Annotated in this window: 47 protein-coding genes and 1 riboswitch (1 of these 48 running past the window's edge); of the genes, 25 read left to right on the top strand and 22 right to left on the bottom strand. The window is 74.1% G+C overall.

The features are described from left to right. The 6 genes from ACFC1F_RS07825 to ACFC1F_RS07800 all read right to left on the bottom strand — a co-directional run. Positions 1 to 1,424, bottom strand: partial view of an exopolysaccharide biosynthesis polyprenyl glycosylphosphotransferase gene (locus ACFC1F_RS07825; RefSeq protein ID WP_376156444.1) — the 5' portion only. 100 nt of this gene lie to the left of the window's left edge; the window shows 1,424 of its 1,524 coding nt (coding positions 1-1,424); it begins with the start codon at positions 1,422 to 1,424; its stop codon lies beyond the left edge, outside the window. Positions 1,425 to 1,758: 334 nt separating this feature from the next. Further along, a complete protein-coding gene (locus ACFC1F_RS07820) occupies positions 1,759 to 2,913 on the bottom strand; it encodes a glycosyltransferase (RefSeq protein WP_376156443.1) in 1,155 nt (384 codons plus the stop codon). A 141-nt stretch (positions 2,914 to 3,054) separates the two neighbouring features. Then, positions 3,055 to 3,495 (bottom strand): SRPBCC family protein, encoded by a 441-nt coding sequence (locus ACFC1F_RS07815; RefSeq protein ID WP_209411799.1) that lies wholly within the window; start codon positions 3,493 to 3,495, stop codon positions 3,055 to 3,057. Positions 3,496 to 3,583: 88 nt separating this feature from the next. Beyond that, positions 3,584 to 4,561 carry an ABC transporter permease gene (locus ACFC1F_RS07810; protein WP_376156441.1) on the bottom strand — a complete coding sequence of 326 codons (978 nt, stop codon included), beginning with the start codon at positions 4,559 to 4,561 and terminating at the stop codon, positions 3,584 to 3,586. Further along, entirely contained in the window at positions 4,558 to 5,565 is a 1,008-nt protein-coding gene (locus ACFC1F_RS07805) for an ABC transporter ATP-binding protein (protein WP_376156439.1), read from the bottom strand. The genes ACFC1F_RS07810 and ACFC1F_RS07805 overlap by 4 nt, the downstream gene beginning before the upstream one ends. 149 nt (positions 5,566 to 5,714) lie before the next feature. Further along, positions 5,715 to 6,518: an ABC transporter permease gene (locus ACFC1F_RS07800; protein ID WP_376156438.1), complete on the bottom strand. Its 804-nt coding sequence runs from the start codon at positions 6,516 to 6,518 to the stop codon at positions 5,715 to 5,717. A 116-nt stretch (positions 6,519 to 6,634) separates the two neighbouring features. Here ACFC1F_RS07800 and ACFC1F_RS07795 point away from each other — a divergent pair, with 116 nt between their 5' ends. Then, positions 6,635 to 7,534, top strand: coding sequence for a winged helix-turn-helix transcriptional regulator (locus ACFC1F_RS07795; RefSeq protein WP_376156436.1), 900 nt, complete (start codon positions 6,635 to 6,637; stop codon positions 7,532 to 7,534). A 10-nt stretch (positions 7,535 to 7,544) separates the two neighbouring features. After that, on the top strand, positions 7,545 to 8,438 hold the full coding sequence (locus ACFC1F_RS07790) for a HipA family kinase (RefSeq protein WP_376156434.1): 894 nt from the start codon (positions 7,545 to 7,547) through the stop codon (positions 8,436 to 8,438). Positions 8,439 to 8,553: 115 nt separating this feature from the next. Here ACFC1F_RS07790 and ACFC1F_RS07785 read toward each other — a convergent pair whose 3' ends face one another. The 5 genes from ACFC1F_RS07785 to ACFC1F_RS07765 form a co-directional block, all read right to left on the bottom strand. Then, positions 8,554 to 8,922: a hypothetical protein gene (locus ACFC1F_RS07785; protein ID WP_209411794.1), complete on the bottom strand. Its 369-nt coding sequence runs from the start codon at positions 8,920 to 8,922 to the stop codon at positions 8,554 to 8,556. 167 nt (positions 8,923 to 9,089) lie between these two features. Next, positions 9,090 to 10,595, bottom strand: a complete 1,506-nt coding sequence (locus ACFC1F_RS07780; protein WP_209411793.1) for a S8 family serine peptidase — start codon at positions 10,593 to 10,595, stop codon at positions 9,090 to 9,092. 284 nt (positions 10,596 to 10,879) lie between these two features. Further along, positions 10,880 to 11,998 (bottom strand): amidohydrolase family protein, encoded by a 1,119-nt coding sequence (locus tag ACFC1F_RS07775; RefSeq protein ID WP_376156431.1) that lies wholly within the window; start codon positions 11,996 to 11,998, stop codon positions 10,880 to 10,882. Positions 11,999 to 12,001: 3 nt separating this feature from the next. Beyond that, entirely contained in the window at positions 12,002 to 13,474 is a 1,473-nt protein-coding gene (locus ACFC1F_RS07770; protein ID WP_376156429.1) for a glutamine synthetase, read from the bottom strand. Between the two features lie 76 nt (positions 13,475 to 13,550). Then, complete coding sequence (locus tag ACFC1F_RS07765; protein ID WP_376156427.1) at positions 13,551 to 16,235, bottom strand: MXAN_6230/SCO0854 family RING domain-containing protein; 2,685 nt, start codon at positions 16,233 to 16,235, stop codon at positions 13,551 to 13,553. 532 nt (positions 16,236 to 16,767) lie between these two features. On the opposite strand from ACFC1F_RS07765, the gene ACFC1F_RS07760 reads away from it, so the two are divergent. The 9 genes from ACFC1F_RS07760 to ACFC1F_RS07720 all read left to right on the top strand — a co-directional run bounded on the left by ACFC1F_RS07760 (position 16,768) and on the right by ACFC1F_RS07720 (position 28,347). Next, positions 16,768 to 18,543, top strand: a complete 1,776-nt coding sequence (locus tag ACFC1F_RS07760; RefSeq protein WP_376156426.1) for a 3-hydroxyacyl-CoA dehydrogenase family protein — start codon at positions 16,768 to 16,770, stop codon at positions 18,541 to 18,543. 182 nt (positions 18,544 to 18,725) lie between these two features. Beyond that, complete coding sequence (locus ACFC1F_RS07755) at positions 18,726 to 19,643, top strand: TetR family transcriptional regulator (protein WP_209411790.1); 918 nt, start codon at positions 18,726 to 18,728, stop codon at positions 19,641 to 19,643. A 372-nt stretch (positions 19,644 to 20,015) separates the two neighbouring features. After that, the gene (ccrA, locus tag ACFC1F_RS07750; RefSeq protein ID WP_376156424.1) at positions 20,016 to 21,353 is read left to right on the top strand and encodes a crotonyl-CoA carboxylase/reductase; all 1,338 of its coding nucleotides are present in this window, start codon (positions 20,016 to 20,018) and stop codon (positions 21,351 to 21,353) included. A gap of 1 nt (position 21,354) precedes the next feature. Next, a complete protein-coding gene (locus ACFC1F_RS07745) occupies positions 21,355 to 23,373 on the top strand; it encodes a protein meaA (RefSeq protein ID WP_376156423.1) in 2,019 nt (672 codons plus the stop codon). A 26-nt stretch (positions 23,374 to 23,399) separates the two neighbouring features. Beyond that, a complete protein-coding gene (locus ACFC1F_RS07740) occupies positions 23,400 to 24,362 on the top strand; it encodes a CoA ester lyase (RefSeq protein ID WP_148642439.1) in 963 nt (320 codons plus the stop codon). A 19-nt stretch (positions 24,363 to 24,381) separates the two neighbouring features. Next, entirely contained in the window at positions 24,382 to 24,885 is a 504-nt protein-coding gene (locus tag ACFC1F_RS07735; RefSeq protein WP_045704019.1) for a MaoC family dehydratase, read from the top strand. Positions 24,886 to 25,081: 196 nt separating this feature from the next. Continuing rightward, positions 25,082 to 26,284: an acyl-CoA dehydrogenase family protein gene (locus tag ACFC1F_RS07730; RefSeq protein ID WP_209411787.1), complete on the top strand. Its 1,203-nt coding sequence runs from the start codon at positions 25,082 to 25,084 to the stop codon at positions 26,282 to 26,284. Between the two features lie 505 nt (positions 26,285 to 26,789). Next, positions 26,790 to 27,482 carry a phosphatidylserine decarboxylase gene (locus tag ACFC1F_RS07725; protein ID WP_245204592.1) on the top strand — a complete coding sequence of 231 codons (693 nt, stop codon included), beginning with the start codon at positions 26,790 to 26,792 and terminating at the stop codon, positions 27,480 to 27,482. Beyond that, the gene (locus ACFC1F_RS07720; protein WP_374105984.1) at positions 27,469 to 28,347 is read left to right on the top strand and encodes a phosphatidylcholine/phosphatidylserine synthase; all 879 of its coding nucleotides are present in this window, start codon (positions 27,469 to 27,471) and stop codon (positions 28,345 to 28,347) included. The genes ACFC1F_RS07725 and ACFC1F_RS07720 overlap by 14 nt, the downstream gene beginning before the upstream one ends. 162 nt (positions 28,348 to 28,509) lie before the next feature. Here the strand turns inward: ACFC1F_RS07720 and ACFC1F_RS07715 are convergent, their stop codons facing one another. The 3 genes from ACFC1F_RS07715 to ACFC1F_RS07705 form a co-directional block, all read right to left on the bottom strand. After that, positions 28,510 to 29,943: a hypothetical protein gene (locus tag ACFC1F_RS07715; RefSeq protein ID WP_376156420.1), complete on the bottom strand. Its 1,434-nt coding sequence runs from the start codon at positions 29,941 to 29,943 to the stop codon at positions 28,510 to 28,512. Between the two features lie 279 nt (positions 29,944 to 30,222). Then, a complete protein-coding gene (locus ACFC1F_RS07710) occupies positions 30,223 to 31,344 on the bottom strand; it encodes an alpha/beta hydrolase (protein ID WP_376156419.1) in 1,122 nt (373 codons plus the stop codon). 296 nt (positions 31,345 to 31,640) lie between these two features. Beyond that, the gene (locus ACFC1F_RS07705; protein ID WP_376156417.1) at positions 31,641 to 32,354 is read right to left on the bottom strand and encodes an XRE family transcriptional regulator; all 714 of its coding nucleotides are present in this window, start codon (positions 32,352 to 32,354) and stop codon (positions 31,641 to 31,643) included. A gap of 252 nt (positions 32,355 to 32,606) precedes the next feature. After that, a riboswitch (cobalamin riboswitch) is annotated at positions 32,607 to 32,737 on the top strand. A gap of 104 nt (positions 32,738 to 32,841) precedes the next feature. Between ACFC1F_RS07705 and ACFC1F_RS07700 the strand changes: the two genes are divergently transcribed. The 7 genes from ACFC1F_RS07700 to ACFC1F_RS07670 all read left to right on the top strand — a co-directional run bounded on the left by ACFC1F_RS07700 (position 32,842) and on the right by ACFC1F_RS07670 (position 41,821). Next, a complete protein-coding gene (locus ACFC1F_RS07700; protein WP_376156496.1) occupies positions 32,842 to 33,840 on the top strand; it encodes a cobalamin biosynthesis protein in 999 nt (332 codons plus the stop codon). After that, positions 33,837 to 35,354 carry a cobyric acid synthase gene (locus ACFC1F_RS07695; RefSeq protein WP_376156415.1) on the top strand — a complete coding sequence of 506 codons (1,518 nt, stop codon included), beginning with the start codon at positions 33,837 to 33,839 and terminating at the stop codon, positions 35,352 to 35,354. Before ACFC1F_RS07700 ends, ACFC1F_RS07695 begins: the two co-directional genes overlap by 4 nt. Continuing rightward, positions 35,347 to 37,452, top strand: coding sequence for a putative cobaltochelatase (locus ACFC1F_RS07690; RefSeq protein WP_376156414.1), 2,106 nt, complete (start codon positions 35,347 to 35,349; stop codon positions 37,450 to 37,452). Before ACFC1F_RS07695 ends, ACFC1F_RS07690 begins: the two co-directional genes overlap by 8 nt. A gap of 4 nt (positions 37,453 to 37,456) precedes the next feature. Continuing rightward, positions 37,457 to 38,062: a cob(I)yrinic acid a,c-diamide adenosyltransferase gene (gene cobO, locus ACFC1F_RS07685; RefSeq protein ID WP_148642447.1), complete on the top strand. Its 606-nt coding sequence runs from the start codon at positions 37,457 to 37,459 to the stop codon at positions 38,060 to 38,062. Between the two features lie 19 nt (positions 38,063 to 38,081). After that, entirely contained in the window at positions 38,082 to 39,455 is a 1,374-nt protein-coding gene (locus ACFC1F_RS07680) for a cobyrinate a,c-diamide synthase (protein ID WP_376156413.1), read from the top strand. A 206-nt stretch (positions 39,456 to 39,661) separates the two neighbouring features. Further along, the gene (locus tag ACFC1F_RS07675) at positions 39,662 to 41,116 is read left to right on the top strand and encodes a M6 family metalloprotease domain-containing protein (RefSeq protein ID WP_209411780.1); all 1,455 of its coding nucleotides are present in this window, start codon (positions 39,662 to 39,664) and stop codon (positions 41,114 to 41,116) included. 231 nt (positions 41,117 to 41,347) lie between these two features. Continuing rightward, entirely contained in the window at positions 41,348 to 41,821 is a 474-nt protein-coding gene (locus ACFC1F_RS07670; RefSeq protein WP_376156411.1) for an OsmC family protein, read from the top strand. A gap of 3 nt (positions 41,822 to 41,824) precedes the next feature. Here the strand turns inward: ACFC1F_RS07670 and ACFC1F_RS07665 are convergent, their stop codons facing one another. Further along, entirely contained in the window at positions 41,825 to 42,430 is a 606-nt protein-coding gene (locus ACFC1F_RS07665) for a TetR/AcrR family transcriptional regulator (protein WP_209411778.1), read from the bottom strand. A gap of 106 nt (positions 42,431 to 42,536) precedes the next feature. Here ACFC1F_RS07665 and ACFC1F_RS07660 point away from each other — a divergent pair, with 106 nt between their 5' ends. Together ACFC1F_RS07660 and dacB are read left to right on the top strand one after the other, a co-directional pair. Further along, complete coding sequence (locus ACFC1F_RS07660) at positions 42,537 to 43,763, top strand: FAD-dependent monooxygenase (protein ID WP_376156409.1); 1,227 nt, start codon at positions 42,537 to 42,539, stop codon at positions 43,761 to 43,763. Positions 43,764 to 43,980: 217 nt separating this feature from the next. Further along, on the top strand, positions 43,981 to 45,543 hold the full coding sequence (gene dacB, locus ACFC1F_RS07655) for a D-alanyl-D-alanine carboxypeptidase/D-alanyl-D-alanine-endopeptidase (protein ID WP_376156407.1): 1,563 nt from the start codon (positions 43,981 to 43,983) through the stop codon (positions 45,541 to 45,543). 74 nt (positions 45,544 to 45,617) lie between these two features. Here dacB and ACFC1F_RS07650 read toward each other — a convergent pair whose 3' ends face one another. Then, positions 45,618 to 46,343, bottom strand: a complete 726-nt coding sequence (locus ACFC1F_RS07650; protein WP_376156406.1) for a TetR/AcrR family transcriptional regulator — start codon at positions 46,341 to 46,343, stop codon at positions 45,618 to 45,620. A 115-nt stretch (positions 46,344 to 46,458) separates the two neighbouring features. Between ACFC1F_RS07650 and ACFC1F_RS07645 the strand changes: the two genes are divergently transcribed. From ACFC1F_RS07645 to ACFC1F_RS07635, 3 genes are all read left to right on the top strand, one after another. Continuing rightward, positions 46,459 to 47,544, top strand: a complete 1,086-nt coding sequence (locus tag ACFC1F_RS07645; protein WP_376156404.1) for an alpha/beta fold hydrolase — start codon at positions 46,459 to 46,461, stop codon at positions 47,542 to 47,544. A gap of 202 nt (positions 47,545 to 47,746) precedes the next feature. Next, positions 47,747 to 48,862 (top strand): hypothetical protein, encoded by a 1,116-nt coding sequence (locus tag ACFC1F_RS07640; protein WP_376156402.1) that lies wholly within the window; start codon positions 47,747 to 47,749, stop codon positions 48,860 to 48,862. A 187-nt stretch (positions 48,863 to 49,049) separates the two neighbouring features. Next, positions 49,050 to 49,559, top strand: a complete 510-nt coding sequence (locus ACFC1F_RS07635; RefSeq protein WP_376156400.1) for a DUF3995 domain-containing protein — start codon at positions 49,050 to 49,052, stop codon at positions 49,557 to 49,559. Between the two features lie 24 nt (positions 49,560 to 49,583). Here ACFC1F_RS07635 and ACFC1F_RS07630 read toward each other — a convergent pair whose 3' ends face one another. Both ACFC1F_RS07630 and ACFC1F_RS07625 read right to left on the bottom strand, forming a co-directional pair. Then, on the bottom strand, positions 49,584 to 50,249 hold the full coding sequence (locus ACFC1F_RS07630) for a hypothetical protein (protein WP_376156399.1): 666 nt from the start codon (positions 50,247 to 50,249) through the stop codon (positions 49,584 to 49,586). 154 nt (positions 50,250 to 50,403) lie between these two features. Beyond that, on the bottom strand, positions 50,404 to 51,105 hold the full coding sequence (locus ACFC1F_RS07625; RefSeq protein ID WP_376156397.1) for a TetR/AcrR family transcriptional regulator C-terminal domain-containing protein: 702 nt from the start codon (positions 51,103 to 51,105) through the stop codon (positions 50,404 to 50,406). A 118-nt stretch (positions 51,106 to 51,223) separates the two neighbouring features. Here ACFC1F_RS07625 and ACFC1F_RS07620 point away from each other — a divergent pair, with 118 nt between their 5' ends. Then, positions 51,224 to 51,973 carry a DUF4386 domain-containing protein gene (locus ACFC1F_RS07620; RefSeq protein ID WP_209411768.1) on the top strand — a complete coding sequence of 250 codons (750 nt, stop codon included), beginning with the start codon at positions 51,224 to 51,226 and terminating at the stop codon, positions 51,971 to 51,973. On the opposite strand, the gene ACFC1F_RS07615 is transcribed toward ACFC1F_RS07620, so the two are convergent. From ACFC1F_RS07615 to ACFC1F_RS07600, 4 genes are all read right to left on the bottom strand, one after another. After that, positions 51,943 to 52,875 (bottom strand): hypothetical protein, encoded by a 933-nt coding sequence (locus ACFC1F_RS07615; RefSeq protein WP_376156395.1) that lies wholly within the window; start codon positions 52,873 to 52,875, stop codon positions 51,943 to 51,945. The two genes, ACFC1F_RS07620 and ACFC1F_RS07615, sit on opposite strands and share 31 nt — an antisense overlap. Positions 52,876 to 52,960: 85 nt before the next feature. Beyond that, positions 52,961 to 53,995, bottom strand: coding sequence for a TolB family protein (locus ACFC1F_RS07610; RefSeq protein ID WP_376156393.1), 1,035 nt, complete (start codon positions 53,993 to 53,995; stop codon positions 52,961 to 52,963). Next, positions 53,992 to 55,308, bottom strand: a complete 1,317-nt coding sequence (locus ACFC1F_RS07605) for an MFS transporter (RefSeq protein ID WP_376156392.1) — start codon at positions 55,306 to 55,308, stop codon at positions 53,992 to 53,994. The genes ACFC1F_RS07610 and ACFC1F_RS07605 overlap by 4 nt, the downstream gene beginning before the upstream one ends. 5 nt (positions 55,309 to 55,313) lie before the next feature. Further along, on the bottom strand, positions 55,314 to 56,216 hold the full coding sequence (locus ACFC1F_RS07600; protein ID WP_376156390.1) for an alkaline phosphatase family protein: 903 nt from the start codon (positions 56,214 to 56,216) through the stop codon (positions 55,314 to 55,316). 267 nt (positions 56,217 to 56,483) lie between these two features. On the opposite strand from ACFC1F_RS07600, the gene ACFC1F_RS07595 reads away from it, so the two are divergent. Further along, on the top strand, positions 56,484 to 57,671 hold a 1,188-nt coding region (locus ACFC1F_RS07595; protein ID WP_376156389.1), incomplete at its 3' end, for a cobalamin biosynthesis protein.

The raw sequence follows: 57,671 nt of genomic DNA, 5'->3' as shown, positions 1-57,671 counted from the left end.
GCCCGGTCCTCGATCGAGGTGTCCCCGCGCAGGCCGTTGACCTGGGCGAGGCCGGTGAGGCCGACCGGGACGCGGTGGCGGTCCGCGTACTCGGGGTAGGCCTGGCTGAACCGCATGACGAAGTAGGGGCGCTCGGGGCGCGGGCCGACCAGGCTCATGTCGCCGCGCAGGACGTTCCACAGCTGCGGCAGCTCGTCCAGGGAGCTGCGGCGCATCAACTTGCCGACGGCGCCCATCCGGTGGTCCTGGGAGATGTTCCAGCGGGTCGCCGACTCGTGCTCGTTACTGGGGCGCAGGGTGCGGAACTTGAGGACGGTGAAGACCCGGCCGTCCAGCCCGGTGCGCTGCTGGCGGAAGAGCACGCCGGGGCCGGTGTCGAAGCGGACGGCGAGTGCGCACAGCACGAGCACGGGGGCGAGGGCGAGCAGGCCGAGGCCGGCCGCGGTGACGTCCAGGGCGCGCTTGGCGGCCCAGCCGGGGCGGCGCATCGCCGGGCGGCCGACCCGCAGGCAGGGGAAGCCCCAGAGGTGGTCGCCGCCGGTGTGGCGGCCGGTCTCCAGCGAGCCGTGCTCGCGCAGGGCGGGGACCAGCCAGACCTGGCAGCCGAGCCGCGCCGCGTCGCGCAGGGCGGCGGCGGTCTCGGCCTCGTCGGCGGCGCCGGCGGTGGCGACGACGTGGTGGACGCGGTGGCGGCGGATCTCGCGCTCCAGCACCTCGCGGCCGCCGAGCACCGGCAGGTCGGTGTCGCCGGCCAGCAGCGGCGGGTCGGGGTCGAGGAAGCCGACGGGGCGCATCCCGTACTCGCCGCGCTCGCTGAGGGCGGCGGCGACCCGGCGGCCGAGCCGGCCGGCGCCGAGGACCAGGACGGGGCTGGGGCGGCTGCGGCGGAGCCGGCGGACCAGGTGGTAGAGCAGGGCGCGGCCGCAGACGGCGAGCAGCAGCTGGGCGCCGAGCAGGGCGGTGAGCCGGGCCGGGGTGGCGGGTCCGCAGTCGGGCCAGCGTCCGCCGAGGCAGCCGGCGAGGGTGACGGCGAAGGCGGTGGCGACCACGGCCCGGACGGTCAGCGCGGGGAGTTCGTCGAGGACGGAGAGGGTGAGCCGGGTGCGGTAGAGGCCGGCGGCCAGGTTGAGCACGAGCAGCAGCGGCAGCAGGGCGGCCACGCCGAGCAGCGGCTCGACCCGGGCGGCCGGGTCGAGGGCGCGGTTGGCGATCCCGGTGGCCGTGCACAGCGCGAGGGCGTCGACCGCGGCCAGGGCGGCGGGCAGGGCGAGCCGGGAGGGGACCGGCCGCCGGGGGCGGCGGACCGGCGGGGCGCTGCGGGTCTGGGCGGACCGGGCCGGGCGGTCGAGCAGCCCGGTGGCGGGCCGACGCTGGCCGGACAGGGGCCGGCCGGGCCGTGGCACGCTGTCGTGGTCAATGGTCATCAGCGCACGAACTCCCCTGCTGTGTGCCCGGGGTGACGGCGTCCCGGCACCGGTTGGCCCGGAGCAGCCGCCCCGACCCGGCGGGCTCGGTCCTGACAGCGCCTGCTGCCGCCGGCGGCTTTCGGTTCTCTCGTGAATTCCCGGTATGAAATCGAAACGATGCAGGCGAAATCAGACATTACCGACCACGGACTGGAATGCCGGAAGGTGACTTGCCATTTCATTCCAGCCGCCCATTAATAGGTATTTCTGACTTCACATCCCGCCCGCAACCGGTTGCGGGTGCGAATTGCGGCAGCGCCGGAGCGGCCGTCATTCACGGCATGTGAAACGATCAGATCCGCTGCGGGACACGGGCGCGGCGCCGCCCCGCAGCCGGCCCCGCCCCCAGCAGGTCCCGGTAGAGCGCGTCCACCTGTTCGACCACCGATCGCACGTCATGGCGGGCCGCGGCGTGGTCACGCAGGCGCACACCGCGTCGCTCGCACTCGATCGGATCTGACAGCGCTTCGGCCATTCGGGTGGCGAGCGCCCCGGCATCCTCCGGCGGCACCACGGCCTGCTTCCGCTCGGCCGGCGGAAGGCATTCCCGGGCTCCGGGAACGTCGGTCAGCAACACCGGGCGGCCCATCGCCATCGCCTCCAGCGGAGCCAGCGCCATCCCCTCCCAGCGCGACGGCAGCACCACCAGGTCCGCCGCCGCCAACCACGGCCGCGGGTCCGGGACGTCCCCGGCCAGCCGGACCCGGGACGGCTCGGCGGACTCCCGCACGGTGTCGGCCAGGACGGCCCCGTCCGGGCCGCCGCCGACCAGCGCCAGCCGCGCCTGCGGCACCCGCCGCAGCACCTCGGGCCAGGCGGCGAGCAGCACGTCCTGGCCCTTCTGCCGGCAGAGCCGTCCCACGCAGACCGCCAGCGGGGCGTCCAGGTCCAGCCCGAGTGCGATCCGGGCGGAGCGCCGCTCGGCCGGCGCGTAGTGGCGGACGTCCACACCGTTGGGCACCACCGCCCAGTCGGCGTGCAGGCCGGCCGCGACGCCGTCGGCCCGCTCCTGGACGCTGACGCAGAGCAGCCGGTGCGCCCAGCGGGTCGCGTACCGCTCCCAGTGCAGGGTGGCGGCCGCCAGCGCGCCGTCGACCGCGGCGAACGACCAGGCGTGCGGCTGGAAGACGGTCGGAACCGCACCCCGGATGGCCAGCCGGCCCGCCAGACCGGCCTTGGCACTGTGCAGGTGGACCATGTCGGGCGCGGCGGCCCGGACGATCCGGCGCAGCCGCCACGCCTCTGCGGCGGTGGCCGGGCCGGGCGCACGGCGGGCGGGCCAGTCGAGGACCAGCGCGCCGACGGCGGCGGCCTCCTCGGCCAGCCGGCCACCGCGCGGACAGGCCACCAGCACCCGGTGTCCGGCCTCGCGCTGGCCGCGGACCAGGTCGACGACGACGCGGGCGACTCCGCCGTCGACGGGCTGTGAAATGTGAAGGATCGTCATATGCACGGCGGCGAGCCTAGGGTGGCTCCGCCGCGCCGGGGGGCCGCCGTCACCCTCAGGTGGCGCCCGTCCACCCGTACGGCTTGGTGGTCGTACGGGTGGACGGCCCGCTCGAAGAAACGCCCGATTCGGGCGGCGGGGTCAGCGGACCTCGGCGGCCAGGTTGGCCAGCACCTCGTCGTGGATCCGGTTCAGACCCTTGGGGGCGAAGGTCCGCTCGAAGAAGCCGCCGATACCGCCGGCACCCTGCCAGGTCGCCGAGACGGTCACCTTGGACCGGCCCTCGCCGACGGCGGAGACCTTCCAGGTGATCACCATGCTGGAGTTGGCGTCCTTCTCCACCAGCTGGTCCGGCGTCGGCGCCGAGACGGTGAACAGGCAGTCCCGGACCCGCTTCTCGGTGGCCTGGAGCTTCCAGTGCACCTGGGTGCCCGCACCGGTCCCGCCGACCCGGACCTCGTACTCGCTGTACTGCGCGGGCAGCAGCTTGGGGCGGGTCACCTGGTAGTCGGCCAGCGCCTCGTACACCCGCTCGGGGGCGGCGTCGTAAACCCGCTCGGTGGTGGCCTGCACCTGTCCCATGGTCCTGCTCTCCTTCGTCCTCGGACTGCCGTTTCACCGGCAAGCCAACCACAGCGAGGGGGTGGGACCGACCAGGCCCCGGGCCGGCCTAGGCCAGCCGGAGGCCTCCGGTCCGCTGGGCCCGGGCCTCGCCGAGGCGCAGCGCCACGGCCGCACCCGCCAGCAGCAGGACGCAGAGCGCCGCCAGCCAGGCCAGGCCCGGCGCCAGCTCGCCGAGCCCCTCGCCCTCCAGCAGGGCGCCGCGGACCACGGCCAGGCTGCCGGTCAGCGGCAGCGCCGCGCCGAGCACCCGCAGCACGCCGGGCAGGGCGAAGGCGGGCAGCCGGACGCCGGCGACGAACCACATCGGGTCGTCCAGCACGGTGTAGACGAACGCGGAGTCCCGGGAGAACACCATCAGGCTGTTGAGCAGCGCGCCCCAGGCCACCGCGGGCAGCAGCAGGGCCAGCAGCACCACCGGGTACATCCACGGCCCGGCGACGTCCAGCGCGCCGAAGCCGAACGCGGCGGCGCCCAGGAAGCAGGTCAGCAGCCAGGCGTTCTGCACCAGCGCGCCGGCGCCGTTGGCCAGCATCAGGACCAGCCGGTCGGCGGGTGAGAGGAAGAGCAGCTCCAGGGTGCCGGTGGTGCGCTCGTAGGCGAAGTTCCAGGCGGACTGGACGAGCGAGAAGAAGAACGCCCAGGCCAGCGCACCGGTGGCGAGGAAGCCGAGCAGCCGGCCCGGGTCGGCGGCGAGCGGCCACCGGGCGGCGGCGGCCGACCCGGCCGCGATCGGGTGCAGCGTGTAGTAGGTGGCGGCGAGCTGGAGCAGCGGCCAGACCAGCATCGACGCGACCACGAGCGGCTGGCCGAACATCGTGCGGTGCTGCTTCAGCGCCTCGGCGGCGAACACCTTGCCGGCGTGCCGCAGGGTGCGGCCCCCGTCCCGGCTCCCGGGCCGCGGCCGGGGGCGGCGGGTGGTGCCGGGGCGCGGCGGCGGGAGGGTGCGGCCGGCGGCGTGGGGCGGCCACAGGCTCCGGTCGGCCAGGCCGAGCAGCTGCACCTCGGTGGACGGCAGGCCGGTCACGCGGCCACCGCCGACCGGGGGTGCGCGGGGGCCGGCGCCGCCCCGGCGAGCGCGAGGACGGCGTCCTCCAGGCTGGCCTCGGTGACCTCCAGGCCGCCGATCGCCCCTCCGGCGGCGACGATCGCCCCGGCCAACGGCCCGGCCACGTCCTCCGGGTGGCGGACGGTGACCAGCAGGGCGCCCTCCTCGGTGGTCTCCAGCTGCGCGCGGACGCCCAGGCCGGCCGCGAAGCCGGTGACCGCGGACTCCAGCGCGGGCGAGGGGTTGGTGACGGTGACCCGGACGCTGCGGTGACTGCCGGTCGCCGCCTTGAGCTCCGCCGGGCTGCCGGCCGCGAGGTGGCGGCCGCCGGAGATCACGTAGACGTGCTCGCAGAGCTCCTCGACCTCGGTCAGGTAGTGCGAGGTGAGCAGCACGCCCCGGCCCTCGGCGGCGAGGGAGGCGACCACCCGGCGCAGGTCGCGGGCGATCGGCGCGTCCAGCCCGAGGGTGGGCTCGTCCAGCAGCAGGTACGCGGGGTCGTTGATCAGGCCGCGGGCGATCGAGAGCCGCTGCGTCATGCCGCGCGAGTACCGCTCGACCGGGGTGTCGGCGGCGTCGGTGAGGCCGACCAGCTCCAGCAGCTCACCGATCCGGGGGCGCAGCACGGGGTTGGGGACGTCGTAGAGGTGGCCGAAATAGCGGAGGTTCTCGGCGCCGGTGAGCTTGGCGTAGACCATCCGCTCGCCGCCGGCGATCAGGTTGATCCGGCGCCGGGCCTCGCGGGCGTACTCGACCACGTCCAGGCCGTCCAGGGTGACGGTGCCGGAGGTGGGCCGGAGCAGGGTGGCGAGGATCTTGATGGTGGAGGTCTTGCCGGCGCCGTTCAGGCCGAGCAGGCCGGTGACCCGGCCGGGCGGGATCTCCAGGTCGAGGCCGTCCACGGCGGTCTTCACGGTGCGCGGGCCGAACAGGCCCTTGTCCCGGGTGCGGAAGGTCTTGCGCAGGGCGCGGGTGCGGATCACGTCAGCGGCTCCTCGAAGTCGGCGGCGGGGTGCGGTGCGGGTGCGGTCGGCGGTGCGATGCGGTCGGCGGTCGGGCGCGGGCCGGCGGTGCGGGTCGTCCGGCGGTGCGGTGGGGGTCGTCCCGCGGTGCGGGTCGTCCGGTTCAGGGGTCAGAAGCCCCGTTCGACGGCGCGGCGTTCGGCGGCGGGCAGCAGCCGCAGGCCGAGCAGCAGGTAGCCGGCGCTGAGGGCGAGGCAGGTGACGAGCCGCGGGAGCAGGTCGCTGAACGGCCGCCCCTGGCCGAGCGCGTCGCGCAGGACGTCCATCGCCGGGGTGACGGGCAGCAGCTCGGCCAGCCACTGGGCGGGCGCCGGGAGGTAGCTGTTGGGGAAGGTGATGCCGCACAGCAGCGAGACGGCGAGGAAGACGGTGTTCTGCGAGATGTGCGCCTCGCCCGCGACGATCATCAGCGCGCCGAGCACGACCGCGACCGCGAAGACCGCGGCGGCCAGCGCCACCACCCCGGCCAGGGCGGCCAGCGGGTGCCAGGCGGGCAGGGTGATCCCCAGGACGGCCGCGAACCCGCCGAGCAGGCCGACCTCGACGGCGGTGTTGAGCAGTGCGAAGCCGGTGAAGCCGAGCAGGTACGGCAGCCGCCCGGCCGGGGCGATCAGCAGCGCCCCCAGGGTGCCCTGGCGCTGTTCGGTGATCAGCGCCTTGCTGCTCCAGAGCAGCATCCGGACGGTGAACATGTAGCCCGCGGCGCCGATCGCGACGTAGCCGAGGTAGTCGGCGCCGCCGGTGCGGGCGGTGAAGTCCTCGGCCACCGAGCCCCCGCCGATGGCGTGCAGGCCCAGGTAGGACAGGCCGATGGTGAACACCCCGATCAGCAGGCAGCCGACGGCGTACGACCACGGGTAGGCCCGGCTGGTCATCGTCCAGGTCCGGCGCAGGGTCGCCCAGGCGACGGGCATGTGCCCCCCCTCTCACTCTTCAGGATTGAGTTCCGAAAGGGAACTTACAAGTTTCCTTTCGGAACTTGCAAGGGGGGTGCGAGGATGGGGCGTCCTGATGGCGAGGAGGGGCAACGGTGCTCAAAGACGTGCCAGAGCGCGACGCAAGCTGTGCGATCGCCCAGTCGGCGGCGGTGATCGGCGACTGGTGGAGCATCCTGATCGTCCGCGAGACGGCGCGCGGCCGGCTGCGCTTCGACGAGCTCCAGCACGAGCTGGGCATCTCCCGGAAGGTCCTCACCGAGCGGCTCGGCCACCTCACCGAGGCCGGCGTCCTGGAACGGGTGCCCTACCAGAGCGGGCCGGTCCGGTACGAGTACCGGCTCACCGAGTCCGGACGCGGGCTGCTGCCGGTGCTGGTGGCGATGCAGGACTGGGCCGACCGCTGGCTGCTCGGCGACGGCACGCTCTCCGGCTCGGCCGCACCCGACAGCGCCGAGACCGCCCGCCTCGCCGCACTGCCCGGCACCCGGCTGCCGGAGCTCACCCTGCCCGCGCACACCGGCGGCGAGCTGGACCCGGTCGACCCGGCAGCCGGCGCCACCGTGCTGTTCTGCTACCCCGCCACCGGGCGGCCCGCGCCGTTGCCGGCCGGCTGGGGGGACATCCCCGGCGCGGTCGGCTGCACGCTGGAGAACCGGCTGTTCCGTGAGGCGTACCCCGAGTTCCGCGCGGCCGGCCTGGCGCTGCGCGGAGTCTCCACCCAACGGCCGGACGAGCAGAGGGAGTTCGCCGAGGCCGAGGCCATCCCGTTCCCGCTCCTCTCCGACCTCGACGTCCGACTGACGGCCGCACTGCGACTGCCCACCTTCCACGTCGGCCAGGGCCTGCGGCTGAAGCGGGCGGTGCTGGTGCTGGACCGCGAACGGGTGGTGCGCCGGGCAATCTTCCCGGTCACCGACATCCCGGGCGCCGTCCGGCAGGCGCTCGCGGACGCCCGGGAGGTGGCCCTCCGCGCACCGGGCCCGCCGGGTTAGGGTGGCCGGTGTGCTCGATCAGGTGACAGCAGTGCGCTACGTCGACCCGCTGCGGGCCGGCGGCTCCGTGCCCGGCGTCGTGGAGACCGACGACCTGGGCACGTACGTGGTCAAGTTCACGGGCGCCGCCCAGGGGCGCAAGGCCCTGGTGGCCGAGGTGATCGTCGGTGAACTGGCCCGGCGGCTCGGCCTGCCGGTGCCGGAACTGCGGCTGGTCGACTTCGACCCGGCGGTCGCCGACGGCGAGCCGGACGCCGAGATCCAGGACATCCTCAGGGCCAGCGGCGGGCTCAACCTCGGGATGGACCTGCTGCCCGGTGCCCGCGACTACCGGCCCGGGATGATCCCGGTCGACCCGGTCCAGGCCGGCCGGGTGGTCTGGCTGGACGCGCTCACCGGCAACGTCGACCGCACCGTGCACAACCCCAACCTGATGGTCTGGCACGGGAAGCTCTGGCTGATCGACAACGGCGCCGCACTGGTCTTCCACCACCGCTGGTCCGCGGCCGGCTCCGCCGTCGCCAAGCGGTACGACCTCAGCGCCCACGCCCTCGGCGGCTGTGCCCCAGACGTCGCACAGGCCGACGCCGCGCTCGGGCCGCTGGTCACCCCCGGGCTGCTGGAGCAGGTGCTGGCGCTCGTCCCGGACGAGTGGCTGGCCGACGAGCCCGGCTTCGACTCGGTGGACGCGCTACGGAACGCGTACGTCACGCACCTGGCCGCCCGCGTGGCGCTCTCCCCGCAGTGGCTGCCGGACGGGTTCCCCACCCCCGAACAGCTGCGCGAGGCCGAGCTCCGGCGGGCCGAGCGGACCAGGGCCGGCCGGCCCGCCTGGCTCCAGGAGGTGCCGGACCTGCACGGCAAGCCGTCGGTCGAGACGGTCTGGGACCACCACTTCGAGTGACGGGCCCGCCGGCCTGCTGCGGCCCGCCCCGGACGGCCCGTCGCGGGGCCCCGGGCCGGTGCGGCCCCGCAGGCCTGGCGCGGACCGGTGCTGACCGGTGCGGACCCGTGCGGGCTCAGCCCATCGCCGGGCGGATCCAGGTGAAGTACTCGACCGCCGTGCCGAGGAGCAGGCCGGTGCAGTGCAGCGCGAAGAGCGCGCCCGCGTTGGTCCGGCGCACCGCGGGCACCAGCAGCAGCAGGGCCGGCACCGCCACGCCGAGCAGCGGGCCGAGCGCCAGCATCAGGGCCAGGAGCAGCACGTCGGCCGCCGTCGAACCGGAGGCGAGCCCCATGACGCCGGCCACCAGGCCGCCGCCGGCCATCATCGTCAGCATCGGCGCCGCGGCGAGCACCTCGGCGGCCCCCACCAGCAGCCACGGCCAGACCCGCCCGCCGCGCCGGGGGGCCGGGGTCTGCTGCCAGCCGGTGAAGGTCTGTGCCATGGGGGTTCCGCTCCTCGAACAGGGCCTGGTCGCGCTTGCGGATCCATCCTGCCGACCCGGTCCGGGCGGCCGCCTGAGTACCCGTACTCAAACGACGGTGGGGAGCGGGACCGGAGTCCCGCTCCCCACCGGAGCGTGTGCGTTCAGCCGGTCACCCGGTCAGCGCGTCAGCGCCACCACTGGACCGCCTTCTCGGCGTTGATGATGCCGGCGCCGTAGAAGCCGTTGTCGTTCTCGCCGCCCTCGCAGGTGGCGTTCCACTCACCGGCACCGCCCGGGTTGAACGGGGCCGACGGGCAGGCGTGCGACTCGGCCTGGTTGGTGAGCAGCTCGGTCAGCTCCTCCGGGCTGGCCCACGGGTGGGTGCTGGCGAGCAGCGCGAGCACACCGGCGACGTGCGGCGAGGCCATCGAGGTGCCCTGCATGTAGCCGTAGCCGCCACCGGGGATGGTGGACAGGGTGCGGCCGTTCTTGTCCGGGGTGTCCGGGATCTGGTAGCGGCGGTCGCCACCGGGGGCGGCGACGGTCACCTTGCCCTTGCCGTAGCTGGAGTAGTAGGCCTTGTCACCGTTGACGCCCACCGAGGAGGCGACGACGACGCCGTCCAGCTCGGTCGGCAGGCTCAGGCAGTCGGTGGTGACCGGACGGGTGCCGGGCGTGGTGTCGTCCGGGCTGGTGACGTCGGTGGTCTTGTGGGCGAGGTCGATGTTCTCGTTGCCCGCCGCGGCCACGTTGAGGACGCCCTTGCGCTGCGAGAACTCGACCGCGCGACGGACGGCGGTGGTGATCGCCGCCTGGTCCGCGTCGTTCTGGCAGTTGAACATCCACGGGTCGACGTAGTAGCTGTTGTTGGTCACGTTGAACTTGTGCTCACCGGCCCAGACGAAGCCGCAGATCGCGTACTCCGGGTAGATGAACTGGTTGTCGTCGACGACCCGGACCGCGGCCAGCTTGACGTTCGGGGCGATGCCCTCGATGCCCTTGCCGTTCTTGGCGGCGGCGATGGTGCCGGCCACGTGGGTGCCGTGGTCACCGTCGACGCCCGGCTGCCAGGCCTTCCAGTCGGTGTTCGGCTTGCCGCCGTCGATGCAGGAGACCGACTGCGAGGCGTCCACGTTGGCCGCGAGGTCCTCGTGGGTGGCGTCGATGCCGGAGTCCAGCACGCCGACGGTGACGTTGCGGCTGCCGAGCGAGATCTTGTGGGCCTTGTCCACGCCGATCTGGCGCATGTCCCACTGGTTGGCCCAGTTGGGCTCCTGGCCGGCGGCGGCGGCAGCGGCGGCAGCGGCGGCGGTCGGCGCGGGGGCGGCCTCGGCCTTCTGGGTGTCGGCGGCGGTGATGCCCTTGGTGCGGCTGGCGCCGACCGACTGGACACCCTTGGCCTGACGCAGCTTGGAGGCGAACTTGGTGTCGTTCGAGCGGGCGATCACCACGCCGATCTGCTCGTACGAGTACACCACGGACCCGCCGAGGGTCGTGATGGCCTTCTCGACCTTCTGCACCTGGCCGTGGTTGGCCTGGGTGTTGACGACGTAGCTGAGCAGCGGCCCGGTCGTCGGCTCGGCCCCGGTGGCCGCGACGGCGGTACCGGCGGGCAGCGCCAGGGCACCGGCCGTGGCGAGAACGACGCCCACCGCGGCGTACCGGGTCCGGCTGATCCGAGGAACACTCATAGGGGTTGGCCCTCCCGAGTCGACGTGCAGCTGCGGCTGGCAGATGCAGTGGAATGATCGGGACGCTAGTGAACATGCGTTGCAATCCGCAAGAGGTAGTCATCTAATCGACACCGTTCGATCACTTCCGAGTGTTGCCACTCCTCCGTTGTCGACTCATCGTCAATCCATAAAGTGAATATCCGGCCTTCTGCTGATATCCCGCGCCCGGCCGTGGACGATCCACAATTTCCGGAGGGTGGGAGGCCCGGCGCCGCTGCGCCGTGAGGGGACCAGTGCCGAGGTCAGAGCCGGTACAGGCGGCGGGCGTTGTCGGCGGCCACCTGACGGGCGAGGCGCTGGGCGTCGGCCGCCGAGCAGGCGCCGTCGGCCCGCCAGCGGTCCAGCAGGGTGCCCAGGCCGTGCCGGAACTGCGCCGCACCGGCCAGGTACAACTCCGGCAGTCCGTAGGCGTCGGTGGAGAAGAGAAGTTTTCCGAACGGCGCGAGTTCCAGCATCTCGCCGAGCACGGCCGCCACCCGGGGGCCGACGTAGGAGGCGGTCAGCCCGAGGTCGGTGTACACCTGCGGGAAGGCCTGGGCCAGCCAGGCCGCCTGCCGGTGGTACGGGTAGCCGTGCAGCAGCACCAGCGGCACGCCGAACGGTTCGGCGGCCCGGACGAAGTCGGTGAGCAGCGACGGGTCGGCCCGGTGCAGGGTGAGGTCCGGGTCGCCGAAGCCGGTGTGCAGTTGGAGCGGCAGGCCGAGCCCGGCGCAGACGTCCAGGGCCGTCCAGAGCAGGTGGTGCAGCAGCACGGGATCGGTCATCCGGCCGCGCCCGGCACGCTGCCACCGCCCCGCGGCGGCCGTCACCGCGGCCGTGGAGGGCCGTTCGCCGGGCACCGCCAGTCCGTGCCGGTAGGCCACCACCGACTTGACCGCCACCGCCCCGGTGGCCGCGGCCGCCAACGCTCCGCGGACGGCGAGCGGCCAGGCTCCGGCGCCCGTCGGTACGGACTCGGCGACGGACTCCAGCCGGACCACCTCGCGCACCCGGGCGCCGGCCGCGTCGGCGAACTCGCTGAGCGGCAGCAGCGGACGACCCGCCGCCTCGGTCAGCCCGGTGTCCACCAGGCAGGTGTCCAGGGCGGCCGCGGCCAGCAGCCGGCGGGTGGCCTCGGGGGCGCCCAGCTCGCGCCGGCGGGCCAGGTAGTCGGCCGCGGGGGTGTGCGCGGGCAGGCCGAGTGCGGGCGGGCACCAGCGGCGGACGGCCAGGCCGAGCGCGCTGTCGAACGGCGAGGTGCCGGGCGCGGGCGGCCGGTCGGACTCGGTGAGCAGCCCGGTCAGGGCGTCGTCGGACAGGTCGGCCGCCACCACGCTGTGGCAGTGGTGGTCGACCAGGGCCGGGACGTCCAGCGAGGGCACCGCTCAGTACCGCCAGCGGGTGGCCGCGACCAGCTCCTGCGGCGTGGCGTCGGCGTACTGCTCGCTCTCGGCCGTCCGGACGGCCAGCACCGCCTCGTACAGCGGCTCGCCCATCGCCTCGCGGAGCACCGCCGACTTCCGGTACGCCGCGATCGCCTCGGCCGGGCCGGCCGGCAGCCGGGGCACCGTGCCGGGCGCGGCGGCGGCCGGGTCGCCGGTGAACTCCGGTGGCAGTGCGAGCCGTTGGTCCAGCCCGGCCAGTCCGGTGGCGAGCACGGCGCCGACCGCCAGGTACGGGTTGGCGGTGGCGTCGAAGCACTTGATCTCGGCGTTGGCGGCGGTGGACCGCTCCCCGGAGGAGCCGGTGACCAGCCGCAGCGCGGCCTCCCGGTTCTCCAGGCCCCAGCACTGGTAGGCGCCGGCCCAGTGCGAGGGCACCAGCCGCAGGTAGCCGGCCGGGCTGGAGGATCCGAGCACCAGCAGCTCCGGCAGCGCGCCGAGCACCCCGGCGAGGAAGCCCTCGGCCTCGGCCGTCAGCCCGTGCGGGCCGGAGCCGCCGCGGGCGAGGTTGTGCCCGTCGCGCCAGAGGCTGAGGTGGAGGTGCCCGCCGTTGCCGACCGAGCCGGCCTCGACCACCGGGGCGAAGGAGGCCCGCAGGCCGTGCCGGGCGGAGACGGCCCGGATGGTCTGGCGGACCAGGACGGTGGTGTCGGCGGCCTCGACGGGCCCCTCGGGGGCGACGGAGACCTCGAACTGGCCCGGGGCGTACTCGGGGTGGATCTGCAGCACCGTCAGGCCCTGCTCGGCGAGGGCGCGCAGCACCTCGCGCAGGTAGTCGGAGAGGTCCGTCAGCCGGTGCATGCCGTAGGCGGGACCCGCGGTCGGGAAGCGGGGCTCCTCCTGCGGCTCCCCGGCGAGCGCCACCACCCACTCGACCTCGATGCCGGCCTTGAGGGTCAGCCCGCGCCCGGCGGCGGCGGCCGTCATCCGGCGGGCGAACAGCCGCTGGCAGCCCGGGTGCGGGGAGCCCGCCTGGGTGTACCGCTCACCGGGCGCCCAGGCCCAGCCGGGCTGGGCGGCCAGCGGGACCAGCCGGTCGAGGTCCGGGTAGAGCCGGAGGTCGCCGGTGGGGCCGCCGATCAGGCGGCTGGTGACGATCGTGTCGTCGGCGAGGAAGACGTCGAAGCAGGGCGCCGCGCCGACGCCCCACTGGGCGGCGTGCACCAGGCCGGACAGCGGGACGGCCTTCACCCGCGCGATGCCCGCGTTGTCCACCCAGGTCACGGCCACCGCGTCGACCCCGGCGGGGCCGAGCCGCCCGACCGCCTCCTGCGCCCGCTCGGCGCGCTCGGCGCGCGGCGGCAGGGCGACGGCGCCGAGGGGCCCGCCGGAGGGGACGGCGGCCCCGCCGGCCGGCCCGCCCTCGGGCTCGGAGGGATCGGCGAGGCCGGCTGACGCGACGGTTCCGGTGCTCATGTCTCCATGCTGCCCCGGAGGTTGGGCCCGCGGAACTCCCCTATCGGGTGGTCCGGCCGGACACCCGTCCGCCGGTTCACTCGTCCGGGGCGAACAGGGCCACCAGGTCCCCCGCGGTGAGCCGCTCCAGGGTGTCCGGCGCCGCGTCCAGCCCGCCCGGGTAGAGCCGGTAGAGGGCGCCGCCGAGGCCGGCCGGGGCGGGCACGTCGGCGTGCACCAGGGCGGTGAACGCCCGGGCGCCGGTGAGCCGTCCGGCCAGGACGAGGGCGGTTTCGTCGGGCGGGGCGTCCTGGCGGCCGTCGGGCAGGTGCCGGGCGCGCAGCCGCTCGGCGAAGTCCGCCACCGGCTCGTCCGCGGCCCGGCGGTAGCTGTCGACCGCCCCGCCGCGGGTGCGGACCAGCACCTCGTCGGTCCGGGCGGCCGCGGTCGCGCAGGAGAGGTCCCAGAGCGTGGCGCGGGTGCCCTCGGCGAAGTGCGCCAGCACGTCGGCGGCCAGCGTGCCGATCCGCTCCCGGTGCCGCCGGACGTTGTGGAAGCCCCCGGAGGCGCTGGTGTTGAGGTCGGTCCAGGTGTAGCTGCGCCCCGTCAGGTCGACGATCATCGGCACGCAGACCTTGGCGTCGCCGCCGAGGTCCAGCCGCTGCCGGACGGCCTTCGGGTGGAAGTGGCCCCCGCGGCCGCGTGCGGACGCCTCGTCCAGCTCCATGAAGCCGGCGAAGGCGTCGGAGAGGTCCTCGAAGGGGATGTCGTTGTAGGCGAAGACGACGACCACCGCGTACCGGTCGCCGCGCGCGGCCAGCGCCGGCAGGTCGAGGTCGACGAACTCCGTGGCGCCGTGCGGCGGCGGGGCCGAGGTGAGGTCGCCGGAGTGCACCGCGGCCCGCGGTCCGTGCACCAGGTGCGTGTAGTCGCAGAGTCCGGTGAACTGCCAGTGCTCGTCGTACAGCGCGACCGAGAGGTCGAGGTCGACCCGCTGGTGCGGCTTCTGCATCCAGTGCAGGAAGAGCCGGACCCGGCGGCCGTCGGGCAGCCGCTGGACGCTGCCGCGGGGCACCGCGACCAGCGTCCTGGCGCCGGCCCGCTCGGCGAACGGCACCACCAGGTCGGCCAGGCCCTCGTCCAGCACCGCGAGGTCGAGGCGCCCGTGCCGACCGGCGCGGCGCAGCAGTTCGGCCTCGATCAGGGTGCAGACGGGTGCACTGAGCGCCACCGGGACCTCGGTGCCCCAGTCGTCGCGGGCGTGCGCCAGCGCGACCCGCCCGCGCGGGAAGTAGAGCCGGCGCTCACCCGCCTCGCGCGGAGCGCGCAGCCGCCCGTACGCGCCGAGCAGCGGGCCGGGCGCGACCCTGCGCAGCGCGGCCGGGAGCACCCCGGCGAGCTCGGCGGGCAGCGGCTCGCCGGGGCTCCAGGAGGCGTGCACCCGCAGCAGGTGGTGCAGCCGGCGGACCAGCTCGCCCGGACGGCCGGCCAGCAGCCGGACGGCGGCGGGCACGTCACCGCCGGCCAGGGCCCGCTCGACCTTGGCGGCGAAGGTGGTGACGACCAGTCGGGTGTGGCCGGCCGGGGTCTCGTTCACCCGCAGCGGCGCGGGCGCCTCGCGCAGCCGCGGGCCGAGGCCGTGGAGGTCGAGGTCGCTCCGGCGCAGGACGGCGAAGGCCGCCGCCGCGTACGGGAAGCGGTCGCGGTGCTCGTACGGGTGCAGCAGCTCGCCGGCGCGCAGCCAGGCCTGGCGGTGCCGGCCGAGGTCCTCGGCGAGGGTGCCGAGCGGGAACGCGTCGAGGACGGCCAGCAGGTCGCGGCGGAGCGGGCGGGGCAGGTTGCGCAGTCGCAGGCCCCTGGCGGTGGCGGGCAGCAGGTCGGGCTCGGCGCCGGACCAGGCCCAGACCAGCCGGAGCACGTCGGTGGCGGTCGTGAGGTGGTCGGCGAGCAGCGGACGGACGGCGTCCCGGTCCCGGTGGAGGAGGGCCGCCAGGACGGTGGCGCGGCTCTCCCGGACGGGGATGTCGGCGGGCAGCCAGCCGGCCGGGTCGGCCGGGGCGTGGCGGAGCAGCACCGCGAGGTCCTCGCGGTCCTGCGGGTTCAGCGGGGTGCGGCGTTCCAGCAGCCGGGCCAGTTCGACGGCGGCGACGGCGGCCGGGTCGCAGCCGTCGGCGAGCCGGAGCGGGCGGAGCAGCGCGTCGGCGGCGTGCTCGCGGGCGGCGTTGCGGACGGCCCGGGCGTCCAGCGGGAGGTACGTCTCCTCGTCGATCGGGACGTCGCAGAGCGGGCAGCGCCCGTGACCGGCCAGCTCCTCGTGGCACTCGGCGCAGAGCAGGTGGGCGCAGGGCGCGAGGGCGCCGATGCCGGCCTCGGCGCCGGGGCGGGCGCAGCAGCAGCACGGCTGGTTCGGCTGGTTCAGCAGGAAGGCCCGCACGTGTGCCGAGTAGAGGCTGCGGGCGTGCCGCGGCACGCCGTCGGGGAAGGTGCGGAACAGCGGCTTGTGCCTGCGGTCGGCGCCGAGTGCGGCGTCGACGCGGCGCAGCAGGGCGCCGCCGGTGTCGGCCAGGGCGGCCGGCCGCAGCCGGGCGAGTGCGGCGCGCAGCGGCCCGGTCAGGAGGTACCCGCGCTGGGCGAGGTCGGCCTCCAGGGCCACCAGCCCCTGCGCGCTCCACGGATCCGGCTCCCCCGCGGACGCCCCGCCCTCGACGACGACGGCCCCGTTCCTGCGCAGCAGCAGCGGGTCGAGACCGGTGTCGGGCGTGGCGGCGTTCTGCTTCTTCACTGGTTCTTCCCCCGGCGGATACGACGAAGCGGGGGCGGAGAGTGGGCGCACTCGGGTTCATTTGCAGTGAATGGAGAAGGAAGCACGCCGCGGAGCCGCCCCCGCGCCGCCACCCTAGCGAACCCCCCTCGATCGCCCCGAACGAATTTCCGTTCCGCCGGCGCCCGACCTCTTCCTACTGGCGGGTAGCTTCGCTACAGTGGCCGCACGCACCACCGTCGGGCTTCGGGAGCCGCACCGACGGGGTCGTCCGCAGGCGCGCACACCGCGCGGGGCGGGCGACGGTTGACGGTGCCTCCTTCACCGGCCGGTGCCGCGGATCGCGGCGGGGCCGGGCTTCTTCCCTCGTATCAGAGCCGCTTCCTTCACCTCGAGCGCCTGAGTACCACGGCACACCCGCAGCACGGCCGGAGCGGACCGGCGGCTGCGCCGGTGGCCGCAACCGTCATCTCCCAAGCCCCGCGCGCGGACCCTCCTCCGACGGCGCGTCCGTCGGAGCGCGCGCGGGCCCTCATGACAAGGAGTCAGGACAATGGAGCGTCCCTTCCCCACGGTCGCCGTGGTCGGCCTCGGCACGATGGGTGCCGGCGTCGCGGTGGCGGTCGCGAAGAGCGGCCGCCGGGTGATCGGCATCGAGGCCAACGAGGACTCCGCCGCCCGGGCGCTGGCCCGGATCGAGGAGGCGACCGCGCACGCGGTGGCCCGGGAGCGGATCACCGCGGAGGAGCGGGCCGGACTGCTCGCGCGGATCTCGGTGGGCCACGGCCTGGCGGCCGCCGCCGAGGCCGACCTGGTGATCGAGGAGGTGCCCGAGCAGCTGGAGCTGAAGCGGGAGGTCTTCGCCGAGCTGGACCGGATCTGCCCGGAGAGCACCGTGCTGGCGACCGGTACCACCGCGCTGTCGGTGACCCGGATCGCCGCCGCCACCGCCCGCCCGGAGCGCGTGCTGGGCCTGCACTTCTTCAACCCGGTGCACACCATGAAGCTGGTCGAGGTGGTCCGCACCGTGCTGACCGCCCCGCAGGTGGCCGAGGACGCCGCGGCGTTCGCCCGGGACCTCGGCAAGGAGCCGGTGGCCGCCGGCGACCGGGCCGGTTTCGTGGTGAACGGACTGCTCTTCGCGTACCTGAACCAGGCCGCCGCGATGTACGAGTCCAGGTACGCCACCCGGGAGGACATCGACGCCGCGATGCGGCTCGGCTGCGGCCTGCCGATGGGCCCGCTGGCCCTTCTCGACCTGATCGGCGTGGACACCGCCCGGACGGTGCTGGAGGCGATGTACGAGCAGTCCCGGGACCGGCTGCACGCGCCCGCGCCGATCCTCGGCCAGCTGGTCTCCGCCGGGCTGCTGGGCCGCAAGTCCGGCCGGGGCTTCTACACCTACGAGGCGCCGGGCTCCTCCCGGGCGGTCGACGCCGCCACCGGGCCGGCGCGGACGCAGGTGCCGGGCCGCGAGGTGCGCAGCGTCGGCGTCTGCGGCTCGGGCACGATGGCCACCGGCATCGTCGAGGTGTTCGCCAAGGCCGGGTACCGGGTGCTGCTGGCCGCCCGCAGCCTGGAGAAGGCCGAGAACGCCAAGGCGCAGCTGGCCAGGTCGCTGGAGCGCTCGGTCGCCAAGGGCCGGATGACCGCGGAGCAGCGGGACGCGGCGCTGGGGCTGGTGACGCCGGTCGGGCAGTACGCCGAGCTGGCCGAGGTCGACCTGGTGGTCGAGGCGGTCGCCGAGAACCTGGAGGTCAAGCGCGAGCTGTTCGCCACCCTGGACAAGATCGTCAAGCCGGGCGCGGTGCTCGCCACCACCACCTCCTCGCTGCCGGTGATCAGCTGCGCCTCGGCGACCTCGCGGCCGCAGGACGTCATCGGCATGCACTTCTTCAACCCGGCGCCGGCCATGAAGCTGGTCGAGGTGGTGTCCACCGTGCTGACCGCGCCGGACGTCACCGCGACCGTGCTGGAGCTGTGCGCCAAGGTGCGCAAGCACCCGGTGGAGTGCGGCGACCGGGCCGGTTTCATCGTGAACGCGCTGCTCTTCCCGTACCTGAACGACGCGGTGCGGATGCTCCAGGAGCACTACGCGACGGTGGACGACATCGACACCGCGATGAAGCTGGGCTGCGGCTACCCGATGGGCCCGTTCGAGCTGCTGGACGTGGTCGGCCTGGACGTCTCGCTGACCATCGAGAAGGTGCTGCACCAGGAGTTCCGCGAGCCGGGCCTGGCGGCGGCGCCGCTGCTGGAGCACCTGGTGGCGGCCGGCTGCCTCGGCCGCAAGACCGGCCGCGGCTTCCGCGACCACGCCCGCCGGTGACCGCGCCCCCGACGGGCGGCCCGGTGGCCGGCGGATCGGCGGCCTACGGGCCGTCACGGCCGGGCTGGAGCCCCGGGACGGTGTCGGCCCGCTGGCCCAGACCGGCCGTGACCGGCCCGGTCGCGCCGGTGCGGCGGGGAAGGCCCGCGGCGCCGGCCGCCGGGACGTGTAGCGTTCCGGGCATGGATCGGGTTCAGTCAGCCTCCCCGCAGCACGCCGCCGCCCCGCGCGGCGCCGACCGGCCGGCCGGGTCCGGCCCCGCCGCCCCCGACGGGGGCCCTGGCAGCCGCCGGGCGGCAGCACAGCGCCAGCAGATGCGCCAGGACCTGGCCACCGCCGCGATGGAGCTGTTCGCCTCGCAGGGCTACGAGGAGACGACGGTCGACCAGATCGCCGCGGCCGCCGGGGTGGCCCGGCGGACCTTCTTCCGGTACTTCCGGTCCAAGGAGGAGGCGATCTTCCCGGACCACGACGACACCCTGGTCCGGGTGGCCGACCTGCTGGCCAGCGCCGAGCCCGAGGAGCACCCGCTGGACGTGGTCTGCCGGGGCATCAAGGAGGTGCTGCGGATGTACGCCTCCACCCCGGCCGTCTCGGTCGCGCGGTACCAGCTGATCCGCCAGGTGCCGGCGCTGCGCGAGCGGGAGATCGCCGTGGTGGCCCGGTACGAGCGGCTGTTCACCCGGTACCTGCTCGGGCGCTTCGACACCTCGGGGGAGATCCCGGCGGGCTGGCAGCACGGCGGCGAGGACGACTCGATGCTCGCCGAGGTGTCGGCGGCGGCCGTCGTCGCCGCCCACAACCACGTGCTGCGGCGCTGGCTGCGGGCCGGCGGCCGGGGGGACGTGGAGGCACAGCTGGACCACTCCTTCGAGGTGATCCGGCGGACCTTCTGGGCGTCCTCCGCACCCGGTGCCCGCCGGCGCGGGTCGCTCGTGGCACCCGGTGCCAGTGTGACGGGACTGGAGGAGGCTGCCGCGAGCGCACTGAGTGCCAGCCCCGGAGGTGAGGTACTCATCACAGTGGCCCGGACCGACGCTCCGCTGGACGTCGTGGTGGACAGCATCAGGGCCGCGCTGAGCGGTGCCAGGGAGTCCTGACCTCCCACGTATTCGCAGGTCAGAGCAGTTCAACGCGGTTTCGAGGGCCCGTACCGGAGTGCCGGTACGGGCCCTTTCCGCGTCCGCCCGCGGCCGCTCGCACGCGGATTCGGTTCACCTGAATTGATGACACCCGGTGTCTTTACGAGTGGCACAGGGTGCCACTACGTTGTTACCCACCAGTCAGCGGCGCCGCGGCTCCCCACCTCGGCGCGCCGTCGTCCGGTGCTCCCACACCCCGGGAGCAGTGCCCAGCACTCCAGGCCCACCAGCCACACCACCCACCACCCACCTCAGCGAAGCCGGTGTCCGCTCCCGGCTCCCCCAGACGCCCTGTGCCCCCCTCACACAGGTACGCCTTCGGAGGCAGCCATGCAGGAAATCCTCGACGCGATCCTCAGCAACGACGCCACGTCGGAGGACTACGCCGCCATCAAGCTCCCCGAGTCCTACCGGGCGGTCACGCTCCACAAGGACGAGGAGCAGATGTTCGCGGGTCTCGACAGCCGCGACAAGGACCCGCGCAAGTCCCTTCACCTCGACGACGTCGCCCTGCCCGAGCTGGGCCCGGGCGAGGCCCTGGTCGCCGTCATGGCGAGCTCGGTGAACTACAACACCGTGTGGAGCTCGATCTTCGAGCCGGTCTCCACCTTCGGCTTCCTGGAGCGCTACGGCCGCCTGTCGCCGCTGACCAAGCGTCACGACCTGCCGTACCACATCCTCGGCTCGGACCTCGCGGGCGTGGTGCTGCGCACCGGCGCCGGCGTCAACGCCTGGAAGCCGGGCGACGAGGTCGTCGCCCACTGCCTCTCGGTCGAGCTGGAGTCCCCGGACGGCCACAACGACACGATGATGGACCCGGAGCAGCGCATCTGGGGCTTCGAGACCAACTTCGGCGGCCTGGCCCAGCTCGCGCTGGTGAAGACCAACCAGCTGCTGCCCAAGCCGAAGCACCTCACCTGGGAGGAGGCCGCCTCCCCCGGCCTGGTCAACTCCACCGCCTACCGCCAGCTCGTCTCGCAGAACGGCGCGGGCATGAAGCAGGGCGACAACGTGCTGATCTGGGGCGCCAGCGGCGGCCTCGGCTCGTACGCCACCCAGTACGCGCTGGCCGGCGGCGCCACCCCGATCTGCGTGGTCTCCAACGAGTCCAAGGCCGAGATCTGCCGCGCCATGGGCGCCGAGGCGATCATCGACCGCTCCGCCGAGGGCTACAAGTTCTGGAAGGACGAGAACAACCAGGACCCGCGCGAGTGGAAGCGCCTGGGCTCCAAGATCCGCGAGTTCACCGGCGGCGAGGACGTGGACATCGTCTTCGAGCACCCGGGCCGCGAGACCTTCGGTGCCTCGGTCTACGTCACCCGCAAGGGCGGCACCATCGTCACCTGCGCCTCGACCTCCGGCTTCATGCACCAGTACGACAACCGCTACCTGTGGATGTCGCTGAAGCGCATCGTCGGCTCGCACTTCGCCAACTACCGCGAGGCGTTCGAGGCCAACCGCCTGGTCGCCAAGGGCAAGATCCACCCGACCCTGTCCAAGGTCTACTCCCTGGAGGAGACCGGCCAGGCCGCCCTCGACGTGCACCAGAACAAGCACCAGGGCAAGGTCGGCGTCCTCTGCCTGGCGCCCGAGGAGGGCATGGGCGTGCGCGACCACGAGCTGCGCGCCAAGCACCTCCCGGCGATCAACCGCTTCCGGGACATCTGACATGGCCGACCGTGACCGTCCCTGGCTGATGCGCACGTACGCGGGGCACTCGACCGCGAGCGACTCCAACGCGCTCTACCGGCGGAACCTCGCGAAGGGCCAGACCGGCCTCTCGGTCGCCTTCGACCTGCCGACCCAGACCGGCTACGACTCCGACCACATCCTCGCCCGCGGCGAGGTCGGCCGGGTCGGCGTGCCGGTGGGCCACGTCGGGGACATGCGCACCCTGTTCGACGGCATCCCGCTCGAACAGACCAACACCTCGATGACGATCAACGCCACCGCGATGTGGCTGCTGGCGCTCTACCAGGTGGTCGCCGAGGAGCAGGGTGCCGACGTCGCCAGGCTCACCGGCACCACCCAGAACGACATCGTCAAGGAGTACCTCTCGCGCGGGACGCACGTCTTCCCGCCCGGGCCGTCGGTGCGCCTGATCACCGACATGATCGCCTACACGGTCGGCAACATCCCCAAGTGGAACCCGATCAACATCTGCAGCTACCACCTCCAGGAGGCCGGGGCCACCCCGGTCCAGGAGATCGCCTACGCGATGTGCACCGCCATCTCGGTGCTGGACGCGGTCCGCGACTCCGGCCAGGTGCCGGCCGAGCGGATGGGCGAGGTGGTCGCCCGGATCTCCTTCTTCGTCAACGCCGGCGTGCGCTTCGTCGAGGAGATGTGCAAGATGCGCGCCTTCGCCCAGCTCTGGGAGAAGGTCACGCTGGAGCGGTACGGCATCCAGGACGCCAAGCAGCGGCGGTTCCGCTACGGCGTCCAGGTCAACTCGCTGGGCCTGACCGAGGCGCAGCCGGAGAACAACGTCCAGCGGATCGTGTTGGAGATGCTCGCCGTCACCCTCTCCAAGGACGCCCGCGCCCGGGCCGTCCAGTTGCCGGCCTGGAACGAGGCCCTCGGCCTGCCCCGGCCCTGGGACCAGCAGTGGTCGCTGCGCATCCAGCAGGTGCTCGCCTACGAGTCCGACCTGCTGGAGTACGGGGACATCTTCAACGGCTCGGAGGTGATCGAGGCCAAGACCGCCGCGCTGCTCGCCGGCGCCGAGGCCGAGATCGCCAAGGTGCTGGAGATGGGCGGGGTGATCCCCGCCGTCGAGTCCGGCTACCTGAAGTCCAACCTGGTCGCCTCGCACGCCGCCCGCCGGGCCCGGATCGAGTCCGGCGAGGACAAGATCATCGGTGTCAACTGCTTCGACACCACCGAGGAGAGCCCGCTCACGGCCGACCTCGACACCGCGATCATGGTGGTCGACCCGGCCTCCGAGCAGTCCGTCCTCGCCAACCTGGAGAAGTGGCGCGCGCAGCGCGACGAGAGCGCCGCCCTGCGCGCCCTGGAGGAGCTCAAGGCCGTCGCCGCCACCGACGCCAACCTGATGGCCCCGACGCTCGCCTGCGCCCGTGCCGGGGTCACCACCGGCGAGTGGTCCTTCGCCCTGCGCGAGGTCTTCGGCGAGTACCGCGCGCCCACCGGCGTCGGCGGCGCCCCGGTCGCGGTCGCGGCCGAGCCCGGCGGCGAGCTGGCCGCGGTCCGCGAGGCGGTCGCCGCTACCGCCGCCGAGCTGGGCAGCGGCAAGCTGCGCCTGCTGGTCGGCAAGCCCGGCCTGGACGGGCACTCCAACGGCGCCGAGCAGATCGCCGTCCGGGCCCGCGACGCCGGGTTCGAGGTGGTCTACCAGGGCATCCGGCTGACGCCCGAGCAGATCGTCTCCGCCGCCGTCGCGGAGGACGTGCACTGCGTCGGCCTGTCGATCCTCTCGGGGGCCCACTCCGAGCTCGTGCCCGACGTCCTTCACCGGCTGCGCCGGGCCGGGGTGGAGGATGTCCCGGTGATCGTGGGTGGCATCATCCCGGCAGCGGACGGCGAGGCCCTCAAGGCCGCCGGCGTCGCCGCCGTGTTCACCCCGAAGGACTTCGGCATCACGACCATCATCGGCCGGATCGTGGACGAGATCCGGCTGGCCAACCGGCTCCAGCCCTGGACGCCCGCACCCGCGACCACCAGCTGACCACTGGAAGGAACTGAACCACCCTCATGAGCAACGTCAACCGTCTGCGCCCCCGCCGCTCCTGCCTCGCCGTGCCGGGCTCCAACCCGCGCTTCCTGGAGAAGGCCCAGGGCCTCCCGGCCGACCAGGTCTTCCTGGACCTGGAGGACGCCTGCGCCCCCCTGGTCAAGGAGAGCGCCCGGCACAACATCGTCGACGCGCTGAACAACGGCGACTGGGGCAAGAAGACCAAGGTCGTCCGGGTCAACGACTGGACCACCCACTGGACGTACCGCGACGTGATCACGGTCGTCGAGGGCGCCGGCCCGAACCTCGACTGCATCATGCTGCCCAAGGTCCAGGACGCCGAGCAGGTCAAGGCGCTCGACCTGCTGCTCACCCAGATCGAGAAGACCATGGGCTTCGAGGTCGGCAAGATCGGCATCGAGGCGCAGATCGAGAACGCCAAGGGCCTGATCAACGTCGACGCGATCGCCGAGGCCTCCCCGCGGCTGGAGACCATCATCTTCGGCCCGGCCGACTTCATGGCCTCGATCAACATGAAGTCCCTGGTGGTCGGCGAGCAGCCGGCGGGCTACCCGGCCGACGCCTACCACTACATCCTGATGCGCATCCTGATGGCCGCCCGCGCCAACGACCTCCAGGCGATCGACGGCCCCTACCTGCAGATCCGCAACCAGGAGGGCTACCGCGAGGTGGCCGGCCGCGCCGCCGCGCTCGGCTTCGACGGCAAGTGGGTGCTCCACCCGGACCAGGTCGCCGCCGCGAACGAGATCTTCTCGCCCTCGCAGGAGGACTACGACCACGCCGAGCTGATCCTCGACGCGTACGACTGGTGCACCTCCGAGGCGGGCGGCGCCAAGGGTTCCGCGATGCTCGGCGACGAGATGATCGACGAGGCCAGCCGCAAGATGGCCCTGGTCATCGCGGGCAAGGGCCGGGCCGCCGGTTTCCAGCGCACCTCCAAGTTCGAGCCCCCGCAGGCCTGACCCCCTAAGGACCACTGAGATGCAGTTCGGACGCACCTACGAGGAGTTCGAGGTCGGGGCGGTCTACAAGCACTGGCCCGGCAAGACGGTCACCGAGTACGACGACCACCTCTTCTGTCTGCTCACCATGAACCACCACCCGCTCCACATGGACACGAACTATGCGGAGAAGACGACGGACTTCGGCAAGAACGTCGTGGTGGGCAACTACATCTACTCGCTGCTGCTCGGCATGTCCGTCCCGGACGTCTCCGGCAAGGCGATCGCCAACCTGGAGATCGAGTCGCTGCGGCACGTGGCGCCGACCTTCCACGGCGACACCATCTACGGCGAGACGACGGTGCTCGACAAGTGGCCGTCCAAGTCCAAGGACGACCGGGGCATCGTCTACGTCGAGACCAAGGGGTACAAGCAGGACGGCACGGTCGTCTGCATCTTCCGCCGGAAGGTGATGGTGCCGACCGAGACGTACATCAAGGAGCGGGGCGGCGAGCAGCCCGGCCGTCCCACTCCCCTCTCCTGAGCCCGGGAGACCCACCGACCACGGAGCTCCCTGCACCTCGGAGCTCCTGGACCCCGGACGGGTAGGCCGCCGTCATCGGCCGATCCCCACCCGGAACGGGGGCCCTGCTGCCGCAGCCACGCCGGCAGGGCCCCCGGCAATCCCCCCCCGCTCTTCGCCCCCCACCCTCTTTTCTCTTCGCCACAGGAGCCGCACGATGGGACGCCTCGCACAGACCGACGGCCTCACCGAGATCCAGCGGGACATCCTCGCCACCGTGCGGGATTTCGTCGACAAGGAGATCATTCCGGTCGCGACCGAGCTGGAGCACAAGGACGAGTACCCGACCGCCATCGTCGAGGGCATGAAGCAGCTCGGCCTCTTCGGGCTCACCATCCCCGAGGAGTACGGCGGCCTCGGCGAGTCGCTGCTCACCTACGCCCTCGTGGTGGAGGAGATCGCCCGCGGCTGGATGTCCGTCTCCGGCATCGTCAACACGCACTTCATCGTGGCGCACATGATCAACGCGCACGGCACCCAGGAGCAGAAGGACTACTTCCTGCCGAAGATGGCGGCCGGCGAGATCCGCGGCGCCTTCTCGATGTCCGAGCCCGGCCTCGGCTCGGACGTCTCGGCCATCTCCACCAAGGGCGTCAAGGACGGCGACTTCTACGTCCTCAACGGCCAGAAGATGTGGCTCACCAACGGCGGCACGTCCACCCTGGTCGCGGTGCTCTGCAAGACCGACGAGGGCGGCAACAGCCCGTACAAGAACATGACCACCTTCCTGATCGAGAAGACGGCGGGCTTCGGCCCGAACCCGACCGTCCCCGGCCTCACCGTGCCCGGGAAGATCGAGAAGATGGGCTACAAGGGCGTCGACACCACCGAGCTGGTGCTCCAGGACGTCCGCATCCCGGCCGACCGCATCCTCGGCGGCGTCCCGGGCAAGGGCTTCTACCAGATGATGGACGGCGTCGAGGTCGGCCGGGTCAACGTGGCCGCCCGCGGCTGCGGCGTCGCGCGGCGCGCCTTCGAGCTGGGCATCTCCTACGCCCAGCAGCGCTCGACCTTCGGCAAGAAGATCGCCGAGCACCAGGCGATCCAGTTCAAGCTCGCCGAGATGGCCACCAAGGTCGAGGCCGCCCACCAGATGATGGTGATGGCCGCCCGCAAGAAGGACAGCGGCGAGCGCAACGACCTCGAGGCCGGCATGGCCAAGTACCTCGCCTCCGAGTACTGCAAGGAGGTCGTCGAGGACGCCTTCCGCATCCACGGCGGCTACGGCTTCTCCAAGGAGTACGAGATCGAGCGCCTCTACCGCGAGGCCCCGATGCTGCTCATCGGTGAAGGTACTGCGGAGATCCAGAAGATGATCGTCGGCCGCCGCCTGCTGGAGGAGTACCGCATCGCGGAGTGACCAACGGTGCCCGGCCCCGGCGCGGTGACGCGCCGCGGGGCCGGGCCGACGGCCCGATGACGGCCGGAAGACGGGCGTGCGGGCCCGTCCCGGCATCCCGCCGTGCCCACCACGGCCCCGGCCTGGTCCGCCTGGGGCCCCGGCACGGCTCCCGAAGCGGCCGCAGGGCGTACAGCTGCTGTCACGCGCCTTGCGGCCGCTTCGGCGCACCCTCGTGCGCCGCCGGCGAACGGCGCCGCGCCGCGCCCGGTTCCGTAGGCCCGTCCGTTGAGACATGAGTCACCAGCCCTGCCCGGACCCTTGGGAACCGGAGCGGGGCGAGCTACGGTCGTATACCAAGGAGGCGCAACGACGCCTCACGCAGGACACATGAACGAGCAGGCGGGTTGCCCACCCACCGTGTGCTCCCGATAGCATCCACCGGGACAGCAGCCGTCCCTCTATTACTCGATCCCCGCGGTGGCCCCCGTCCAGCGGCCATGTTCCCCCGCGACAAAGGTCTTCGATGCCCATCAGCCCGTCCCCTCACACCTCCGTCACGGACCGCGATGCCCTCGCACCCACGACGGCCGGTCGGCGACCCCGCGTGACCATCGCGCGCGGAGCCACCCCCTGGTTCGTCCCCACTCTCGCCACGGCCGCCGTGACCACCGCCCTCACCCGGCGCAGTGGCAAGTGGGCCCTGGCGGCGGTACCCGCCTGTGCGCTCGGCGCGGGCATGCTGTGGTTCTTCCGCGACCCCGAGCGTGAGATCGGCACGGGCAGAGTGATCTCCCCCGCCGACGGCGTGGTGCAGAGCATCGACGCCTGGCCGGACGGCCGCACCCGGGTGGCGATCTTCATGAGCCCGCTCAACGTCCACGTCAACCGGGCGCCCCTGCCCGGCACGGTGGCGTCGGTGGAGCACGTCGCGGGCGGTTTCGTGCCCGCGTTCAACAAGGACAGCGACCAGAACGAGCGGGTCGTCTGGCACTTCGACACCGAACTCGGCGACATCGAGATGGTGCAGATCGCGGGGGCCGTGGCCCGCCGGATCGTGCCGTACGTGGACGCCGGTACCAAGGTCGAGCAGGGCGATCGGATCGGTCTGATCCGCTTCGGGTCCCGGGTCGACACCTACCTGCCGGCCGGCGTCGAGGTCGGCGTCGAGGTCGGCCAGAAGACCACAGCCGGGGTGACTCGCCTTGACCGTGACTGAACCTGAGACCATCGTCGGCCTAGACGACGAGGAGACGGCCCTGCGCCGTCGCCGCTGGGCGCGCGACCGTGAGCTGCGTGCTCCGCGCTCCCCGCAGCACTTGTCCACCGCCGACTTCCTGACCCTGGGGAACGCCGTCTGCGGCTTCCTGGCGATCTACTCGATCACCACCGGGGTCCTCGTCCCGCACATCACCAACCCGGACGCCGCTCCGGACAAGCACAGCGCCGCCACCGCGGTGACGCTGCTGCTGATCGGTTCGATGTGCGACCTCTTCGACGGGCTGGTGGCGCGCAAGCTGCGCTCCTCCGCCCTCGGGGCCGAACTCGACAACCTGGCCGACCTGATCAGCTTCGGCATCGCGCCGGCCTACTTCGTCGCGGTCTGGGGCATGGTCTCGCCGGGCTCCGACAGCCGGCTCTCGGCCCTGATCGCACTGACGGTGCTGCTGTCCGTGGTGCTGCGGCTGGCCCGCTTCTCGGCCGTGAAGATGCGGCCCGGGGTGTTCCAGGGCATGCCCTGCCCGATGGGCGCCATGACGGTGATCGCCATCGTGCTGCTGGACCCGCCGTTCCTGCCCGGCCTGCTGGCCATCGCGGGCACCGCGTACCTGATGATGAGCCGGATCGAGTACCCGAAGCCGCAGGGGCTGCTGGCCACCGCCACGCTCTGCTGGATCGTCCTCTCGATCGGCTGCCTGGCGGCCTGGGCGACCGGCCTCAAGGGCGGCGACTACCTGCTGCACATCGGCGCCTACGGCCAGATCACGCTGGCCGCGATGGCCCCGCTGCTGGTCATCCGGCGCAAGGTCGGCCAGAAGGTCGGGGACGTGCGGGCGCGCCGCGCCGAGTCACGGCTCGACTGATCACGACACGCACGACGAAGGGCCCGGATCCGGTGAACGGATCCGGGCCCTTCGTCGTACCCGGGGTCGTGCGGGCGGTGCGGTTGTTCAGGCGGTGCGGTTGCCCGGGCCGCTCAGGCTCACGGCTCAGGCCCGGACGGCTCAGGCCCACGCCCAGACGGCTCAGGCGCCGCCGCGGTGGACGCTGAAGGCCGAACGGCGGGCCGCGCGGGCCACTCCCGGGTCCGGGTGGACCCCGGAGACGGCGGTCAGCACCGAGGCGGCCCGGGGGTGCCCGGACTGCCGGGCGCGGGCGAACAGCCGGACCGGGTCACCGGCCGAGGCGCCCTCGACGTGGCCGACCAGCAGCTCGGTCTCCCCGTGGTCCAGCACGGCCGCGGCGGTGTCCACCCAGAGCCAGGCGGCGTCCTCCGCGCCGAGCACGTCCGCCGGGGCGACGCCCTCGTCCGACTGCTCGGCCAGCCAGAGCAGCGCGTACGGGCGCAGCACCGGCTCGTCGACGGCGGCCCGGACGGCCTGCTCGGCGGTGGAACCGGCCACGCGCAGCGCCTCGAAGGCGAGGCCGCGCACCAGGGCGTCGTCGCCCTGCGCGGCGTCCAGCAGCTCGGCCACCGCCCGGTCGGCCGGGCGGGCGGCCACCCAGGCGCGGAACTCGGCGCGGGCCGGGCCCGGCGAGTAGTCGGCGCAGGCGTTGAGCAGTTCGAAGGCGCTCTGCTCGATGTGCCCGGCGGCGGTCTGCGCGACGGTGCAGATCTCCTCCAGCTTGGCCCGCACCGCCCAGTGCCCCAGCGGGGACAGCTCGGCGGCCTCGTCCTTGCGGACCACCGCGCCGACGGCGGCGAGGCCGTCCAGCATCCAGTCCAGGACGGCGGCGACGTCGGCGGTCGCGGCCGGGGTGTCGATCTGCGGCTCGCGGCAGGTGCCGCGGACGGCCGAGACGGCGGACGCGGCGTGCGGCACGGGCGACAGGCCCAGCGCACCGGTACCGCCGCCCACCCGGCGCTCGTCCAGGCCCCGGCGCAGCAGCTCCAGCAGCTCGCTGTCGGCGACCGGGCCGGCCACCAGGTGCAGGAAGGAGAGCAACTGCGGCGCCTGGTCGACGGCCTGCCCGGCGAGCATCGCGAAGACGCCGCGCAGGGCGGCCGGCGGTACCGGGGCGAGCAGCGTCCAGGCGTCGAACAGCGCCGACCAGCCGCGGACCACGGCCTCGTCGTCGTGTTCCCAGGCGTGCAGGCGCCAGCCGGGGGCGGCGCCGCCGTCCCTGGCCTCGACCAGGCCGACGAGCAGGGCCTGGCCCCACGCGTTGGCGGCGGCACCGACCGTCATGGCCAGCGCGCGGCCGGCGGCGCGGGCGTCCTCGGGGAGCAGCTCGCCGCGCTTGTCGACCTCGGAGAGTTCGCCGGCCCAGCGGGCGATGCGGACGGCGTCGACCAGCATCCGGCGGGCCAGCGGGGCGAGCTCGGCAGGAGCGGGGAAGCCCTCGGGCACCGGGACCCGGCCGCGGCCGGGGGCGGGTGCGGGGCCTCGTCGGCGGGGTACGCCGGTGCCCGGCCGGGCGCCGGCGGGGCGGTAGGCCGTTCCGGGGAGACGGGTCACCGTCGCACCGGAACCGATCGTCGGCGGGAGCGGGGCATCACGGTCGCGCGGGTTCCGAGACGTCACGTCGTGCAGTCTTCCCCTTGTACCGGCCATCTGTCACATCCGGTTCGCCGCGGGCTCCGGGAGGCGGGCGCGGGGGGTCCACAAGATCGGGCAACAGAGGCCAAACCGCCTGGCCGGATCTGTATGTCGTGATCATGTCAGGGACACCGGGGGCGGCCGCCCGGCGGTCACGGGAGGGGGCGGAGGGCCACCTGGGGCCGGAGGAACGGTGGGCTAGAGGAACGGTGTGAGCCAGCGGCGGAGCTGCTCCTCGTAGCGGGCGGGGTCGGCGTTCCAGAGGGCGGCGTGGTCGCCGCCGGGGACCGGCTGGAGGCTGACCACGTCGGAGCGGCGCCCGGCCAGCCGCGCGGCGGCCCGCCAGGGCGCCACGGGGTCGTCGGGGCCGTGCAGGACGAGGGTCGGCACCCGAAGGTCGGTACCGTCCGCGATCCGGGCGAAGTCGGCCAGGTCGACGCCGGTCCGTCCCTCCACCGCCAGGGCGCCGAGCTCGGCGGCGGTGCCGCGGTAGCCGGAGCGGGCGGCGCCCCGGCGGGCGGTGGCGGGCAGGTCGAGAACGGGCGAGTCCAGGATCAGACTGCTGACCGAGGAGGCCCAGGCGGACCGGGCGGCGGTCTGCAGGGCGATCGTGGCGCCGAGCGACCAGCCGTAGAGGACGACCCTCCCGGCGCCGCTGTCCAGGGCGAGCCGCACGGCCGCCTCGACGTCCCGCCACTCGGTCTCGCCGAAGTGGTCGAGCCCGTCGGGGGAGGCGGGGGCGCCCGCGTCGCCGCGGTAGGTGACGGCGAGAGCGGGCAGGCCGAGCCGGTCCAGCAGCGGGAGCACCGGGAGGACCTGCTGCCGGTCGGCGCCGGAGCCGTGGACCAGGACGACCCAGGTGCCGCGCTTGCCGTCCAGGTACCACGCGGGCAGGGCGCCCAGCTCGCCCGCGGCGGCGGTCTCGGAGAACGGCAGGCCGAGGGCGGTGGTCGGGTCGCCCGTGTGGACGCGGGGGGTGAAACGGACCACGGTGCCGGAGGTCAGGGTGCCGCGGTCGGCGCGGACCAGCCGCCGGGTGACGCCCTGCGCGTCCTCGTGCAGGACCTCCTCGACCACGGCGTGCCCGCCGTCCCCCCACTCGACGGCCCAGCGGCCGGGGCGGATGCTCTCCGGACTGCGGGTGAAGGTGACGCGCCCGGAGGCGAGGGCCTTGACCAGGACGGGGCCGGCGGGTCGGCCCGGGGCCTTCACCCGGTGGACCATCCGCTCGGACGCCCTCCGGCCGATGACCAGCACGGCGGCCCCGGCACCGGCACCGATGGCGGCGGCCGCCACGACGGCTGCGGTTCCCCAACGCATATCGCTCCCCGCTCTGTAGGTCGCGGACTGGGCAGTGTGCCCACCAGTCCACTCGCGGAGGCGGCGGCCGGCCACCGGACACGGCCGTCCGGGTCACACCGGGCCACACCGGGCCCCCGGGCCGCACCGGGACCCACCGGGACCCACCGGGACGCCCGTCACGCCGAGGAGCACCGGCCGCACCGGGACGGGGTCACCTCGGCACGGCATCGTCTCGGCACCTGGCCCGGCTTCACCTCGGCACCTCGACACGGCTTCACCTCGGCGCGGCGTCGCCGCGGGGTGCGGCCCTCCGGTCAGACCGGGATCTCGGTGTCCCGCCGGCCGAGCAGCTCCCAGAACCGCTCGTCGAGCGGCTGCTCCCGCCCCGCGGAGTGCCGCGCCGCCGGGGCCGGGGAGCCCCAGCTGCCCGCGCCCCAGTGGGAGGAGACCTGGTTCTCGTTCTGCAGCACCGCCAGCACGGCGGCGAGGTCCTCCTCGTGCACCGGCACGATCCGGCCGATCGCCCGGACCTGCGCCTGCCAGCGGCCGTCCACGCACTGCCGCAGCCGCTGGTCCAGCTCGTCCCGACGGCCCGTCACCGCGACCAGCTCGCGCAGTGTCAGGCCGAGCACCCGGGCGAGCGCGTGGGTCTGCTCCTCGTCGCCGTCCCAGCGGTCGGTGGCCTCGGCCCGCTGGTAGTGCGGCAGCGGCATGCCGATCCGGCGGGCGGCGTTCTCCTGGCCGAGCTCGCGGGCGACCCGGAAGTCCCGCAGCCGGGCCGGGCGGACCCCCATCAGCTGGGCCGGCGGGCACCAGAGGGCGCGGGCCAGCGCGATGAACTCCTCCTCGGCGGGGCGCAGCTCGCCGCCCTCCCAGCCGAGCACGTGGGCGGGCACCAGCCGGACCCCGTGCGCGGCCATGCCCTCGACCACCTGTTCCGGGGTCAGGCCGAGGCCGGCGCGGTGCGCGCGGGCGGCCGCGGGCGAAAAGGGCACCGGAGGGACGGCGGGGGGCTGTCTGCGTCGCATGGGACCCGACGGTAGGGGCTGGTGGTTCGGTGCCCCAGCCGCCGAACGCACGAAGCACCGCTGTAGGGGTCTACATGCCGCTGGACGATCACACAGGCTGTCATGCCCCTGCGGGGGGTGATGATCAGAGGTAGCGACGGGGCCGAAACCGGGGCGGGAACCGTGCAGACCGTGTGACCAACCCCTCCGTGACCTTGGTTGACTCGCGGTTCGGCCGCGTGATGGGATCCTTCAGCCAATACGGAGGCATGCAGAGGAAGCCGGTGCGAGTCCGGCGCGGTCCCGCCACTGTCACCGGGGAGCACGTTCGGAACAGCCACGGCGGGCCGTCAGAAGCCGCTGGAAGGCCCGGGGGTGCGTCCGACCCGGAAGCCAGGAGACTCTCGCCCCCGGTACGTCGATCCAGGGCGCGGACCCTGAGTGAGGACACGCACGCGATGCAGGCTGCCCCGACCTTCCGAGCCCTCTGCTGTCCGTCGTGCGCCCGCTGACCCGCGCCGCGGCCTTCGCCGTGGGCGCCGTCGCGGGGTACCTCGCCGACGCCCGGTTCGCCGACCCGCGCCGCGGCCACCCGGTGGCCGTCTTCGGCAGTACGGCCGGCCGGCTGGAGAAGCGGCTCTGGCGCGACGACCGGGCCGTCGGCACCGCCTACACCGCACTCTGCGTGGGCGCCGTCGCCGCCGGTGCGGTGGCCGCCGAGCGCGTCCTCGGCCGCCGCCCGGCGGGGCGGGCCGCGCTGGCCGCCGCCGCGACCTGGACGGTGCTCGGCGGCACCTCGCTGACCCGCGAGGCCCGGACCATCGGCCGCTCGCTCGCCGCGGGGGACCTGACGGCGGCCCGCGAGCGGCTGCCGCACCTGTGCGGGCGCGACCCGAGCGCGCTGGACGAGCAGCAGATCGCCCGCGCGGTGGTCGAGTCGGTCGCCGAGAACACCGCCGACGCCGTGGTCAACGCGCTGGTCTGGGGCGCGGTCGCGGGCACACCCGGGCTGCTGGCGTTCCGGGCCGTCAACACCCTGGACGCGATGGTCGGCCACCGCTCGCCGCGGCACGCCCGGTTCGGCTGGGCCTCGGCCCGGCTGGACGACGTGGCGGGCTGGCCCGGCGCCCGGCTGACCGCCCTGCTGACGGTGGCCGCCGCGCCCGAGCCCCGGACCGCCTGGCGGGTCTGGCGGCGGGACGGCTCCGCACACCCGAGCCCCAACGCGGGCCAGGCCGAGTCGGCCTTCGCCGGCGCGGTCGGCGTCCGCCTCGGCGGCACCCTGCGGTACGGGGACGGGGCCTCCCCCGGGCCGGGGGTCCCCCCGGCCGAGGGCTGGGGAAGGGTCGAGCACCGGCCGGTGCTGGGCGGGGAGCTGCGGCCGGTCGGGGTGGACGACATCGAGCGGGCCTGTGTGCTGTCCCGGAGGGTGGGCGCGCTGGCGCTGGGTACGACCGTCGCCGGGCACCTGCTGCTCCGGGCGGCCCTCAGGAGGGGAAAGGCATGAGCAACGCACTGCTGGTCGCCGGAACGACCTCGGACGCGGGCAAGAGCGTGGTCACCGCGGGCATCTGCCGCTGGCTGGCCCGCCAGGGTGTCGGCGTCGCGCCGTTCAAGGCGCAGAACATGTCGCTGAACTCCTTCGTCACCGCCGACGGCGCCGAGATCGGCCGTGCCCAGGCGATGCAGGCCCAGGCCGCCAAGGTGGAGCCCGAGGCGGCGATGAACCCGGTGCTGCTCAAGCCGGGCGCGGACGGCCGCAGCCAGGTGGTGCTGCTCGGCAGACCCGTCGCCGAGGTCGGCGCGCTGGACTACCGCGAGCGCAAGCCCGTCCTGCTGGAGCGCGCCCTGGAGTGCCTGGCCGACCTGCGCCGCCGCTACGACGTGGTGGTCTGCGAGGGCGCCGGCTCGCCCGCCGAGATCAACCTGCGCGACCGCGACATCGCCAACATGGGCCTGGCGACCGCCGCCGGACTACCCGTCGTGGTGGTCGGCGACATCGACCGCGGCGGGGTGTTCGCCGCGATGTACGGGACGCTGGCACTGCTCTCGGCGGAGGACCAGCGGCACGTGGCCGGCTGGTTCGTCAACAAGTTCCGGGGCGACGCGCGGCTGCTCGCGCCCGGCCTGGAGATGCTGCGCGAGCTGACCGGCCGCCCGGTGCTGGGCACCCTGCCGATGCTGCCGGACCTCTGGCTGGACGCCGAGGACTCGCTCGACCTGTCGACCGTGGTCGACCGGACCGCCGGGCGCGGGCCGCTCGGCGCGGACGTGCTGCGGGTGGCCGTGGTGCGCTTCCCCCGGCTTTCCAACTTCACCGACCTGGACGCGCTGGCCCAGGAGCCGGGCGTCCTGGTCCGCTGGGCCACCCGGCCCGAGGAGCTGGCCGACGCCGACCTGGTCGTGCTGCCCGGCACCCGGGCCACCGTCGCCGACCTCGCCTGGCTGCGCGAGCGCGGCCTGGAGCCGGCGATCAAGGCGCGGGCGGCGGCGGGGCTGCCGGTCCTCGGGGTCTGCGGCGGCTACCAGATGCTGGCGCGGGAGATCGTGGACGAGGTCGAGTCGAAGGCCGGCGCCGTCGACGGCCTCGGGCTGCTGCCCACGCACGTCCGGTTCGGCGCCGAGAAGGTGCTCGGCCGGCCGGTCGGCGAGGCGTACGGGCAGCGCGTCGAGGGGTACGAGATCCACCACGGGATCGTCGCGGTGGAGGGCGGCGAGGCCTTCCTGGACGGCTGCCGGGTGGGCTCGGTCTGGGGGACGACCTGGCACGGCGCGCTGGAGAACGACGGGTTCCGGCGCGAACTGCTGCGCGAGGTGGCCGGGTTGTCGGGCCGGGCGTTCACGCCCGCGCCGGACGTCTTGTTCGCCGAGGCGCGCGAGGCCCGGCTCGACCGGCTGGGCGACCTGATCGAGGAGCACGCGGACACCGACGCGCTGTGGAAGCTGATCGAGGGCGGGGTGCCGGCCGCGGGTTCGCTGCCGTTCCTTCCGCCCGGGGCCCCCTTGGAGAATCATGAGTGACGTCCGCTACCCCTTCACCGCGATCGTCGGCATGGCCGACCTGCGGCTCGGGCTGCTGCTCAACGCGGTCTCCCCGGCCGTCGGCGGCGTGCTGGTGCGCGGCGAGAAGGGCACCGCCAAGTCGACCATGGTGCGCGCGCTGGCCGGCCTGCTGCCGTCCATCGCCACCGTCGACGGCTGCCGCTTCGCCTGCGACCCGGGCGCGCCGGACCCGCACTGCCCGGACGGCCCGCACGCCGGCGGCGCCTCGTCCGAACGCCCGGCCCGGCTGGTCGAGTTGCCGGTCGGCGTCTCCGAGGACCGGATCGTCGGCTCGCTCGACCTGGAGCGGGCGCTCGCCGAGGGCGTCAAGGCGTACGAGCCGGGGCTGCTGGCCCAGGCGCACCGCGGCGTGCTCTACATCGACGAGGTCAACCTGCTCCAGGACCACGTGGTGGACCTGCTGCTGGACGCCGCCGCGATGGGCCGCTCCTACGTCGAGCGCGAGGGCGTCTCGGTGCGGCACGCGGCGAGGTTCCTGCTGGTCGGCACGATGAACCCGGAGGAGGGCGAGCTGCGGCCGCAGTTGCTCGACCGGTTCGGCCTGACCGTCGAGATCGCCGCCACCCGCGACCCGGCGGAGCGCGCCGAGGTGGTCCGCCGCCGGCTGGCGTACGACGCCGACCCGGCCGGCTTCGCCGCGCGGTTCGCCGAGGACGAGCGGGAGCTCGCGCTGCGGATCACCGCCGCCCGCGAGCTGCTGCCGAAGGTCGGGCTCACCGATGTGGCGCTGCGTCAGATCACCGCCGTCTGCGCGGCGTTCGAGGTGGACGGGCTGCGTGCGGACATCGTGATGGCGCGCACCGCCGTCGCCCTGGCCGCCTGGGCGGGGCGCACCGAGGTGCTGGAGGAGGACGTCCGCCAGGCCGCCCGGCTGGCACTGCCGCACCGCCGCCGTCGCAACCCCTTCGACGCGCCGGGGCTGGACGAGGAGCAGCTGGAGCGGACGCTGGAGGAGCACGCCCAGCCGGAGGTGCCGCAGTCCGGGGAACCGGAGGGCGAGGACCCTCGGCCCGGGGAGCCGGAGGGCGACGGGCCCGAGGACGACGGCCCGGGCCCCGACGGCGGCGGCCCCGACAACGGCGGTGGCGGCGGCGCGCCCGAGCCCGCCGGGCCTGAGGCCCCCGCGGGCACCGACGCCCCCGCCCCCGCGGACGCCCCCGAGGCCCCCGGGCAGCAGCCGGTGCCGGCTCAGCACCCGGCCCCCGCACGGGAGTCCGCCCCGGTGGCGGCCGACGAGCCGTACCGGACCAGGCTGTTCAAGGTGGACGGCACCGGGAAGGGCGCCCAGGGCCGCCGCTCCCCCGCCGAGACCGACGGCGGCCACGCCATCCGCGCCCGCCGCCCGCAGGGCCGGCTGGCGCACCTGCACCTGAGCGCCACCCTGCAGGCCGCCGCGCCGCACCAGGTGGCGCGCGGCCGGGCGTCCCGGGCGCTGCTGCTGCACAAGGACGACTTCCGCGAGCAGGTCCGCCAGGGCCGGGAGTCCAACCTGGTGCTCTTCGTGGTGGACGCCTCCGGCTCGATGGCGGCCCGGCAGCGGATGACCGCCGTCAAGGGCGCGGTGCTCTCGCTGCTGATGGACGCCTACCAGCGCCGCGACAAGATCGGCATGATCACCTTCCGCGGCGCCTCAGCCGAGCTGGCGCTGCCGCCCACCTCGTCCGTCGAGGTCGGCGCGGCCCGCCTGGAGTCGCTGCCCACCGGCGGCCGGACCCCGCTGGCGGCCGGACTGCTGCGGGCGCACGAGGTGCTGCGGGTCGAGCGGATGCGGGACCCGCACCGCCGCCCGCTGCTGGTCGTGGTGACCGACGGCCGGGCCACCGGCACCCGCGACGCCGTCGCGCAGTCGCAGCGGGCCGCCGGGCTGCTGGCCGCCCAGGGCGTGGCGGGCGTGGTGCTGGACTGCGAGGCCGGTCCGGTCCGGCTCGGCCTGGCCCGTACGCTGGCGGCGCAGCTCGGCGCCCCCGCCGTGACCCTGGACGAGCTGCGCGCCGAGGGCGTGGCCTCGCTCGTCCGCGACAACCGTCCCAACCGTGCGATCCGAAAGGCGGCCTGATCCCATGCCCAAGGGTGTTCCCGAGAGCGTTCCCGAGGACGGCCTGACGACCCGTCAGCGCCGTACGCTGCCGATCACGGCCGTGCACACCGGCCCCGGCAAGGGCAAGTCCACCGCCGCGTTCGGCATGGCGCTGCGCGCCTGGAACCAGGGCTGGCCCGTCGGGGTGTTCCAGTTCGTGAAGTCCGCCAAGTGGAAGGTCGGCGAGGAGAACGCGCTGCGCGTGCTCGGCGCCTCCGGCGAGGGCGGCACCGTCGCCTGGCACAAGATGGGCTCCGGCTGGTCCTGGATCCAGCGCTCCTCCGAGATGGAGATGGACAGCGAGGCGGCGGCCAAGGAGGGCTGGGAGCAGGTCAAGCGCGACCTCGCCGCCGAGACCTACCGCTTCTACGTGCTGGACGAGTTCACCTACCCGATGCACTGGGGCTGGGTCGACCCGGACGAGGTGGTGTCCGTGCTGAAGGACCGGCCGGGCAGCCAGCACGTCGTCATCACCGGCCGGTACGCGCCCGAGGCGCTGACCGGCTTCGCCGACCTGGTCACCGAGATGACCAAGGTCAAGCACCCCATGGACGCCGGCCGCAAGGGCCAGCGCGGTATCGAGTGGTAGCCCGGGAAGCCTGGAGAACGTGAACATCCCCCGCCTCGTCGTCGCCGCGCCGTCCTCCGGCTCCGGCAAGACCACCGTCGCCACCGGCCTGATCGCCGCGCTCGCCGCGCGCGGGCTGGCGGTCTCGCCGCACAAGGTCGGCCCGGACTACATCGACCCGGGCTACCACGCGCTGGCCGCCGGCCGTCCGGGCCGCAACCTGGACGCCTTCATGTGCGGGCCGGAGCGGATCGCGCCGCTCTTCCTGCACGGCGCGGCCGGGGCGGACGTGGCGGTGGTCGAGGGCGTGATGGGGCTGTTCGACGGCGCCTCGGGGCGCGGGGAGCTGGCGTCCACCGCGCACGTGGCCAAGCTGCTGCGGGCACCGGTGGTGCTGGTGGTGGACGCCTCCTCGCAGTCCCGCTCGGTGGCCGCGCTGGTGCACGGCTTCGCCTCCTGGGACCCGGAGGTCCGGCTGGCCGGGGTGATCCTCAACCGGGTCGCCTCCGACCGGCACGAGCTGCTGCTCCGCGAGGCGCTGGAGGAGGGCTCCGGCGTGCCCGTGCTGGGCGCGGTGCGGCGCTCGGCGGCGGTCGCCACGCCGTCCCGCCACCTCGGCCTGATCCCGGCCGTGGAGCGCTCGGCGGAGGCCCTGAAGGCCGTGGCCGACATGGGTGCACTGGTCGCCGCCTCGGTGGACCTGGACGCGGTGCTGGCGCTGGCCCGGACCGCTCCCCCGCTGGACGCCGCGCCCTGGGACGCGGCCGCCGAGGTCGCCCCGGTCCCCGGCGCGCCCCGGATCGCGGTGGCCGGCGGCGCCGCGTTCTCGTTCTCGTACGCCGAGAACGCCGAGCTGCTCACCGCGGCCGGCGCCGAGGTGGTCCCGTTCGACCCGCTGCACGCCGACGCGCTGCCCGCGGGCACGGCCGGCCTGGTGATCGGCGGCGGCTTCCCCGAGCTGTACGTCCGGGAACTGAGCGCGAACGCGCAACTGCGCACGGCGATCGCCGCGTTCGCCGCCTCGGGTGCGCCGATCGCCGCCGAGTGCGCCGGACTGCTCTACCTCGGGCGGGAGTTGGACGGCCTGCCGATGTGCGGCGTGCTGGAGACGTCGGCCCGGATGACCGAGCGGCTGACCCTCGGGTACCGCGAGGCCGTGGCGCTGCACGACTCGCCGCTGGCGCCGGCCGGCACCCGGCTGCGCGGGCACGAGTTCCACCGCACGGCCTGCGAGCCGGCGGCGGGCGAACGGCCCGCCTGGGGCTGGCGACTTCCGGCCGGACCGCACACCGAGGGTTTCGCCGGCGGCACCCTCGGCAACGTTCACGCTTCGTATCTGCACCTGCACTGGGCGGGATCTCCGCAGCTCGCCGCTTCGTTCGCGGCGGCGGCCGCGGCGCACCGGGCGGGCTGAGCGGAACCGACGGGCCTTCGGGTCTGGTGCTTTCCCCGTCCGGAGCGTCAGAATAGGGACTGATAACCGCATATCGCCCATTTCGCAACCGGCCCCGGCCAGACCCGACCGCCCCTTGGCGAGCCGACCGATTGCCGGCGACCGCCCACCCGACGGGGCCGCCGACGGTGCCCCCGCGCGTGGGCTGGCTCGAAGGAGCCGTCACGATGCGTCACACCTTAACCCCGCTGCATCACCGTCCCCACGACGACCGCCATCCCTGCCCGGTGCCGATGTCACCCAAGGCCCTCGCCCAACTCCGCGCCCGCTACCAGGACCTCGTCGAGAACCGGCGGCTTCCGGCGGACGTCACGTTCGAGCAGTACTACTACGTCTGGCGCTCCCGGCGGCGCGGTGAGAACGTCATCGGCCTCGACGACGGCGCCGTCCGCCCCGGCCCCAGTACCGGGGCCCAGCTGATCACCCGTCCGGCCAAGCAGCTCGCGGGCGAGATCCGCACCCTCGTCCTGCTGGTCGACTTCCCCGACCTCCCGCACAGCCCCGACCACACCGTCGGCCACTACGAGCAGATGCTGTTCAGCGCCGACACCTTCGCCACCGGCTCGATGCGCGACTTCTACCACCGGGTGAGCGGCTTCGACCCGGCCAACCCGGCCGCCGGCGGCATCGACGTCCAGGGCGAGGTCCACGGCTGGTTCCGGCTGCCGCACCCGATCTCCTTCTACGCCGACGACCAGTCCGGCATGGGCAACCCGCCCCGCAATTCGCAGGGCCTGGCCGCCGACGCCCTGGCACTCGCCCGCGCCGAAGGCATCGACTTCACCGCCGGCTTCGACGCGCTCGGCGAGCACCTCGTCACCGCGCTGTTCATCGTCCACGCGGGCGCCGGCGCCGAACAGACCGGCCAGCCGGGCGACATCTGGAGCCTCAAGTGGAACCCGCCCGACGTGCACGGCGTCGACGTCGCGCCCAACCTGCGGGTCCAGACCTTCCTGACCGTCCCCGAGGACTGCGCGGTCGGCGTCTGCGCCCACGAGTGGGGCCACCTGGCCGCCCGCTGGGCCGACTTCTACGACACCGGCTCCCTCCAGGCGACCACCTCCAACGGCCTCGGCAACTACTGCCTGATGGCGGCCGGTTCCTGGGGCAACGACGGGATCACCCCGGTCTTCCCGAACGGCATGCTCCGGATGTTCCACGGCTGGACCGTCCCCCAGGAGGTCGCCGGCACCACCCACGGCATCGCGCTGCGGCCCGTCGCCGAGGGCGGCGAGCTGCTGTTCGTCCGTAACCCCCAGCGGATGAAGGAGAGCCAGTACGTCATCGTCGAGTACCGCCGCAAGCGCGGCCAGGACAGCTTCCTGCCCGACGAGGGCATCGCCGCCTACGTAGTGGACGAGGCCATCGACAACGTGAACGACGAACACCACCTCGCCATCGAGCTGATGCAGGCCGACGGCCGGCGCGACCTCGCGAAGATCTTCGGCACCGGCAACCGCGGCGACCCGACCGACCTCTACCCGGCGCTCGGCAACAGCAGCATCGGACAGCACACCGTCCCGGCGCTCAACGAGGCGGACGGCACCTGGACCGGCATCACCCTCGACATCGCCGGTACGGCGGGGGCGGACCAGATGCAGGTGGACGTCACCATCGAGTGAGACCCGCGAACCCGGGCCCGCTCCGGGAGGGCGCCTCCGGGCGCCGACCGCACCGCACTGCCCCGGCGGAGGCCCCGCCGGGGTGGCGGCAGTGCGGCCGACGGCGGTCCGGGCACGGGCACGGACCGCGGCGGTCCGGGCACGGGCGCCGCCGCGGCGACCCGCCCAACCTCCCTCGGCGAAGGTGCGGTTGACTGGCCACCAGTACCCCCGAGCGGAGAGGCACACTCCATGGCCAGGCAGCACACCTACACCGCCGAGATCACCTGGACCGGCAACCGGGGCACCGGCACCAGCGACTACCGCTCGTACGAGCGCTCCCACGAGGTGGCCGGCGAGGGGCTCCCGACCATCCCCGGCTCGTCCGACCCCGCCTTCCGCGGCGACCCGGCCCGCTGGAACCCCGAGCAGCTCCAGCTCGCCGCACTCTCCCAGTGCCACATGCTGTCGTACCTGCACCAGTGCGCGGTGAACGGCGTCGTGGTGACGTCCTACGTGGACCGCCCGCTCGGCACCATGGAGCAGACGGCGGGCGGCGGGCACTTCACCGAGGCGGTGCTGCGGCCCCGGATCGAGGTCGCCTCGGAGGAGATGACGGAGAAGGCGCTCGCCCTGCACGACGACGCACACCGGGCGTGCTTCATCGCCGCCTCGGTGAACTTCCCGGTGCGGCACGAGGCCGTGGTGACGGTCGCCGCCGCGTAGTCCCTACGCCTCCCGGTCGAGCAGCGCGGCGAGGTAGACCGCCACCTCCTCGCGCAGCTCGGCCGGCCCCGGCGTACGGCCGTGACCACTGCCGGCCGTCCCGTTGATCAGTACGCCCTCGCACCAGCGGACCAGCCGGCGAGCGTCCGCCTCCGGTGCCCGGGAGCCGCAGCGCTCCAGCGCGGAGACCGCGAAGTCGACGAAGCCCGCGCCCAACCGGTCGTAGACGGCGCGCAGTTCGGGGCGACGGGTGGCTTCCAGGGCAAGTTCGAAGCGTGCCACGGTGAGCGCGCGGCCGGCCGTCAGCGCCTGGTGCACGGCATCGGCGGCGACCTGGGCGAGCAGGTCGCGCGGCAGGGCCTCCGGGGCGGCCGGTGCCACCGGTACGGCCTGTGCGGCCGACGCGAGAACGCCCGGCGACTCCCGCTCCGCGATCCGGGTCAGCGCCAGCTCCAGGAGGGCCGCCCGGGTCCGGGCGAGGTTGGAGGTCGAGCCGGGGGGCAGTCCGGCCGCCTCGTCCACCGCACGGTGGGTCAGTCCGCGCAGGCCGCGCTCGGCGATCAGGGCAATGGCGGTGTCGGCGATCAGCATCGGACGCGGGGGTGTCATGGGTCCGATCCTCGCGGGTTCCGGGAGATGCGCCCAATTTCACTACAGCTGTAGTACGGTGCTCCCGACAGCGAAACTACAGATGTAGTTCGAAAGGGGAGTCCCCATGGACCAGGCAGAGCCGCGAGCCGTCGTCATCGGCGGCGGGATCGGCGGACTGGCCGCCGCCCTCGCCCTCCACCGTCGGGGCGTCACCGTCACCGTCCACGAACGCGCCGCCTCGCTCGAACCCGTCGGTGCGGGCCTCGCCCTCGCCCCCAACGCGCTCCGCGCCCTCGACCGGCTCGGCGTCGGCGACCGGCTGCGCGCCCTCGCCACCCCGCACCCCGCCGTCGGCCTGCGCAACCCCTCCGGCCGCTGGCTCGCCCGCACCGGCACCGACGCCATGGAGGCGCACTTCGGCGAGAAGGTGATCGCCGTCCCGCGCGCCGCCGTGATCGATGCGCTCGCCGACGCCCTCCCGGCCGGCGCCGTCCGCACCGGCTCTCCCGCGGAGCTGGTCGACCGGGGCTCCGCCTCCCGGCCCGCGGTGGTCCGCAGCGGAGACGGCGAGCAGGACGCCGACCTGGTCGTCGCCGCCGACGGCATCCGCTCCGCCTCCCGCGCCCTGCTCTTCCCCCGGCACCCGGGCCCGCGCTACTCCGGCTTCACCACCTGGCGCACGATCGTCGCCGAGCCGCCGCGCGCGCCGTCCGCCGTCGGCGAGGTCTGGGGCCGCGGCTGCCTCGTCGGCGTCGTCCCCCTCGCCGACGGCCGGGTCTACGTGTACGGGGCCGCGCTCGCCCCCGCCGGTGCGCGCGCCGCGGACGGCGACGAGCGGACCGAACTGCTGCGCCGCTACGGCGACTGGTGCGCCCCCGTGCCCGCGCTCCTCGCCTCCGCCGACCCGGCCGAGGTGCTCCGGCACGACGTCTGGGAGATCGCCGACCCCCTGCCCGCCCACCACCGGGGCCGGGTCGCCCTGCTCGGCGACGCCGCCCACGCGATGTGCCCGTTCCAGGGCCAGGGCGCCTGCCAGGCGATCGAGGACGCGGTGGTCCTGGCCGCCGGCATCGCCCCCGGCACGGACCCGGCCGCGAGCCTCCCCGCCTACACCGCCGCCCGCCTGTCCCGCACCACCGCCATCGCCGCCGGCTCCCGCCGCATCGGCGCCCTGGTCGCCCGCCGCTCCCCGCTCGCCGTCCTGCTCCGCGACACCGTCCTCACCGTCGCCGGACTCCTCCCCGACCGCGTCCTCCTGAGCCGGGCCGGCGCGACCTACGACTGGCACCCCCCGGCCGTGCCCGACAACGCCGACCGCACCTCCCACCTCGGGGCGCCGGGATCCCCCTGACCGGCACGGCCCGCCCGCAGCGTCCGGCGTCGCAGCCGGTCTCCCCGGCCGAAGATCCCGGACGGATGAAGCATGCAGGTGAACGGCCTAGCGGGGGATTCGGCGGGAAGGGCGGGGCGGTATCCCTCTCGGGCTGAGCAGTCGTCAGGGCGGCCGCTGTCCGCCCGGAAGAGGTGGGTCCATGAGATCGAGAGCGCTTGCGCGAGGTTGGCGTGCCGTGGCCGCCGTCGTCACCGCGACGGCGGCCACCGTCGTGTCCGCCGGACCGGCGGAGGCCGCGCCGCGGCACGAGGACGGGCTGAGCCCGGACATCCTGGCGATCATGGGCAAGCCGGCCTACGAGCACGCGCAGTGGGGGCTGCTGGAGATCGACGACACGACCGGGGAGGTGATCCACTCCCAGTACCCGAACCAGTTCTTCATCCCCGGTTCGACGGCCAAGCTGGTCAGCGTCTCGGGCACCTGGCACACGCTCGGCGGGGAACACCGGTTCACCACCCCCGTGCAGGCCGTCGGCAGCCGCAGCGGATCGGTACTGGACGGCACGCTGGCCATGGTCGCGCAGGGCGACCTCACCATGGGCGGCCGGACCAAGCCGGACGGCTCCGTCGACTTCACCCCGATCGACCACACCTACGCCAACGACCTCCCGGGCGCCACGCTCACACCCGAGAACCCGCTCGCCGGGCTGAACGAGATCGCCGGCCAGGTCCGCGCGTCGGGCATCACCGAGGTCCACGGGGACGTCGCGGTCGACCCACGGCTGTTCGCTCCCGACGCCGGACTGGACCCGACCCCGACCCCGCTGATCATCAACGACAACCTCATCGACCTGCTGACCACCGCCACCACCCCCGGTCAGCCGGCGCAGCTCAGCTGGCGGCCGCAGGTCGCGCCGTACCAGGTGGAGTCGACGGTGCAGACGGTCGCGGCGGGCGGAACGACCAGCATCGACGTCTCCGCCTCGCCCGACGGCACCCACATCACCCTGTCGGGCACCATCGCGGCCGACGCCCAGCCGACGCTGCGGGTCTCCCAGGTCCAGGACCCGAACGCCTTCGGGCGCACCGCGCTGATCGAGGCGCTCGCCCGGGCCGGCGTCACCGTCACCGCCCCGCCGACCGGGCCGAACCCGGTCGGCCTGCTGCCGGACTCCTACGACGGCACGCAACGCGTCGCCGCGTACGTCTCCCCCGTCTACGCCGAGTACGCGCGGCTGATCCTGAAGGTCAGCCACAACCTCGGGGCCAACCTCGGGATCTGCCTGATGGCCGTCACGACCGGCAGCCACCAGTGCAAGGACGGCTTCGCCGCCCTCAGGGACTTCCTGATCCAGGCCGGGATCGACCCGACCAAGGTGCAGTTGCTCGACGGGCGCGGCGGCAACCCGGTGGACCGGGTCACGCCCGACGTGGAGAACGAGATCCTGCACTACTGGCAGGGGACGCCCGAGGCGACCCGCTTCCGGGAGGCGCTGCCGATCCTCGGGGTGGACGGCTCACTGGCCTTCGCCTGCGCGGGCTGCCCCACCTGCCCGGGCAAGGGCAAGGTGTGGGCCAAACCCGGCACCGTGGCCGGCTTCGACGCCGTCAACCAGCGGCTCGCCATCGGCGCCGAGACGCTCGGCGGCTACCTCGCCGCGGGCCACGGCCGGCTGCACACCTTCTACCTGGCCGTGAACGGCGCCTCGACGCAGGACATCAACACCTTCTTCGACGTCGTCAACGACCTGAACCGGATCGCCGGCCTCCTCCAGGAGCAGGCCGAGGCGCGATCCTGACGCACCGCCGCTGAACGACGAGGGCCCCTGGAAACCGCTCCGGTTTCCAGGGGCCCCTCTCGCTGCGGCCGGCTTCAGCCCCGGTCGGCCAGCGGGGTGACCCCGTCCAGGATGCGCTCCAGGCCGAAGTCGAGCGGGTCACTGCCCTGGGGCGCGAAGCCCCCGGCGGCGATGGTGGCGCTGAGCGCGGGGAACCGGTGCCCGTGGCGCTCCAGGACCTCGCCGGCGAGCCGGTTCCACTCCTCGCCGCCCTCCTCGTCCGCGTCGACGAGCTGCTGGGCGAGGTTGCGGATGTGGCCGATGATCAGCAGCACGGTGTCGTGCCGCTGCACCGCGGAGAGCCCGGTGGGGGCCAGGGCGGCCAACGCGGCGTCCATCCAGGCGAGCTGGTTGGGCCCCATGAGCTGCCGGCGCATGCCGGTGGCCGCCAGGATCCAGGGGTGGCGGCGGTACAGCGCCCAGCACTGGCGGGCCCATTCGGTCATCCGGGGGCGCCAGCCGTCCTGGTGGCCGATGACCTCGGGGGGCGCGCCGAGGGCGGAGTCGACCATCAGGTCGACCAGCTCGGCCTTGCCGGGGAAGTACCGGTACAACGCCATGGTGGTGACGCCGAGTTCGGCGGCGATCCGCTGCATCGAGACCGCGTCCAGCCCCTCCGCGTCGGCGATCCGGACGGCACCGTCGACGATGCGCCCGGCGGTCAGTGAGGGCTTCGGCCCGCGACGGGGCTGGTCCTGCTCGCCCCACAGCAGGGCCAGGCTCGCCTTCGGGTCGCGCTTCTTCTCCCGGCTCCCGGCCATGCGGGTCCTCCTCGGTGGTTCCGGTGGTGCTTCCGGCGGGCGATTGACGCCCTTTCAGAACTGTGTATAACATACACTCAATTGCGTAACCGATACACAGTTCAGGGGAGTAACCGTGATCGCCGCCGTTCTCATCGCCTCCGCCGCCGCCATCGCCACGCCCGTCGCCGGCGCCCTGGGGCACCGCCGCCTCCGGCAGGCCGCCGGCGCCCGCCTCCTGCGGATCGACACGCCGAACGGCATCGACGAGCAGGGCTTCGTCCGCATCGGCGGCATCGAGCAGTGGGTCTCCGTCCGCGGCGAGGACCGCGACAACCCGGTGATGCTGGAGATCCACGGCGGGCCCGGCGCCTCCAACGCGATCTACGGACCGCGCACCCGGGCCTGGGAGAAGCACTTCACCGTCGTCCGCTGGGACATGCGCGGCACCGGCAAGACCCTCGGCCGCTCCGGCGCCGACGGCCAGGGCGAACTGAGCTTCGCCCGGATGTACGCGGACGCCGTCGAGGTCACCGACCACGTGCGCACCCGGCTCGGCGTCGACCGGGTCGTCCTGGTCGCCAGCTCCTTCGGCAGCACCTTCGGGCTGCGCCTGGCCCGCCAGTACCCCGACCGCTACAGCGCCTACGTCGGCACCGACCAGAACATCCACGACGGCGGCCGCGACACCTCCGCCCGCCGGGCCCTGCTGACCCGGCTGCACGCCGCCGGCAAGCGCAAGGAGATCGCCGCGGTCGAGGAGATCGGCCCCGACCCGCGCACCTGGACCGCCGAGCAGCACGGCGCCTACTCCAAGATCGTCGCCACCACCGACCCGCTGACCTTCCGGACCATGAAGTCCGTGGTCATGAAGTCGCTCTGGTTCTCCCCGCTGCACTCGCTGGGCGAGCTGGGAACCCTCGGCAAGGGCATGAAGCTCTCCGAGCAGATCCTCCCCGCCACCGCAGGCTTCGACGACTGGGCCGACGGCACCCGCTTCGACCTGCCGTTCTTCATCTTCCAGGGCGACCAGGACGTCCTCACCCCGACCGACCGCGCCAGGCGCTTCCACGACGACGTCCAGGCCCCGGTCAAGGACTTCGCCCTCATCGAGGACGCCGCCCACTTCGCGTCGTTCCTGCACCCCGACCGGTTCCTCGACCTGATGCTGACCAAGGTGCGGCCTGTCGTCACCGTCGGCCCCCGGGCCTCCTGCCGGTGAACGCCGACGCCCCGGCCGCGACGGGCGGACGGGACATCGGTCCGGCGTGCACGCCGGACCGTCCGCGGGTGCGGGCGCCGGACCATCTGCAGTGCGGGCACGCACGGGCGGGACTAGCGTGGAAAACGGCCCTAACGGCAGGACCACGCCGTCCTCTTCTCGGCGAAGCCCGTCCCTGTTCACCCGCCAAGGGAGGACTGCCGTGACCAGTCAGTTCGCCATCGAGACCGCCGACGACTCCGGCAACGTCCTCGGGCAGTCCTTCCTCACCCTGGACGGCAGCGGCGAGCCCGCCGTCGTCTACCTCGCGCGGAGGCAGAACCGCAACGCCGTCATGGTCGCGCGCAGGCAGAACGGCCAGTGGACGCACGAGGACACCGGCGGCGCCGGTCTGGACGACGGTGCGCGGATCAGCATCGGGATCGACGCCCACGACATCCCGCACCTCGCCTACACGGACGGCCGCACCACCCACGCGGTCCACGCCGTCCGAACCGGTGGCACCTGGTCGTTCGAAGAGGTCCCCACCGGGGGCGGGATCTTCTTCAACGGCGTCAGCAACGTCTCCATGCAGCTCTACCGGCGCCTGGGAACGGGTCTGGGGGCCGACCCCGGCTGGTTCGACATGCCGGCCATCGCCTACCGCGACTCCCACCCGGACGACCACCTGGTCGTCGCACTGAAGCCCAACAACGGCCCGTGGCAGTTCAGTACGGCCGACCCGTCGCCCAGCGCGACGAGGGCCGGCGTGTCGCTGGCTTACGACAGCAGCGACTCCCTCACGATCGCCTACGTCGTCGGTGTCAACGACGGCACCGACCCCTTCCCCGAGCCGCTCAAGCTGGCGTCGGTCAAGCCCACGGTGGTGGAGGGCGATCCCCCGTGGCCGCCCCCGGAGTTCACCAGCACGGTGATCGACCACTCCGTCCGCGGCGTCGAGAGCGTCTCCATGGCCCGCGGCACCTTCTTCCACATGCTGGTGGCGTACGCCGACCGCCACGAGGGCTATGTCAAGGCCTGGGTCAAGAGCTTCGGCGAGTTGGCCCCGACCATCGAGCTGGTCGCCCAGGGCAACGGCTCCAAGGGCCCCCGGCGTCCCGCGGCGGCCGCCGGCCCCGGGGACAACCTCTTCATCGCCTACCTCGACAGCGGCCAGGTCATGCTCGCCCAGCGCGCGTCCGACCACTCCTGGAACAGCCTGCCGGTGACGACCGGCGACGGCTGGCCCTCCCTGGCATTCGGCAACGACGGAACCGCCCACCTCGCCTACGGCACCGGGAACCTGATGTACGCCCGCAGGACCACCACCCCCGCCTGAGCGCTCGGCCGGCTGGCTCCCCGGGGGGATGGTCTCGTTCGTACGGACGAGGTCGCGGCGGGGCGCGGTCCGGCACGGTGGAGCCATGCTGACCAAGGCTGCTACGGGGGACGCAACGGTGTGCCCGGGGGATCGTCGGGGCCCGCGGGCGGGCCGGTGGGCGGGGTACGCCGTCGTGGTGTGGGGGGTGCTGTTCGCGGTGCCCAGCTTCGTCTGGGCGCTGGGCGGCACGGCCGGTGCGGAGTCGACGGTGGCGCCGGAGCTGGTGAGGCTCGCCCGCGACCGGGTGCCGTGGTTCCTGGCCGTGCTCTGGGTCACCGGCCTGCTCAAGCTGTTCGGGGCGGTGGTCGGCCTCGGGCTGGCGCGGCCGCGCGGCGTCCGGGCCGGGCGGTTCCTGGCGTTGTGCGGGGGCGGTGCGACGGTCCTGCTCGGCTGGCACGGCTCGCTGTTCGTCGTGCACGGGGTGCTGGTCGAGGCCGGGGCGGTCTCCGTCGAGCCCGGCCTGGCGGGGCTGACGCGCTGGTACCTGTACCTGTGGGGGCCGTGGTTCGTCGCCGGCGGGCTGGCCTTCGCCGCCGCCACCGTGCGGTACGCCCGCGGGAACGAGGACCGTCGTGGACTGCGGCTGCTCGGTGCGGCGGGCGGGCTCGGCGCGCTGGTCCTGTCGCTGGCCTCCACCGCGGCCGGGATCGGGTGACGCCGGGATCGGCTGACGCCGCCCTCACCGTTCCTGGACGTACTCGATGTGCAGCTGCCCCGGCACGCCGCCCTTCGGCGCCCGGCCGGGCCGGTTGCCGGAGCCGTGGGTCAGGGTGACGCAGTAGTGCGAGCGGTTCGGCCAGCGGGCCAACACGGCTGCCGCCTCGGTGTCCAGCGAACGGACCGACGTCCCCGTCCGGCGGAACGCCTCCGCGCTGCCGGTGAGGAACAACGTCCGTGCGGCGCCCGCGAAATGCAGTTCGTCGCGCCAGCCGGCGAAGTGCCGGCGCTCGTGGTCGATCTCGTCCTCGGCGGGGAAGTCGCTCTCCGGGATGTCCGCGGTGTGCGGCACGCCCCTGCCCAGCCGCGCCCGCACCTCCTTCCAGCGGGACGGCGGGAAGCCCAGGCTGTGGTGGAGCAGCACGAGGTCCAGCGGGACGGCCTCCTGGCCTTCCAGCCCCGGGGAGCCGGCGTCGGCCCGCAGCGGAAGGTGGATCAGCGAGCGCGGGGAGCGTGCGGCGAGTGCCCAGGCGGCCGCGAGGTCGCGTGCACCCGCGCGGTCGGCGTACAGCTGCATCTCCCACGGGCCGTCGTACAGCACGGCCAGGCCCTCCCCCGCCGTGGCGCTGACCACCCGGTACTCGTCGCGGCCGGTCCGCACCCGGTGGACCGTGGTCCTCAGCTTCACCGATCAACCCGCCTTTCCCGCGCACCGGAGGTCGGCCCGTCCGACGTCCGGCGCCGACCCGCCCCGGTGGGCCGTTGGAGACCGTAGCAACGCGGATCCGTCGAACGCCGTCGGGGTGACACCGGGGCGGGGAGGCCGAGGTCCCGCCGTACCGTCAGGACGACCGGCCGTCCGCGGAGGTCCAGCCCCGGTGGTGCAGCCGCTCGAAGCCGTCCAGGAGGAGGTCCAGGGCGAATTCGAACTCGAAGCGGTCGTCGCAGCCGGGGCCGACGACCGAACTCTCGTCGTGGGCCGCGGCGGTGGCGATCTCCGCGAGGTGCGGGAAGGCGCCGGCCAGGGCGCGCAGTGCGGCGGGGTCGGCGGCCGGCTCGGGGCTCGGCGCGGCCTCGAACAGCTCCTGGCTGAACCCGAGGAGCCGACTGCCCATGGCGTGCATCACGTGGTGCGTCAGGTCGGCGGAGAGGCCACCGCCGCGGAACAGGCCGGCCATCGAGTCGAGGTAGCCGAGGACGGCGGGCGTCGGACCGGGGCGCGATTCGATGACACGCGGCGCCCAGGGGTGGCGGAGCAGCACCGCGCGGGCCGAGAGGACGCGCTGCCGGACGGCCTCGCGCCAGCCGGCCCCGGCGAGCGGGGGGTCGACCTCGCCCACGACGGCGTCCACCATGCCGTCCAGCAGCTCGTCCTTGTTGGCCACGTGCTTGTAGAGCGCCATCGGCACGACGCCCAGCTCCTGGGCGAGCCGGCGCATGCTGAGCGAGTCGATGCCGGCGCCGTCGGCGAGCGCCACCGCGGTGTGCAGCACGCGGTCCCTGCTCAACGGGACCCGGCGCGCGGCCGCCCCCTGCTCGGGCATCCCGATCCCCTCTCCGTCCTCCGTCGCGGGGCCGATCCCCTTGACGAGTGTACGGCGTACGCCTACGGTGAGCACCAGGTGTACGCCGTACACCTGAAACGTTGGAGAGGGGGTCCTGGTGACATCGACCAGGAAGGCGGCCGTGGTCGCAGGGGTGTTCTTCCTCGTGACCGAGGTCGCCGCGATCGCAGGGCTGCTGCTCTACGGCCCGGCGCTGCACGGCGCGGAGTACGTGGCCGGCGACGGCGCCGACCGGCGGGTGGCGCTGGGCGCGGTGTGCGAAGTGGTGCTCCTGGTGGGCGTGATCGGCACCGCCGTCGCCCTGTTCCCGGTGCTCCGCCGGAGGCACGAGGCGCTGGCGCTCGGCTACGTCTGCGGCCGGCTGCTGGAGGCCGCCGTCATCGCGGTCGGCATCATCGGCGTCCTGTCCGTCCTCACCCTGCGCCAGGACGCGGCGGGGACGCCGGGCGCCGGAGCGGCCGCGGCGGCCATGGTGGCCGTCCACGACCGGGCCTTCCTGCTCGGGCCCGACATCGTGCTGGGCGTGAACTCGCTGCTCCTGGCCCTCCTGCTGCACCGGTCGAGGCTCGTGCCGCGCGCCGTCACCGTCCTGGGGCTGGTCGGCGGCCCGCTGATCTGCGCCTCCGCGGTCGCCGTGCTGTTCGGCGTCTACCCGCAGGTCTCCACCCCCGGCTCGCTCGCCGCGCTGCCGGTGTTCGCCTGGGAGCTGGCGCTCGCGTTCCGACTCATCACCAAGGGGCTCGCGGAGCACCCCGACCCCGCGGACGAGGCGGCGGAACTCCCCGCGGCGGTGGTCCGGGCGGCCGGGCCCGTGCGTCAGCCGGTGGTGCCGGTGGCGCGGACGTAGATGTCGGCGGCGCCGGGGAGGCCGCTGGGGATGGTGGAGACGTAGATCCGCCGGCCGGCGGTGGCCTGGGCGGGCGTGGAGGTCGGGGCCGGGGTCGGGGTCGGGGTGTCGCTGGGCGCCGGGGTGGGCGTGGGGGTGGGGGTGGGCGTCACGGCGGGCGCGGGGGTCGGGGTGTCGGTGGGCGCCGGGGAGTCGTCCGCCGAGCGGAGGCCGGTCGAGGGCCGGGCGTCGGCAGGGGTTTCGGAGACGCCCGGATCGGCCTGCTCGGTGGGCTCGTCGTCGTCGGTGCACGGCGACGAGGACGAGCTCGGCGCCTCCGACACGGTGGGTTCGGCCGACGGCGTCGGGGTCGGGGTCGCTGTAGGCGTCGGCGTCGGCGTGATCAGCGTCGGCGTCGGGGTCGGGGTCGGCGCAGCCGAGGGAGAAAGGGAGACGGACGGGTCGGCCAGCTCCAGGGCCTCCGCCGGCTCGTCGCCGCCCAGGGCGGCCGCCAGGTCGGCGGGCAGCGGGGCGCTCGGCCCCGGGGCGGGGAGGTCGTACGTCCGCAGGAAGTCGCCGAGCCCGACGTCCTGGCCCCCGCTCAGCCGGTAGTGCAGGTAGGCGACCGGCGCTCCGTCGGCGAGGCGGGTGTACACCGCGCCCACCGGTACGTAGTAGCGGCCCGCGCCCGGGTGCTGGGAGGGGTGGAGGCCGGCCAGCAGCTCGGCACGGTCGCGGTCGGTCTCGATGGCGCCCCGCCCCAGGGTGAGCGCGTTGACGCCCCGGACGGCCAGGGCGGCCAGCACCGCGATGGTGAGCACCAGGCCCACCGCGACCGTCCGCCGCAGCACCGGCCGCCCGTGCAGCGCGGGCCAGGAGTCGCTGACCACCCGTTCCGGCGCAGGCCGCCCCGCTTCGTTCACCGTTGCCGCTCCCCCGCCTCGCGTCACTCGCATTGCTCGACGAGGACCCTACGCTTGAAGTTCCGGGTCGTACCAACCGCCCCCTTCAGCCCGGATAGGCCGGGGCGACAGCCGCTTCGAGCAGGCGTACGACCGAGCCGCCGCCGTCCGCCGGCACCGTCCACAGGTCGGCGCCGAAGTCGCCGGGGAGCGCGTAGAGCAGGGTGGACGTGTCGGACCAGACCGCCTGGTCGTCGATGTTGCGCTGCTCCGCGGTGGCGGTCTCGGTCATGGTGGCGAGGTCGAGCACGTAGAGCCGCCAGGGCGCGTCGGCGGACACCCCGGGAACGCGCTTCTTGTAGGCGATCCGGGTGCCGTCCGGGGAGAGCGAGGGGCACTCGACGTTCTGGTGCAGGGTGGTGAGGGTGCGGGCGGCGAGGTCGCCGCGGACGAGGTAGGTCTGGCCGCCGGTGGCCGCGGTCGCGTAGAAGGCGTTGTCGTCGGCGAAGGTCACGCCCCAGATGTTGACGTCGGGCGCCCGGTACGGCTTGCCGTCCTTGATCAGGTCGAAGGCCTCCAGGTTCTCCCGGAGGTTCCAGTCGCGGACGTCGACGATCGAGGTGCGGGTGGAGAAGTCGGTGCCGGCGTAGGAGTCGCCGCTGACGAAGACCGTCCAGGCGGCGAGGTGACCGGAGGGCGAGACCCGGGAGCGGGTGGGGATGCCGGCGGCCGGGAAGGAGTGCAGTTCCTTCAGGTGGTCGTCGAGGACGACCGCGCGGTAGGTGTCCTGCAAGGCGCCGTGCTCGGCCTGGAGGCAGATGCCGGTGCCGCCCGCCGTGTGGAAGCGCAGGCACTGGACGCCGGAGGAGGTGCGCGGGCCGTCCGGGTGGCCGGCGGGGACGGTGGCGAGCTCGTCGCGGTGCGGGCCCCAGGCCATGTTGCGGAAGACCAGCGTGCGGGCCGCACCCGGCTGGAGGGAGACCGGGCCCGGGGTGACCACCGGACCGCCCGGCTGCACCTGGTCCTTGCGGGCGGACTGGTCGGACGCGTACAGCACGGCGCCGGTGCCGACCGTGCCGAGCAGCAGGACGGCGACGAGCAGGATCAGCACCCTGGTGCGGTTCTGGAGCGGTCGGGTCACGAAGGCACCTCGGCGTCGGTGGGGGAATCGGGTTCGCGGAGGACGAAGGAGGCCCCGGCCACGCAGCAGGCCAGTGCGGCGGCCGACCAGCCCAGTGCGGCGGTGCCGCCGACCGCACTCCACAGCGCGCCGAACGCCAGCGAGCAGGCGAACCGTGCCAGCGCCTGGCCCGTCCCGACCAGCGCCAGCCCGGCGCCGCGCTGCTCCTCCGGGACGGCGTCGGCGGCCGCGGCGGCCAGTACGCCGTCGGTCGCGGCGTAGAAGCCGCCGTGCAGCACCAGTACGCAGACCACCACCGGCAGCCCGCTCAGCGGCGAGAGCAGCAGCCCGTACGCCAGCAGCAGGACGCCGTGGCCCGCGAGGAAGAGCCGGCGGCGGCCGATCCGGTCGGCGAGCGCGCCGAGCGGGACGGCGAGCAGCAGGAAGGCGGCGGCGGTGCCGAGCGGCAGGAGCGGGAAGAGGTCGGTCGCGAGGCCGAGCCGGCGCTGCACGAGCAGGTAGAGGAAGGAGTCGCTGACGGTGGTCAGGCCGAGCAGCACCGCGCACAGGGCCAGCCGGCGCAGGCCGGGAAGGCGCAGCAGTGCGAGGCCGTCACGCAGCCCGGGGGCGGCCGTTGACGTCTCGTCAGCCTGGATGCGGCTCGGGACGAAGAGCAGCAGCACCAGCACTCCGAGCAGCGCGACACAGGCACTGACCGTGAACACCGCGTTGTAGCCGTGCTGTTCGCCGCCGTCGGCGAGCAACGGCCCGCCGGCCAGGCGGAGCACCAGGAACGCGGTGAGCGGTCCGAGCAGCGCGCCCGCCGTGTCCATCGCCCGGTGGACGCCGAACGCCCGTCCCCGGTGGGCGGGTTCGGTGGCGAGCGAGATCATCGCGTCCCGGGGTGCGGTGCGCAGTCCCTTGCCGGTGCGGTCGACGGCGAGCACCGCACCGATCAGCGGCACGGTGTGGACGAGCAGCAGCAGCGGCTTGCAGAGCGCCGACAGCCCGTACCCGGCCGCCGCGACCGCCTTGTGCCGGGGCGCGCCGTCCGCGCCGCGCCGGTCGGCGAGGTGGCCGCCGGCGAGCCGGACCAGCGCGCTGAACCCGTTCTGGATGCCGTCCAGCAGCCCGAAGCCGAGCGGGGAGAGGCCGAGCCCGGTGAGCAGGTAGAGCGGCAGTACCGCACTGACCATCTCCGAGGAGACGTCGGTCACCAGGCTGACGGTGCCCAGGACCAGCACGGTGCCGGGCACGGCGGCGGCCGCCCGCCGCCCCGGCCGGGTGGCCGGGGCGACGGGGGCCTTGGAGCTGCGGGATTCCGCGACGTACACCGGCGTCAGTTCCAGATGCCGGAGATGGTGGCGGCGGTGGCGGCGTTGCCCGCGTGGGTGGTCAGCCCGGCGAGGTCCTCCAGGGTGCGCAGCACGTTGTAGTGGTTGTAGGTGGTGGCGGTGGTGGTGGCGCCCGGCGTGACGTGCGCACCGTAGAACACGGTGGGGATGCGGTTGCCGGAGAGCTTGTTGTCCTCGTCGAAGGTGAGCACGAGGATGCTGTTGTTGTTCTTGGCCCAGGCCGCGTACGCGCCGAGCTTGTTCTGGACCCAGGTGTCGCCGGTGGAGACCGAGCAGTCGTGCATGTCGTTGCAGAGGTCCGGCACGACGAAGGAGACCTTCGGCAGGGTGGCGTAGTTCGTCGGGAACTGCGTCATGGTGTACGCGGTGTTGGTCGGCACGTTGCTGAAGCCGAACCACGGGTTGTGCTTCTGCGCGTACTTGCCGCTGGAACAGACCGTCGAACCCTGGCTCGGCAGGCCCTCGTTGTAGCTGCCCCAGGTCTTGCCGGCGGCGATCAGCTCGGAGCCCAGGTTGGGCGCGGAGATCGAGCCGACCGACACGCAGCTGTCGTCCGTGCGGCCCTGGTTGGAGCCGGAGAACAGCTGGTAGTAGTTGGGCTCACTGGGGTGGGTGATCCCGAACGACTGGGTGAGGGTGGCGCCGCCGGCCTTGAGGGTGTTGTTGATGTACGGCGCGCTGGAGCTGCCGATGACCTGCGTGTACGCGTGGTTCTCCAGCACGACGACGACCACGTGGTCGGGCGCGGGGAGGGTCGCGGCCTGCGCGGCCGAGCCGGTGGCCGCCCAGAGGCCGAGCGAGCCGGCGACCAGGCCGAGGCCGGCGCCGAGGGCGGTGAGGGTGCGGCGGGGGCGGGTGGCGGTGGAGCGGAGTCGTGCGAAGGGCATGGTGTCCTCCGTGCGTCGGGAAGTGCCGGGGCCCGGGCAGGGAACCCCGGTGGGGTGCCGGGTTTGGAGCGCCGCAAACAGTAGGAGCGCGGCGGTGGCGGGGACCGCAGAAGGAACATGAAGAACAGGCGAACAGCCGTCGCCGGGGGCGGTGGAGGTCACAGGGGCCTCGATTGACCCGCCCGTCGCGACCGTGGTGGGATTTCGTCGGCCGGCGAAAGGCTGCTGTGCGGCGCATGGGCGGCCACCGGGTGAAGGGAACGCGACGTGATCGGGCTGCTGGCCCTCGATGAGGCGGGTCACCCGCTCGCCGGGGCTCTGCACGGGCTGTGGCCGGGCAGCCGGGTGTACGGCGCGGGGCACGAGGGCCCTCAGCACGACGGCGCGGCGCATGACGGCGCGCAGTGCGACGGCGCGGAGCACGACGGCGCGCAGTGCGACGGCGCGGAGCACGACGGCGCGCAGCATGACCTCCACGGCCCGGAGGAACTCCTGGAACTCGCCCTGGGCGACTGTCGGCAGCTGGTCTGTTTCGCACCCGTCGCTTCGATCGTACGACTGTTGCTGCGCCGCCGGCCCGTCGATCCGAACCGGGGCGACGGCCTCGGCGGCCTCGACGGCCTCGACGGGGTCGGCGTGGTGTGCGTGGACGTCGAGCGCCGGTTCGCGGTGTCCCTGACCGGGCCCGACGGTGGCGCGGACGACCTGGCCGGCGAGGTGTCGGCCCTCCTCGGCACCGTCCCGGTGATCACCGGTGACCGGGGCCGACCCGCCCCCGCCCGGCCGTCCGCCGTCGGACACCACGACCTCCCGGGGTGGGACGAGGACGTCCTCGCCTGCCCCCCGCTGACGACCCGGCCCCCCGGGGTGCGCGCCGGCGGCCTGGTCGTCGGGGTCGGCCTGCGCGAGGCGACCGCGGTGCCCGAGGTGGCACGGTTGATCCACCGCACCCTGCTGGAGGCCGGGCTGCCCGCCTCCGACCTCGCCCGGCTCGCGACCCTGACCGGCAAGGGCGACCACCCCGCCGTCCGCCGGGCCGCCGAGCTGCTGGGCCTCCCGGTCGACGAGCACCCGGCCGACGAGCTCGCGGCCGTCGCGGTGCCGAACCCGTCGGCGTCCGTCGGCGAGGCGGTCGGCACGACGAGCGTGGCGGAGGCGGCGGCACTGGCGAGCGCCCCGGGCGGCGAGCTCGTGGTGGGCAAGCAGAAGTCGGCCACGGTGACGGTGGCGGTCGCCCGGGCGGCGGTGCGCGGGCGGCTCGCGGTGATCGGCCTCGGCCCCGGGGAGCACGACCTGGTCGTCCCGCGCGCCGGGGCGGAGCTGCGGCGCGCGTCGGTGGCGGTGGGCGAGCCGGGCGCGTTGGCGCTGGCCGCCGGGTTCCTGCAGCCGACGGCCCGGCGGTTCACCTCCGGGGAACCTTTCGGCGTGGCGGTCGAACTGTGTTTTGGGAGGTTG

This window comes from Kitasatospora sp. NPDC056181 (genome assembly GCF_042266225.1).
GTDB lineage: Bacteria > Actinomycetota > Actinomycetes > Streptomycetales > Streptomycetaceae > Kitasatospora.
This window is presented reverse-complemented; position numbering and strand designations above follow the sequence as displayed.

Excerpts from the sequence above, each read along its gene's own strand:
- ACFC1F_RS07760 (WP_376156426.1), top strand. The coding sequence starts at position 16,768 with ATGGAGCGTCCCTTCCCCACGGTCGCCGTGGTCGGCCTCGGCACGATG.
- ACFC1F_RS07800 (WP_376156438.1), bottom strand. The coding sequence starts at position 6,518 with ATGCCCGTCGCCTGGGCGACCCTGCGCCGGACCTGGACGATGACCAGC.
- ACFC1F_RS07675 (WP_209411780.1), top strand. The coding sequence starts at position 39,662 with ATGCGTCACACCTTAACCCCGCTGCATCACCGTCCCCACGACGACCGC.
- ACFC1F_RS07755 (WP_209411790.1), top strand. The coding sequence starts at position 18,726 with ATGGATCGGGTTCAGTCAGCCTCCCCGCAGCACGCCGCCGCCCCGCGC.
- ACFC1F_RS07820 (WP_376156443.1), bottom strand. The coding sequence starts at position 2,913 with ATGACGATCCTTCACATTTCACAGCCCGTCGACGGCGGAGTCGCCCGC.
- ACFC1F_RS07690 (WP_376156414.1), top strand. The coding sequence starts at position 35,347 with ATGAGTGACGTCCGCTACCCCTTCACCGCGATCGTCGGCATGGCCGAC.
- ACFC1F_RS07735 (WP_045704019.1), top strand. The coding sequence starts at position 24,382 with ATGCAGTTCGGACGCACCTACGAGGAGTTCGAGGTCGGGGCGGTCTAC.
- ACFC1F_RS07695 (WP_376156415.1), top strand. The coding sequence starts at position 33,837 with ATGAGCAACGCACTGCTGGTCGCCGGAACGACCTCGGACGCGGGCAAG.
- ACFC1F_RS07670 (WP_376156411.1), top strand. The coding sequence starts at position 41,348 with ATGGCCAGGCAGCACACCTACACCGCCGAGATCACCTGGACCGGCAAC.
- ACFC1F_RS07705 (WP_376156417.1), bottom strand. The coding sequence starts at position 32,354 with ATGCGACGCAGACAGCCCCCCGCCGTCCCTCCGGTGCCCTTTTCGCCC.
- ACFC1F_RS07780 (WP_209411793.1), bottom strand. The coding sequence starts at position 10,595 with ATGAGTGTTCCTCGGATCAGCCGGACCCGGTACGCCGCGGTGGGCGTC.
- ACFC1F_RS07660 (WP_376156409.1), top strand. The coding sequence starts at position 42,537 with ATGGACCAGGCAGAGCCGCGAGCCGTCGTCATCGGCGGCGGGATCGGC.
- ACFC1F_RS07710 (WP_376156419.1), bottom strand. The coding sequence starts at position 31,344 with ATGCGTTGGGGAACCGCAGCCGTCGTGGCGGCCGCCGCCATCGGTGCC.
- ACFC1F_RS07785 (WP_209411794.1), bottom strand. The coding sequence starts at position 8,922 with ATGGCACAGACCTTCACCGGCTGGCAGCAGACCCCGGCCCCCCGGCGC.
- ACFC1F_RS07745 (WP_376156423.1), top strand. The coding sequence starts at position 21,355 with ATGGCCGACCGTGACCGTCCCTGGCTGATGCGCACGTACGCGGGGCAC.
- cobO (WP_148642447.1), top strand. The coding sequence starts at position 37,457 with ATGCCCAAGGGTGTTCCCGAGAGCGTTCCCGAGGACGGCCTGACGACC.
- ACFC1F_RS07650 (WP_376156406.1), bottom strand. The coding sequence starts at position 46,343 with ATGGCCGGGAGCCGGGAGAAGAAGCGCGACCCGAAGGCGAGCCTGGCC.
- ACFC1F_RS07725 (WP_245204592.1), top strand. The coding sequence starts at position 26,790 with ATGCCCATCAGCCCGTCCCCTCACACCTCCGTCACGGACCGCGATGCC.
- ACFC1F_RS07770 (WP_376156429.1), bottom strand. The coding sequence starts at position 13,474 with ATGAGCACCGGAACCGTCGCGTCAGCCGGCCTCGCCGATCCCTCCGAG.
- ACFC1F_RS07815 (WP_209411799.1), bottom strand. The coding sequence starts at position 3,495 with ATGGGACAGGTGCAGGCCACCACCGAGCGGGTTTACGACGCCGCCCCC.
- ACFC1F_RS07625 (WP_376156397.1), bottom strand. The coding sequence starts at position 51,105 with ATGCCCGAGCAGGGGGCGGCCGCGCGCCGGGTCCCGTTGAGCAGGGAC.
- ccrA (WP_376156424.1), top strand. The coding sequence starts at position 20,016 with ATGCAGGAAATCCTCGACGCGATCCTCAGCAACGACGCCACGTCGGAG.
- ACFC1F_RS07665 (WP_209411778.1), bottom strand. The coding sequence starts at position 42,430 with ATGACACCCCCGCGTCCGATGCTGATCGCCGACACCGCCATTGCCCTG.
- ACFC1F_RS07730 (WP_209411787.1), top strand. The coding sequence starts at position 25,082 with ATGGGACGCCTCGCACAGACCGACGGCCTCACCGAGATCCAGCGGGAC.
- ACFC1F_RS07600 (WP_376156390.1), bottom strand. The coding sequence starts at position 56,216 with ATGCCCTTCGCACGACTCCGCTCCACCGCCACCCGCCCCCGCCGCACC.
- ACFC1F_RS07740 (WP_148642439.1), top strand. The coding sequence starts at position 23,400 with ATGAGCAACGTCAACCGTCTGCGCCCCCGCCGCTCCTGCCTCGCCGTG.